Raw genomic sequence first — 57,671 nt, forward strand, 5'->3', positions numbered from 1 at the left:
GGTTAAATGAGGAAATAATACGGAATTATTATTTATAATAATTATTTAAATATAAAATATTTGTAATAGGCATGAAGTATAAAAAGAGGATACTATGAATAAAGGATTAACTAATTTCATCAATCAGTTAGACGAAGGTTTGAGTCATGGACGAATTGATATAAGTCACAATCGTTATACCTTAACCATTGATGCCTTATCCAATCCTATCTCAATCTTACAAGTTAAAAGCAATGAACAACTCAACCAACCTTGGCACTACATTATCAATTTCACCAGTGCTGACAAAGCTATCGCCGTTGATACGGTACTAAACCAAAATGCATCATTTACCTTTAATCCGGTTAGTCATCATCCCTTTTTATCCGCAATCAGTTCACTGAGTGCGCTACCTGTGGAGGGGCAATCACGGGTACTGCATGGGGTTATCACCGGTTTTAGTCAGCTCTCAGTCAATAAAGACGAAGCACATTATCAGGTCATATTATCTTCCCGTTTAGCGTTATTATCCTTACAACACAATAGTGCAATATTTCAAAATCAAAATGTCGTCAGTGTAGTTGAAGCGGTACTACGCAGTCATGGTTTTACCGGCGTGGATTACCGGTTGGAGCTGAAAGAGAGCTATCCGATAAGAGAATTTATCACGCAATGGCAAGAGAGTGATTTGGAATTTATACAACGCTTACTGGCGGATGTCGGTATCTGGTTTCGTTTTGAAAATCACAGCGAGCATCACTGTGATGTAATGATACTCAGTGACTATGAGCAAGGATATAATAACGTCGGTAAGATTGACTACAAACTACCGACAGGGACTATAGACGGCAGTACCGAGAGTGTCTGGGATATCGCCTTACACAGTCAAACGGTCGAATCCTCAGTAAAAGTACAAGATTATAATTACCGTTATGCAGGAACTAATTTAATTGATGAAATTAATATCCAACCGAAAGATAACACCACATATGGTACCGATTACCGGTATGAAGAGCATTATAAAAATAATGGTGGAGATATCGAGAGTGGTTCATGGTATGCCAAAATTCGCCATGAACATGCCATCAGTAAACAGATAATTATAAAAGGTCACAGTAACTGTTACACCTTAGCACCGGGGCAGCATATCCGCATCACAGACAACCCTTTACCTGAAATGCAGGAAGGCTTTGTAATTTTAAGTGTAGCCGGGCAAGGCAACCGCACGGATGCTTATGAACTCACCTTTACTGCTATTCCTTATCAGGTGTTAAAACCTTATCGTCCGGCGCCGATAGCTTGGCCACAAGTTGGTGGGACATTGCCGGGCAGGGTGACCAGTCCGGATAATGATACTTATGGTTATATTGACACACAGGGACGTTATCGGGTCAAACTGAATTTTGATTTAAAGAGCTGGAAGAATGGAGAGGAGAGTTTATGGGTAAGACTGGCGAAACCTTATGCCGGTGCAACTTATGGTTTTCACTTTCCGCTTATTGATGGCACTGAAGTGGCCATAGCCTTTATGGACAGCAATCCTGACCGGCCTTATATCGCGCATGCTATGCATGACAGCAACCACCCAGACCATGTAGCGACAGCGAACAAACATCGTAATGTCATACGTACACCGGCTAACAATAAACTGCGCATGGATGATAAACGCGGAAAAGAGCATATCAAACTTGCCACCGAATATGGCAAGACTCAACTCAATCTGGGGCATTTAGTTGACCAAAATAAAGAACAACGGGGTGAAGGCTTTGAACTGCGCACTGACGAATGGGGTGCGATTGCTGCGGATCGTGGTTTATACCTCACCAGTCAAACTGAGCCTAAAGCGCAGGGAAAACAGCTGGATATGCAAGGAGCGATTACTCAGCTGGAAAATGCGCTCTCGATAGCTAAAGCGTTACAAAATGCCGCCACCCAATCACAGGCGCATACCGCTGACACCGACAGTCAGGACCAACTAAAGACCGTGTTAAGCGGACTAAGTCAAAGTGGCATACTTGCTTATGCACAAGAAGGGATAGCCCTAACCAGTCCGGAAGATATTCAACTATCAACATGTAATAATCTCACTATGACTGCAGAAAATCAAACGGATATTAGTGCATTAAAAAATATCACGTTATCATCGGGTGAAGCAATAGGTGTATTTGCGCATAAATCCGGCATGAAACTATTTGCCAATCAAGGTGATGTTGAAGTTCAGGCACAAAATGCCAACCTTGCTATGGCGGCTAAACAAGGTGTTAAAGTTGATAGTGTCGACGGTAATATAACAGTAACAGCTAGTCAAGATATTACCTTAATTTGCGGAGGCTCATATATCAAAATCAACAGTCGTGGTATAGAGTTAGGTACACCAAGCAATGTTTATTTAAAATGTAATGCCATGCAAAAAATGGGGACAGCACACAAAGATATTAAAAAAGAATTACCCGCCTTGTGTACTGGTGTACAGCAAGATGAAGCTGAAAAACATGCTATTATTGTGGAAAGAAAATGATGATTAAAACGATTTTAGATGAGGATATTAATAAAATTGTTATAAATCAAATTCAACGTTTTGCTAAAATGTATTTATTAGTTGATCCGAAAATTAATGATGATTTTTTCTTCAATCATGATTTCGAATTTGAATCAGTTGTACCGATTCGTGATAGACAAGATACTGTGTCACCAGATTATGAATGTCTTCAGCTATGTATGATAAAAAAAGGGGCAACTTATATCGATCAAGTTGTTGCTGAGTTAAAAAATAATAAATCCTCAGCAATAGCGCTAATTGCTTCACCATATGCTATTAAAGACATACAAAAGCATATCAGTAATGCTATGTTTGTGTCATACAATGCAGATTATTATATTTTACGCTTTTATGATCCACATGTTTTAATACATTTAGTTAATATATTTTCTGAAAAACAATTGGATAAACTATTGGGTAGTATTGAGTATTGGTATTATTGGCAAGATTCTTATATAGAATTACATCATAAACCTGAATTAATATTATCGGATATAAATTATCAAATAACAGCGAAACAATGGCAAAAAATCAAAATATCACAAACTTACAATGCTTATGAATATAAGATAGTTAAGCAACAAAAAAAACCATTATCTGAAAATCAAAAAAATACATTAAAACAACTTTTGGATTGGTTTTATAAAACAACATTTAATAAACCAGACCAACAAAAAATGGATTGTATTGTCAGTTATGCTATGGTCCAATCAGAACAATCTCATCCCGAAATTGATTACAACTTACTTGATGATCTGATAAAAAATCAAGATATTAATCAATTTGAATATTATTTAAATGATTTAGATAAGGAATAAAATATGGCACAGCTTGAAGAATTGATTGAACTTATAATGGCTGCAAAAATAGCGGAAAAAAATTCTGGTAGACGATGTCCAAAGTGTCAAGAAAAGGAAGGGGATTTAATTGTACTTCCAACACGTTTGTCAATTACTGGTTACATAGGGAAAAATAAAATTTCTGAAAAAGAAAAACTTAAAATAGATATCGAAGTCCCACCATTACCAAATTTTGCTCAAAAAATGGTTTCGGATTTACCATTAGAATATTCAAATTATTGCATACAGATGTTAAGAGAAGGCTATTTATATGTACTTGAAGATAAAAAAAATGGTGAAAAAAAATGGCGAGTCTTTACTTCAAGTCCCGTTGGTTGCTTAATTGAACATAATGATATTAACAACATTCCTAATATACCTCCAAAATATAACTGTAATGTTGATACAGATGGCGCTGATGCATCATATATTAGTTTTAAAAACAGTAAAGATATCTTTAAAATCTATTTCATATTTAGCCCCAACAAAATAAGTAAAGCTAGTTTGGCTTTTTATCAAACCTCTCCCGAATTTGAACTACAAGGCTTAACTCCAGATCAAATCCGAAGTGGTCAAAAGTCCATAAAAGGTGAAGATCTTATGTCTCAGATTTTAGAGTTTTCAACTTCACTAAAAATTGGTGAGCAAAATTCATTTTTACATAGCAAAATTCCCTGGGATTTTAAATTAGGCGAACGAAGCAAAGCTGAGCATCAAAAATATTTAACAGTAGAGATTTATAAAAAACGTACTTCTTTTAATGATTCTGATATAGAGAATTATTATGCGCGATATTTATCTCTTTATAAAAAACTGATAAAACGTAATGGTGTAGCTATTGTGGTGAACGATGCTATCGGTATAACCCAAAGTTTAAATTATCGTCGTAGTCAAGTTTACGAAGTATATATGAAACCTTGGTTGCAAGCGAAAGATAATGAAGGCGTTTCTAACGAACATCGTTTAATCATTTTAAGACAACTGTCAGCATTTAAAGAATCATTTACCTCTCACAGAATAAGACAGTTAATAAAACAAAATAATTCATTAAAAAATTTTTCTCGTTATGGAATGGATAAAGTACAAGTACCATCTGCTGTCGATATGTCTGAATACGAACGGACAAAAGTCTTTGAAAAAATGGAAGAAAATATAATAAAAAATCAAACCGAAGAACTATCACAAAAAGAATTACAAGAATTGTATTGGAGTCGATTATCCCAAGAGAAGATCGATAATTTTGAAAAAGAAATGAATGATTATAGTCAATATGCTGAAAAAATCGCGGAATACCGTGCCGATGATTATATAAAATGGTTGAAATCACCACAATTAATGTCTGCATTAGATTTATATGATAGTACTGAGGTATTAAGTGGTATCGAGTTTAAATTACAAATGAGTTCTTGTTTACATGGTGCTAGTGGTTCAGAAAAAACTTGTGAAGTCCTTGATAATTGGTGGCTTGAATCTGAGATAACCCCAAAGAATATAATTATGCGAACTTATTTCTATAACAATAAAAGTTTAATTAATGATGTTAATGAATATCTAAAAATACAACAAAACATTGAGATAAGCAATGCATCTGAAAGAAAAGGCGATACCCCTGAAGTTGATAAAGCTATCAAATTACTCATCAAGATAACAAAACATATAAACCGAACAACCAATTCAACTATTAATCAGTTAGCAGAAAGAGGCTATCCAATTGCATTATTATCGGTCGCCTTTGCTGATTTAGCTAGATGTTTTTTAAAAAGTGTTACCAAAAAACTTACTCAGACAATTCAGAACTCTTTAGGTAATCTGCTTTTGGCAAGTATTGAAAAGACCGCACATCAAATGTATAACTTAGGCTTTAATATTAATGGAGATACATTTAATGTTGTAGGGAAAGCTGATGCGTCGATGATCATAGAAGAAGCGAAAAATAATTTTCGAAATGCTGATCTTGTCAATACTTATACTGCTATGATCGTATTTGTCTTTAGTGCTTACGATACATATAAAAAATTAAAAAATGGGAAATGGAAAAATAGTCGAGAATTAGCTGAGTTAACGACTTCTATTATAGCTAGTACCGCAGCAGGATTCCAGATAGTCACGAGTGCAATAAAATATTGCATTGGTGATGAAGAATCTACTGTGGCAAAGGTAGTTTATATTAGCTATGGTCGAATATTTTTTTGGGGGTCAAGCTTGATGATGATTGCAGGCGGAATGTCAGCGATATTAGATTTGTTCGATGGCAATAAAGCGAAAGAAGAAAATAAAGTTATCTATTTAGCATATTATGCAAGATGTTTTGCAACGACTTTGTTAAGTATTTCACAATTTTTGCTGGTTTTACGGTCTCTAATTCCATGGTTAAATAATATTATCTCAAACAGCATTAAGAACACTATTTGGGTACATTTAGCTAAGTTCGGAGTTTTAATAGCTCAATTAGTTCGTTATGAACGAATCGCAATTATATTAACTGCTTTAAATTTTTATGTTTCATTTTTTATTATCGTTGTAAGTTTGGTGATTATTATTTTTGATGATAATGCCTTGCAAAAATGGTTTGATCGTTGCTGTTTCAGCAAAAAGTTAGCAAACCGCAAAAAGTTTGAAGATTTAGGCGAAGAATTAACAGAATGGAATAAAGCACTAGAGGTAGCTTTTTGAATTTATATCTGAGAATTTTTATTATATTTGGGTAGTGCTATAAAAATCGTTATTTACGGATAAGATATGGGATGTTTGAAAAAATTGATTCATTCGGAAGTTTTATACTTAACATCCCAAATATTATGGTAGTACGATAGTCTTCAAGTAATAAAATATTTTGCTGTACAACTTTTGATATGAAGAATCCTATAACTTTTCATACATATCAAACTAGCTTCCTTGTTGTGCATATGGCAGAGTAGGTAAATATACCTAAAGGGCGTGGGATTATAAAGGTGAATGGGAGTTTATCTATCGTTATATGGTGCTTTGTTATGATAATCTAACAAAAACCCATTTAAGTACTCGTTTAACGTTGCTCTTTCATGGTTTCAGATGTCATATACAAACATATGGTACATGTTGTAAAAATACGCCAAGTACTTTTTATGGTTTTATGCTAATACCGATATTTTAAAATTATTCCTTTTTTATTCTTTGGTTATGGTTACTTTATTTCCGAATGTTTATCTGGATAACCACGCTGACCAAAGGATACCCGAGAAACCAGTAAAATAGGTAAATCAGTGCCGAAGGAAATTTCTTTATCAGACTATCTATCGAAAGTATATCTAGCAGTTTTAGATAATTATCGAGAATAAAAAGTTATTAATGATTAAACAGGCGAACTTATCGATTATAATTAGTTTAAAAGACTCCTAAATAAAACAAGTACATCCGAAAAAGAATTGAAAATAGAGATCGCTAGAATATATATTGGTGAACCTTTATTATAGTTAATAGTATAATTAAAACTGAAACCGTAAAAATACAAATGAATCATACCATGCTTACTCATTCCATAAATTGTAGTCAAATTATCTTTATTTTGGTGTTTTGTCTTTCACGTTTTATGAAAAATAGTACTTAAAGATAAAATTTATTTTATTTAAATGAAGCAATAATTTTATTGAAGATCATTTTCTTTAAGATGAAGATTTCAAAATTTAATTAAGTAAACTCTAATAAAATCAATTAATAATAATTTAAGTATTTTGAAAATAAGTGGTACAATTTTTCTTCTTTTAATTTTTATATAAATGAATGTGATGAAACAAATAAAGATTTTCCTTATTATTTTAAGTAGCATACTGACTTTAGTTGCTTGTTCTAAGCCTGATTCAGTAGAACATTGGATCGATAACCCGACATCTAACGAGATAACATTAAGTATTGATGATAATCAATTAACTATTTCTGCCAAATCAGGTATTAAATATAAGATTGGATATGGTAAACATAGCTTATCTTACAATAATGAAGCGGTTAATTTTGTAGTTAAACCTTCAAAACGAGAAGGTTTTATAAATCCAACGCAAAGCAATTATATTTTTTATAAAATAATTTATGTTGATGATAATTATGCTGCTGTGGTGCGTAATGTGGATAGTTACCAAAAAGATATTCAATACAAAACACCCGTGATAATAAATGGTGAATTACATGAAATGGAAGTTCCTTTTACGGTGATTAATGATTTATTTATTGAAAAAGATACATATGCTTGGGATTATTTTCTTGACGAGAAACTTCCTAGAACAGTGAGTTTAAAAAACCGTTCTATATCTGTACAAACTAAATTATTTCGCGAAGATGATTTCCTTAAATATATGAGGGAAGAGGGGCTTGATCAGCAAATTAGTTTTCCTTCTAATCGCAAAAAATTCAATGAATTACCGAAGACTATTATTCCTACTATTGACTTAGATTCTATCAAATGTCCAGAAGGACGAGTGGATGCTGAAAAGAAAATTACTGCTTGGAAGCAGATATTTAATTTATCTGGTAATGATTTCGCTGAAGAATATGATAATTTAACTTCAATAAATAGTTCTGTAGCCGAAAGAGATATAGAAAATAAATGTTATCAAGATTATAGTGATGATGATGGTTTTAAAGAAGCGATAAATAAGATTTATAGTATTTATTCAGGTAAAACATATTTAAATTTCTTTATTGTTGAATAAGATAAAGTTAGTTTAATTTCATATTTATATAACTGTATTTTTTAGACAGCGTTTGTAAAGCATAGCGTCATATTAAAAGATGTTATGCTAGGTTTTTGAAAAATTGTTCATTAGTTTACTGATGCTGTTTTAAATTAATACAGTTGATCTGATTAGCACATCAAATCTTCAAAGCACTTTAAATTGCCGAATTCATCAAGCATTAAGATAACAGTATTATGTCATCAATATTGTAAATAGTAGAGAATATCAAAATATTATTGATACAAATCACATAAAAACTATAAAAGCCTTTTCTTGCATCTAAATCAATATAATACTTGTGGTAATCATATTAAAAATAACCAGAGGGATAATTTATGAATAAAACAAAGCTAAAAATAGCAGCAGTTTTATGCAGTATGCTTCTAAGTGCATCAGCATCCTTTGCCTCAATCGAGACCCCGAAGGAATTAAAAATGATAAGTTATAATGCCTACTGTGGTATGAAATTGGATGACACAGAAACCAAAGATAAATTTATTGAGTGGGCAAAAGCACAAGATGCCGATATTATTGCTTGGCAGGAAATGAATCATTTTACACGTGAGAAACTTGAAAAATTCGCAGCAGCATATGGACATAAATATGCTGTTTTATTGAAAGAAAAACCGGGGGATGATGCATTTTTCTCGGTTGCTATCACATCTAAATATCCTATTATCAACGTTAATAAAGTGGTCGACAATTTATGGCATGGTGCTTTGTATGCTGATATTGGTAATTATCATTTTGTTGTTACCCATATGAATCCGTTTTGGACAGCAAAAAGAGTTGATGAAATTAATTTAATTATTGATTCGATAAAATATAGTCGAGATCCCAATGGTAAATGGATTATTGCTGGAGATCTAAACTCATTTTCGCCAGCGGATAAAAATGATTATGATAAAAGTAATCTTCTTAATGATATAAAAGAAAAAGAGAAAAAGAGCCCCATTCTTGAAAATCTCGTCGATGGTCAATTAAGTTATACTGTCCAACAAAACCTAATTGATGCCGGTTTTATTGATGCGTTAAAACTAAAACATAAAGAGTTTATTGCAACAGCTCCAACTAAAGTATTTTATGATCAAGCATCAACACCTTTACGTTATGATTATATTTATGTTTCACCTAAACTTAAAAATAATGTCGTCGATGTCAAAGTATTAAAAGATGATTTTACAGATAAATATTCTGATCATTACCCTGTTCAAATGATAATAAAAAATCAATAAAGTGTTAAAATGAAAAGCCATGTTGTAAGAACATGGCTTTTTTATGGCAACTTTATTTGATAAAGCTATATGAAGTAAAAAATTAGAATTATGATAAAGATCGATATCAACACGGATTATTTGTTTTAGTATTTATAAGATTATTAAATAAGTACATCATTGATAAAAATTACTAAAGGATAACTACATGAAAAGAAATATTTTTATTTTGGCTTTCACCAGCCTGTTTTTGATGTTTTCTAATGTTTATGCCTCAGACATATCTACAGATTTAGTCATAACACAATATCAAAGCACGCCTAACAAAAAATATATTGCGACGGAACAACCTCAAATTACGGTTGCTAATTTTAATATTGCCGGTGGATTAAGAAAACATAAAGTAGATCTCGATACGGTTGCTACTGCCATCAAGGTTATGAATGTTGATATTATTACCCTAGAAGAGGTGGATCAAAATACGACACGCAGTGATGGTTTAGATCAAGCCCAAATTCTTGCTGAAAAAACAGGTATGTATTATGCCTTTGGTAAAGCAATTGATATGCAAGGTGGTAATTATGGTAATGCGATATTATCTAAATATCCAATAGAAAAAACCAAAGTCTTTCAGTTACCGTCTGGCGATTTTGAACAAAGGGTATTAATGTTAAGCAAAATCAATGTACCGGGTTTTGATTCTCCTATTTATGTGTTTAATACTCATTTTGATTGGCATGAAGAAGATGAAGTAAGAATGTCACAAGCTCGATTTATCAATAGCATTGTTTTTGACGATATTGATTTAGATGATGAATTTCCAGATCTAGCCTCAGGAATAAAATTATTGTTAGGTGATTTCAATTCAGTTAAAAGTGACAGAGTGATTAAAGAGTTAGAGAAATATTGGGATTTAGTTAAACAAGATAATGTGGATACCAGAACATGGCCAGCGGCAAATCCTGGCTTAGATCTTGATCATATTTTTACAAGCCGTAATCAAGTATGGAAGGTTGATGAATTAATCATTCCTAATGATGGGACATACTGGAAAGAGGTCCCATGGATGGTTGTAAGTGATCATATTCCAGTTATCGCTAAATTAAAATTGGTAGAACAGTAAACAATCGATGGGCAATAGGCCCATCACTTTATAATCAAAATACCTCTTTTATTATATTAATGCGTAATAAACGTAAATGTTTGGCGAGAAGTTTCAGGTTAGCATAACGTTTAAGTAGAAAAGCAAAAAAAGATAATAATATTAATTATAAGTTACAGTGTAACAAAGAATGGATTGCAGGTAACGATAATAAATGATAAAAATGACCAAGTTGGTCTCTTTTATGATAAATAAATATGGTAATCAGTTACTTTTTCATGATTAAATTCGTCCATAATTTATAAACGAGAGTTTCTATGTATTACGGTAGTTTTTTATGGGTCATGACCAATTTATCTGATAAGGAAATCGACGATGAAATTACAATTAGCTTTAGATGATTTAAGTTTAATCAATGCATTATTGATGATTGAAAAAGTACATGATTCAATCGATATTATTGAAATTGGTACTCCTTTTGTTATTGATGAAGGAATGAGAGCGGTAAGAGAAATAAAAAAACACTTTCCAGAAAAAGAGATTTTAGCCGATCTTAAAATAATGGATGCAGGTTATTATGAAGCGCAACTTGCTTTTAAAAATCATGCAGATTATGCAACAGTTTTAGGTGTTACAGATATTCTTACCGTTAAAGCCTGTATTGATGTAGCTAAAGAGTATAATCGAAAAATTGTTGTCGATATGATTTGTGTTGAAAATATGTCACAAAAAATAGCCCAATTAGAGGGGATTGGTTGTGACATTTTATCTGTGCATACTGGCGCGGATCAACAAGCAGCAGGTAGAGAGCCAATTGATGATCTACGAATAATGGTGGAACAGGTAAAAAAAGCACAAATCTCCGTAGCGGGCGGAATTAACAGTAACACAGCCCAGCAATATATAGAGTTAAAACCTGCTATTTTAATTGTTGGATCGGGTATTACACATAATCAAGATCCCAAAACAGAAGCAGCAATTATTAAAGAAATGATGAGAGGGTAAAATCAGATACAAAAATTGGTTATTTATCGTGTAATTCCGTTTAATATTAATTTTGAGCATCGTCGCATTGGCTGTCTGCGATTTTTAGTTTACTGACTTGCAAACTTTTATTAAATCATTTTTATTCATTGGATTAGCTTTTACCCTATTTCAGGATAGTACAGATAAATAATATCTAAAAATAAATAGTTTGGTCACATCTTTATCAAATATAACCACGACGCTTCAAAGCGTTAAAAAATAAAAGTAGGAGGTGTCTTGGTTATCTAATTGATAATTAGATATAAATTATCAATATAATTGTATATATGACTAATTGGTCTATTCATATAATTTTTATGTATTATCACGATTCACATTAGCTCACTATAATAGGTAATATTTATTAACCTCTTTTAATTCTAATATCAAATTAATCATCTTTGTGTAAGATTAAATTTGTACTTGGAGTAGTTATTGATTAATCATCATCAACTGATTTTAAATCAATAGAACACAATTGATAAAATTGACAAGTTATCAAAAAAAGTGGTTTATCAACTTAACATCGATAAAACAATAAAGTTTGAGGAGAGATAATGAAAAAATACTTTAACCTTGTTGTGTTCATATTACTTGGTTTTAGCTTAATAGCTTGCGATCAAAATTCAAGTACTGAAACATCATCCAGTCAAAATAAGAAAGAGATTATCGTTGGTTTACCACCTAGTATGCATAATATTTTAATGGAAAAAGTTGTTAAACCTGAATTAGAAAAAAAGGGATATACGGTTAAATTAGTCAATTTCAGTTCATTAAGAGATTCTAATACCGCATTAGTGGAAGGCAGTATCGATTTAAATGCCGCTCAACATCAAGCCTATTTAGATGTTTATAATAAAGAGACCAAAAATGATTTAGTATCTTTAGTTCATATTCCATCAATTTCAGCTGCTCTGTTTTCCCAAACTCATCATTCCATAAATGAAATAGCTTCTGGCCAAACAATTGTTATTCCAAATGATCCTTCCAATACAGCACGAGCATTATTGTTATTACAAAAATTAAATTGGATCACATTAAAACCAGACGCACAGTCTGGAACGGTTAGTTTAAATGATATTGTTGAAAACCGATATAATCTGAAATTTAAAACGGTTTTATCTGAACTTATTCCACGCATACTTGGTGAGGTTGATTATGCCATTATGCCAGGTGGTGTTGCATGGTTAAGTAAAGTTCCTGCGGATAATGCTCTGGTACAAGAACAACTATCACCTAATCTTGAATTAATGGTGGTTGTGAAAAAAGAAAATCTTAAAACACAATGGGCAGAAGATGTCAAACAACTTTATCAGTCAGATCTACTCAAAAAATTTATTACAGAAGATCCTGAAGCTAAGGGTAGATTTATTTGGCCGCAAAAATAAATAAGTTATTAATCAGAAACTAAATAAATGTATTGCCTGATATTGTAATGAGGGACGGTGAATCTTTATGCTGATCAATCTATCATTATAGAATTTGTACTGTTATAAGTAGCTAATAAAAAAAATCACAGGGCAAAAATAGTATTACGTTTCTATTTACAATCAGACAAAAGGTGATTAATATACGCGCCAATATTAACTGCAAAGGAGAATTCATTATGATTTGTTTAACTTACCTTTGCAGGCTTGTCACACAATAATTGAGTATTAACTTTTCTCTTTTACCTCAATTAATTCTTCTGATTTTAGCCTGCCAATCTTTATACCTATTATGTAAAGACAGCTCAATCTTGTTGATGTGAGTTTTGTGATTTGGTGTGGTTGAAATATTTTAAAATCTTAGTACCACTTGGCAATTTTTGTCATGACTAAGTTATTTTATTAAATTACCTTCATATTATCCAAATAACGATCTTTAAACATAATTCAGGTAACACAACAATTATATTTATTGAATGGATTGATATATGGACAATTCTATTAAAATGCTATCAGACAAGGTATCGATGATAGCATCCAAAAATACTTGGATAGACGGTTTAGCGATAGAACAATTATTAGCAACAGCCAGTTTACCCAAAATGAGTAAAATCGTCGGCATGCCAGATCTGCATCCCGGACAAGGTTATCCTATCGGTGCGGCATATTTAAGTCATGGGCTTATTTATCCTGCTTTAATAGGTAGTGATATTGGTTGTGGTATGGGATTTTGGCAAACCGATATTAATTTAGCAAAATTGAGTATTGATAAACTCGAACGTCTTATTGGTAATATCGATCAGCCTGATACACGACATCATTACAAACTTGGTACTATTGGGGGAGGTAACCATTTCGCTGAATTACAAAAAATCAGCAAAATTTATGATGAACAACTATTTCATCACTATAACCTGAATGCCAAAAAATTATTTTTATTAGTACATAGTGGCTCAAGAGGTTTAGGGCATGCTATTTTGCAAAAACAATTAGATCGTTTTGGGTATCAAGGGTTAGTGGAAAATAGTCCTGAAGCATTAAATTATTTAGCTAAACATGATAAAGCGGTGGCTTTTGCCCGATTAAATCGACAAATTGTGGCTGAAAGGTTGCTGATAAATCTGAAAACTAAAGGACATGAAGTACTTAACGTGTGTCATAATTTTTTACAAAAAGTGACGTTAGATCATCAAGATTATTGGTTACATCGTAAAGGAGCATCATCAGCCAATGATGATATTGTCATTGTACCAGGTTCTCGAGGAGACTACAGTTATTTGGTAAAACCAATTGAAAGTGCAGATTTGTTGTTTTCATTAGCTCATGGTGCAGGACGCAAATGGCGACGAGCTGATTGTAAAGGTAAACTAGATAATCGTTATACCGCAAATGACTTAATGCGAACTAAATTAGGGAGTCGGGTTATTTGTGAAGATAATAGTTTAATTTTTGAAGAAGCACCACAAGCTTATAAAGCGATTGATAGTGTAATTGAATCAATGCAACAAGCAAATATCATCACAGTGATCGCCCAGCTTACACCAATATTGACCTATAAAACACAAGGGGGAAATTAATGACACTATTATATTTCTCTGCGGCTAAAGGTCCTGATGAGTGTACTTTAGCCGTGGCTAAAGCTGTAACCCAATTTTTACAAGAAGCATCTGCATTGAGTTTGGTTTCAGAAATATTGGAAAAAGTACCAGGTAATAAATCTGGTACTTATCATTCAGTCCTTATTTCGATAGAAGGTGAGCTAAAAGAACAGTTGATTGCACGTTGGCAAGGCACTTTACAATGGGTATGTCAAAGTCCTTATCGTCCAAAACATAAACGCAAAAATTGGTTTATTGGGATCACATCAATAGCAAAACCTTTGGCAATAAGTGATAGTGCAATTCAATTCACTACCACTAAATCCTCTGGTGCTGGTGGTCAACATGTAAATAAAACTGAATCAGCGGTACGAGCAACGCACCTCGCAACAGGTTTAGTTGTAAAAGTACAGTCTGAACGTAGTCAACATGCCAATAAACGGTTAGCTAAATTATTACTTGAACATAAACTATCTGAATATAACACAAACCAAAAGCAGCAACATAAAACGACATTACACCAATACCACCAGTCTATACCTCGTGGTGATAGTGGTTTAGTATTTTATGGTGAAACATTTTGTGAACGAAAAATTTGACGAGAATTCATCAATTATGATTCGTCCGATTTAGGTTTTTTCAGCGTGTTATTGTTTAATAAAATCCGCTCTAATATGGCTGAATAGAGCGGCATACCACCAAGCGCTTGGGCGATTAACGTTGCGCCTAAACAGGTAATAATCATGGGTAAAATAAGCTGATAGTTATCTGACATTTCCATTACCAAAACGATTCCAGTTAATGGCGCGCGAACGGTTGCAGCAAATAATCCACCCATACCGATAATAGCACAAGCACCCAGTTCAATATCAAAATCGGGATAAGCTTGCTGAGCTATAAGCCCAAACGTTATACCAATAATTGTTCCTAAAGCCAAAGTAGGCGCAAATATTCCTCCGGGAGCGCCAGAGCTGAAACATAACACTGTGGTGATAAAGCGCAGCAACAAAATAATAAATAACATACTAATTGCATAATGCCCAAATGTGGCATCAGGAATAAAATCAAAGCCACTGCCTGTTATTTCCGGCATAATAAAACTCATCACGCCAAAGATCCCCGCAAGGATAAAACCAGTTAATAAAAAATGGTAAGACTTTTGTTGGTAAAACTGTTTATATTTTCCTTGCATAAAGAGTATACATTTATTTGAAATGACCCCTATACAACCAAATAGCGCGCCCAAAATTAAATAGAGCCATAAAGATTGAATAGGTACAGCATGAAAATGACCAATTTGAAAAACCGACGTTTGATTAAAGAGAGATTGATACATAATACTTGCCATAATAACACCGACAAATATGGCTTTAATTGAAGTTAAGCTATAACGAAATTGAGGCCTCATCTCTTCAATAATAAATAAGATCCCAGCTAACGGTGCATTAAAAGCAGCGGTTATCCCCGCAGCAGCGCCGGTGGCTAAAAAAGTATGTCGATAAGCAGTATTTTTTATTTTTAGCAAATCGCAAATCATCGCACCTACATTACCACCTATCTGTACTGTTGGACCTTCTCGTCCAAGAACCATTCCAGAACCTAACGCGCCTAAACCACCTAAAAATTTAACAGGTAACACGTATCGCCAACGAACGGGACGTAAATTCATTAACGCACCTTCGATCTCAGGTATGCCTGAACCTCCCGTTTCAGGTGCAAAGCGCTTAACCAAAAAGTAAGCAAAAAGCCCCATACAACCAGTAATAAAGAAAATAATTGAATAGTTTAAAAAACTACTATCAAAATAGTTAAAGAATAACGATTTACGAAGGGTAATAACCCAATTTACCGCATATTGGAAAAGAACACCGATAATTCCGGTTATAGAGCCTATAACACCCGCAACAATTAGCACTGTTAAAGGGGCTTTTTCTTGAAAACTTCTAATTTTGTGATAAAGGTGAATACGTTTTTTTAAGGATGAGTAGCTAGGCATTGAATTAATGATCTAAAAAATGAATTCGGATTTTACTATTATTTCAGAGAAAAACAAGGAATGGTAATTAGTCCGGCAGATTGATATAGTTGATCTGATTTAACTCGATCTAAATAAATCTATTTTTATTAGCTAGATAGTGAAATACACCTCACAAGTTAAACTCATCTGAACTCAGCACTTTTTGAATTTATGCAAGATCGCCTATTAATACCAAAACTAATATCAACAAATTGCTCTTTTTTACCTAACTAAAAGATGTATTTAATTAAATATTGAGTAATTTTAGTTATTCAAACAGTTTTCGAAGAAAAATTAAACAACATTTTCCTTTCTATTTATCACTAAAACCAATATACTTGCCTCCCTTTAATGAAAATGATAATGATTATCATTACTAATAGTGTGGTTAATCATAAATTTCAACTTATCTTTTTAACAATTGAGAAATTTTTAAGAAAGGAATAAAACATGAAATATAAAAAAACAGGTATATTGTTGTTCTTTATGTGTTTTTCCCTCCATGCAAAACCTATAATCGGAAAGAGTGTGGTAACGGATAATGTCGTTGAGCAGAAACAATTATCAAAACAAGAAAAAAATAAAACTAATACTCATGAAGATATTGATGATGTCATTACAGTAACGGCTTTACCAACGTCTAAAGATGAATTAAAAAAGATAAATAGTGTTATTGCAGGCCGATCAACACTTACCTCTGGTTTAATAGAACAAAAACAAGCGGATAATGTTGCAGAATTGTTGAATACCTTACCAGGCGTGAGTTCAGCAGGTTCAATTAGACCTGGAGGACAGACCTTAAACATCTGGGGATTTGAAAAAGTTGAAGATGTAAAAATAATTGTAGATGGCGCACAAAAAGGATTTCAAAAATATCGACAAGGATCAGTTTTTGTGGAACCAGAATTACTTAAGAGTATTGAAGTAAACAAAGGTCCTCATGATGTCAAATTTGGTAATGGTGGATTCGGTGGTGCAATTAGAATGGAAACTAAAGATGCTGCGGACTTATTAGATCCAAATCAACTTGTTGGGGCATTAGTTAAATATGGTTTCCATTCTAATAATCATCAAAATATGGTTACTGGTGCTGTTTATGGAAGAACTGAGAATGATATGTTTGATGCTCTTTTTTACTACAATAATCGCAATAGTGGCAATTTTAAACGACCAGATGGTTCTCGCTTTGTCTTTTCTGAAGATGATATGGATACTTATATGGGGAAATTTAACTTCAGACCTAACGAAGAACATACATTTACTATATCCGGAATTCGATCTAAACGTGATTCATGGCAACCATGGGCATCTAAATATGTTGAGAAAATAAATCCGCCTACTGCAGCTCAAATTAAGAAATATGGTTATAAAGGTGCTTGGTTAAGAAAAATGGTTAATCGAGATCAAACTGATGACTCAGCACAGTTCAAATGGAATTATCAACCTACTTATAATCCATTAATTAATTTAACTTTACAAGCAACGTATTCAAAAACTAAACAACATGATACCCGTCCAGCTAAATATGATGCAATTGCATCACTAGCTACCATGGGGAATGAAAGTTGGGTCAGTTATACTGATAAAACCGTAGAACTAGAAAATATTAGTATTTTTACTACAGGCCCAATTGATCATGCACTTAAAATTGGTACACAAGCTCATTTGCACGATCGCGATACTCTAATGTATTTAGATTCTTATTATAAGAAAAAGAAAGCGAGCCATAATTATGGTTATTTCCAACCTGCCTATATGCCTTCAGGTAAGCAACAGAATTATAGTTTCTATATCCAAGATGAACAATCCATAAGTGATTTTGTATTCACACCAAGTCTTAGATATGATTACGTACGCAACCATGGTAAAAAGAATTATGCTCCTGCTTATAGTGATCCAGATCCTCGCTTTGGACATAATTATTCACCAGTTACTTATACTGGTTGGACGCCTAGATTCGGTACTTATTGGCAAGCAACGCAAAATGTTGGCTTTTTCGGTGATATTAGTTATGCTTGGCAAGCTCCAACCATTGATGAAAGTTATGAAGTCCAATTTACGCCTAAATACGGCGGTACAGGTAAAATTTCAGCAACAAGTCGAAATTTGAAAAAAGAACGTAATATGTCAATTAGAGCTGGGAATATTTTAGATTTTAAAAATCTTTTATTTGATGCGGATAAACTACAAGTTAGAAGTACATTTTTTAGGCAGCAAGTAAAAAATGAGATATTTATTACTAGAGGTTACGATGGTTCAATTTGTGGTCCCGGTAAGTATTGTCCTTTAGGCCTATCAAATTATCATAATGTTCCTGGTAAATTGGTGATAAAAGGGTTTGAATTAGAAAGTTATTATGACAGTAAATATTGGTTTGCCAGTGGTACTTATTCAATTCAAAAAGGAACTCGAGACACAGTACCGCAAGCTCCTTGGGTTAATAAGAAAACGCAAGTAGCAACAATTGCACCGACAACAGCCACACTAACTACAGGTTTTAAAATACCTGAATGGAATGTAAGGGCAGGTTGGAATGGACAATTTGTCAGAAAACAAGATCGAACAGGTGGAAAATATCTTCAATATTATGCTTTAGGACCCTCATCAGGTTATACGTTACACAACTTATTTGCTAGCTGGCAACCTCCTTTTTTACCTAAAGCAGAAATTAAGTTAGCAGTTGATAATCTGTTTAATAAAGATTATCGATTATATTTAGGTGAAAATACCTATGGATTAGGTCGTAATATCAAAGCAAGTCTTTCATATAAATTCTAGATTTGATGCAAGTTCGACTAACATTCTGCCAGTTAAACTGGCAGAAGATGCTACTTTTGGTGATTTAGAACTATTTACAAAATTATGACAACATCAATATATTTTATATATAACCACAAGTTATCTTCGCTTACTAACATATAAATTAAAAATGTTCATTAGCTATAATTTAAATATAAGGAGTTAAAATGGATGTTATCGTAAGCCTAAAAAAAGCAAATAATTTAAGTACATTAAAATTTATATTTTTCTCGATTGTTACTTTAGATATATATGAGTTAGTGTGGATTTATCAAACTAATCAATCGATAAATAAACGACTTGGTGTGAAAGTAAAAAGCCAGAGTTATATTATTTTATTGAGCGTATTGGTTACCATTTCATTTTTAGATAATGTTCTTTCATTATTAGAACTAAATAATCCTTTTGAAAAATTTAATAATATCATAGAGATAATTAAATATTTAATGTTTGTTGAATGGTCAAATTATGCAAGATATGTATTAACTTATTATTGTTTAGGAGAATATAATATCAATGTAAAAACTAAATCCTTCTATATGATTCTATTTAATATTTACTATATAAATTATCTGATCAACTTTTTAGGAGATACAAAACATATAAACAAAGAACCACCTTTTTCGAAGAATAATAAATTAATATAAATCAGATTTATCATTATTCAACAGGTTACAGATAACTTAAGTATCCTTTGTAAAAGCTAACACTAAAATAATAAATAATAGTGAGAATAGTTATAATCAAATTAATGAAATTTAATGAATAACTTTACATTTATTCATTATGTTAAATTATTTAAACAATTTATCCTTGTATATGAATCGATCCTATTTATCGGTATTTTATGCCAAGCGGGTTATTTAATGATCCAAGATTTTAATTGACCAAATTTCTATGTAGCGTATCACTCAATTAACATAACCAAAAATCATCCTTGATGATTACATTATCTAGTGTGTCAATCTTACCGTTTTTTGTGACCAATTTTTTTAAAGGAATATTGGTAATATGAGTAAAAACAAAATAATCAGAAAAATATTATTCAATGCTTTATAATGTAAGAGAATTATTCACTTTTCATTTATTTAGGAACACTTCATGTCATTTGACTCTCTTGGCTTAAATGCTGAGATCTTAAAAGCTATTCAAGAACAAAACTATACAACACCAACACCGATTCAACAACAAGCCATTCCGGTCATCTTATCTGGTAAGGATTTGATGGCAAGCGCGCAAACCGGCACAGGTAAAACCGCTGGTTTTGGTTTGCCCATATTACAAAAGTTGATTGAGCTGCAAGCTAAAAACCCCAATCAGCCTGAAAGACGAAAGGGCAAACGGCCGTTATTTGCTTTAATCTTAGCGCCAACACGTGAACTAGCCGCACAAATAGGTGAAAATATACGTGATTTTAGTCGTTATTTAGCTATTCGTTCTTTAGTCGTTTTTGGCGGAGTTAGTATTAATCCTCAAATGATGAAACTACGTGGAGGTGTCGATATTTTGATAGCCACACCGGGAAGATTATTGGATTTAGTACAACAAAATGCAGTTGACTTATCCACGATCAAAACGCTAGTTTTGGATGAGGCAGATCGTATGTTAGATATGGGTTTTATTCATGATATACGCCGAGTCATTGCTAAGTTACCCAAAAAACGTCAAAACTTAATGTTCTCTGCGACTTTTTCTGATGAAATAAAAGTGTTAGCACAATCGATTTTACATTCACCCGAATCGATTGCCGTAGCCAAAAATAATAGTGCATCTGAGCAGATCACGCAATATGTACATCGTGTTGATAAACGTCGTAAACGAGAACTTATTTCTTATTTAATTGGTAAAAATCAGTGGCAACAAGTGTTAATTTTTACCCGTACTAAATATGGTGCCAATCACTTGGCCGATCAATTAACTAAAGACGGAATTAAAGCCTCAGCTATCCATGGTAATAAAAGCCAAGGCGCTCGAACCAAAGCATTAGCCGATTTTAAAAGTGGACAAATAAGAGCTTTAGTTGCAACCGATATTGCTGCACGTGGATTGGATATTGAATTATTACCTTATGTAGTTAACTATGAACTCCCACAGGTTGCAGAGGATTACGTACATCGAATTGGCCGAACTGGGCGCGCTCAAAATCAAGGTCAGGCAATTTCACTCGTTTGTATTGATGAACTTCCGCAATTAAAAGCGATTGAGAAATTAATTAAGATTCAGATCCCCGAACTAACCACCAAAGGCTTTGAAGTTGATCCCAAGATTAAAGCTGAACCTACAAAAAAAATAGCATCACGCAACGTATCTAAAAATAGTAATTCAGTACATAATAGATCATCACAACCAATCAAAAGTGGTTTGAAACGGCAATCTAAACACACCACTTATAAAAATAAACCAAGTTATACACAATAAAGCAAGAAGGAACACTACTATGGTAAATCGCAGCCGACGTTTACGTAAGAAATTACATATTGAAGAATTTAAAGAATTAGGTTTTACAATCAATTGGACTTTTGAAGAAGGAACTGATGAAGAAACCTTAGACAAAGTTGTCGATCTGTTTATTCATGAAGTCATTGAACCAAATGGTCTGGCTTATGAAGGAAGCGGGTATTTAAATTGGCAGGGTATTATTTGCACACAAAAGCTAGGAAATTGTACCGAAGAACATCGCAGTATGGTTATAGATTGGTTACAAAACCACGGACTAAAAGATGTTAAAGCAAGCCCACTTATTGATATTTGGTGGGATGAACTGAACTTTGATCAAAACTATTTTTAATAAACCAAAATAGCCACATTTGTGGCTATTTATACAAGTCAGTTAATCACGATTCAATGCCACGACTACGTAAATAATCTTCATAATTACCTGTATAATCAATGACTTTATCTGATGTAATTTCAATGATTCGTGTAGCAAGTGAACTTACAAATTCTCTATCATGTGAAACAAATAATAACGTCCCTTGATAGAGTTCAAGAGCTGTATTAAGCGACTCTATTGACTCCATATCCAAATGATTGGTTGGTTCATCCATAACAATAATATTCGGACGTTGCATCATCAGTTTACCAAATAACATACGACCTTTTTCACCACCAGAAAGCACTTTGACTTGCTTTTTAATATCATCTTGGGAAAACAATAAACGTCCTAAAATACTACGAACCGATTGTTCGTCATCGGTAGGTTGTTTCCATTGACTCATCCAATCAAATACGGTTAAGTCCTTATCAAATTCATATTCATGATCTTGGGCATAATAACCAATATTGGCATTTTCCGACCATTTTATATCGCCCTGATCGGCAGTTAATTCTCCCATAAGCGTCTTAACGAGTGTCGATTTACCAATCCCATTAGTTCCTAAAATTGCGACTTTTTCACCCACTTCAACCATTAAATTGAGATTTTTAAAAAGTGGATCACTATCAAATCCTTTGGTTAGATTTTCAACTACAAGAGCATTGCGAAATAGTTTTTTATCTTGTTCAAATCGAATAAATGGATTTTGCCGACTTGAGGCTTTAACTTCCTCAAACTTAATTTTTTCAATCTGTTTTGCTCTTGATGTTGCTTGTTTGGATTTGGCGGCATTAGCACTAAACCGACTAACAAAAGATTGTAGTTCACTAATTTGGGCTTTTTTCTTAGCATTATCAGCTAATAAACGTTCCCTTGCTTGAGTTGATGCCGTCATATAATCATCATAATTACCCGGATAAATTCTCAGTTCACCATAATCCATATCGGCCATGTGGGTGCAGACCATATTCAAAAAGTGGCGATCATGCGAGATAATAATCATGGTACTTTCGCGTTCATTTAAGGTATTTTCTAACCAACGAATAGTATCAATGTCTAAGTTATTGGTCGGTTCATCTAACAATAAAATATCAGGATTTGAAAATAGAGCTTGAGCTAATAAAACACGCAACTTCCAGCCAGGTGCAATTTCACTCATTAAACCATAATGTTGTTCAATAGGTATCCCCACCCCTAATAACAATTCGCCTGCACGCGCTTCCGCACTATAACCATCCATTTCGGCATATTGTGTTTCTAAATCCGCCACTTTAAAGCCATCTTCTTCACTCATTTCAGCTAATGAATAGATATGATCGCGTTCTTGCTTAATTTGCCATAATTGAGTATGCCCCATAATTACGGTATCTAGCACACTATATTGCTCAAAAGCAAATTGGTCTTGACGTAATTTACCTAATCTTTCATGCGGATCTAAAGCCACATTTCCGGAAGTGGGTTCTAAATCACCACCAAGAATTTTTATAAATGTTGTTTTTCCGCTACCATTAGCCCCAATTAGCCCATAACGATTACCATTACCAAACTTAACTGAAATATTTTCAAATAATGGCTTACTACCAAATTGCATTGTGATGTTATTTGTACTTAACACTAAAATTTACTCTCGAATAAAAATGGACTTGCAACTCAAAAATTATATGCAATATTTTAAGTGCGCTCGCTAAAATGTGATGTGGGTCACATTATGCCATAATTAATCATTTTTGAGGATTATTCTTTTAAACGCCAAAGCCCCGTTCACTATTAAATAATTCAGGTCTAATAAGGTAAATACATAGGGTTAAAGATAATTTTTTTACCTGATACCCTATGTGTCAGCTAACCGGTTTTAATGAATATGTGGTTATATTCAAATTTACTAAGCTCATCTCAAAGACTTTTAGTACCAATAATATGTTTAATAAATCAATAAAAACAATAGATTATTCAGTTTACTTATTTTAATAAGTTAATTCGCTAAAGTAGGATAAAAAACAATAAATTATTGCAAAAATAAAAAAAACAAGTATCTTAAATATATCATTTAGCTTATCTGTACCGTTTACTTAAAACAAGTAGTCTCAAAACCTAAACCAATTTTTAGTCTCAGAGTGAACCTAAAATAAATGGAATTGCTCTGATTGAAATACAAAAAACACAATAATAACAATTAACTAAAAAATAATAAAAAACGAGAAAAAATGATGTAAAGGAAAACATTATGGCTAATATACTAGATGATCTTATTCATCAGTTAGGTGATAAGGTAATGGCAGGACTAACCAACGTTAGTCATAACCGTTATACCTTAAATATTGAAGGTCTTGCTACCCCGATTTCCATTTTATATATCAAAAGTGATGAACAATTAAACCAACCATGGCGTTATACCATTGCTTTTACCTCTATAGACAAAACATTAACCCTCAATTCTATACTTAATCAAAAAGCTTCATTTTCATTTAATCCTGTTGCGAGCAATCTACTTAATACCGCAATACATGCTCTTAGTGATTTTCCTGTTATAAGTGACACTCGCATGATTTATGGTGTGATAACTGAATTTAGTCAATTATCTGTTAATAAAGATGAAGCACTTTATCAAGTCGTATTGTCCTCCAGGTTGGCAAAACTAGCATTGAATCGCAATTACGCTATATTTCAAAATCAAAGCGTGGTAAGTGTGGTTGAAGAAGTACTGCGCAGTCAAGGTTTTACCGGAATTGACTATCGCTTAGAATTAAAAGATAACTATCCTATACGGGAATTGATCACTCAATGGAATGAAAGCGATTTAGCATTTATTCAACGTCTACTTGCCGATGTAGGCATATGGTTTCGCTTCGAAAGTCATACGACTCATGATTGTGATGTCATGGTGTTAAGTGATTATGAGCAAGGTTATCAAGAAGTTGCTGATATTGACTACAAACTTGAAAGTGGCACACTTGACGGGCAGACAGAGAGTGTTTGGGATATCGCACTGCACAGCCAAATGGTGGAATCATCGGTAAGCGTGCAAGATTATAATTATCGTAGTGCTGGAGCGGATCTACTGGGTGAAAAAAATACTCAATCAAAAGATAACACCACCTATGGCACAGACTATCGCTATGAGGAGCATTATAAAAGTTTAGGTAATGGTGGTCAAAACAGTAATACCAACGATAATCAATCAGACAGTAGTGATAACATTGAAAGTGGACAATGGTATGCTCGCATTCGTCATGAACATGCGATTAGTCGTAAAATCATCATCACCGGTAAAAGTAACCGCTACACATTAGCACCCGGTCAACATATTTGCATTACGGGCGCGCCATTACCAGATATACAAGAAGGGATAGTCATTTTAAGCGTAACAGGTCATGGAGATCGGAGTGATGCTTTTGAACTAAGCTTTACCGCTATTCCTTACCAAGTTTTAAAACCCTATCGTCCTGCACCAATAGCCTGGCCAAAAGTAGGTGGCACTTTACCGGCAAGAGTCACCAGTCCGGATAACGATATTTACGGGTATATCGATACACAAGGGCGTTACCGTGTTAAATTTAATTTTGACTTAAAAAACTGGAGAAATGGTGAAGAGAGCCTATGGGTTAGACTGGCTAAACCCTATGCCGGTAATACCTATGGCTTCCACTTCCCATTAATAGATGGCACTGAAGTTGCTATTGCTTTTATGGACAGCAACCCCGATCGGCCATATATTGCAAAAGCAATGCATGACAGTAATCATCCGGATCATGTAACAACGATAAATAAACATCGCAATGTCATCCGTACACCAACTAATAACAAGTTACGCATGGATGATAAACGAGGCAAAGAACATATAAAATTAGCCACCGAGTACGGTAAAACGCAGTTAAATATCGGTCACTTAGTTGACAAAAACAGAGAACAACGAGGAGAAGGGTTTGAGCTGCGGACTGATGAATGGGGCGCACTTGCAGCAAATAAAGGTTTATATTTAACCAGCCAGACCGAGCCTAAAGCACAAGGAAAACAACTTGATATGCAAGGTGCGATAACCCAACTTGAAAATGCGTTGTCAATAGCAAAAGCATTACAACAGGCAGCAACCAGTTCACAAGCGCACACAGCTGACACCCAAAATCAAGATCAACTAAAAACGTCATTAACTCAACTAGCAGGAAGTGGCATATTAGCCTATGCGCAAGAGGGCATTGCCTTAACCAGCCCAGAAAACATTCAATTATCAACCAGCAACAGCATGACGATGACAGCTGAAAACCAAACGGACATTACGGCGTTAAAAAACCTCACCATATCATCGGCTGAAGCAGTAGGTCTATTTGCCCATAAATCAGGAATGAAACTATTTGCCAATCAAGGTGATGTAGAGGTGCAGGCACAAAATGCCGAATTAGCTATAGCAGCTAAACAAGATATCAAAATAGATAGTGTATCGGCAGATAGTCAATTCACCGCCAGTGAAAATATCACATTAATTTGTGGTGGTTCATATATCAAAATCAATAGTAAAGGTATTGAGCTTGGCACATCTGGTAATATTTACTTTAAAAGTAATGTGTTACAAAAAATGGGGCATGCAACTATTGATTATAAGTCTATGCTTTTATCTGGTGCAATTCCCAAAACCTTCACAAAAAAAGATAAACAAGAAGGAATAACATTATATCTCAAAACGGATGATGGTTATCCCATACCGGCAACGAGGTATCAAGTTCGTTTTGCTAATGGTGAATTTAGACAAGGTCGTTTAGATCGGGAAGGTAAAGTTGTATTAAAAAATGTTCCGCCTAATATGGATTATTATTATCAATATCCTGATGATGATGACATTTTAGCGAAAGCTAATGCGCAGCGACTACACAAAGCAATTAAATCGATAAATTTTGAAGAAATGGTTGGATATTTAGCATTTTCAAAAAGTATTGTTCTAGCAACGATTGAGGCATATAAAGGGATTTATGGAAAAGATATGGTTAAAGATATTTACCAAGCATTAGGTTCTTATCACAAAGGTAGAAATACAATCGATTATCTTTTTACAAAAGCAAATATAAAAACGAACAAATATAAAAATAGCCATAAATAAGGAAAGACCATGCCAAATAACAACAAGTCAAACAATATACCAAACTTAAATGATATCATGCGTGGAGATGTTATATCTTCTACCTTAGAAAAAATCAAATCTTTGCAAGAAAACAAAATGCCAAACTTAAATGATATCATGCGTGGAGATGTTATATCTTCTACCTTAGAAAAAATCAAATCTTTGAAAAAAAACAAAAAGCCAAACTATCGAATTAGAACTAAACCACGCTTAACTAATATCATGCGTGGAAAAGCTATGTCTTTTTTTTTAGAAAGAATCAATCCCAATGCTCCTGCTGTTGAGAACATTACAGCTATATGGTTACGTTTTTATAATTTTGATAAACTTTATAAAAGACTCACTCAACCATGGGATGTAATAACTTTGTTTGGTCCTGTCGATAGCCCCGCATGGATTGATTGCAAGTTTGATAGAGAAGGAGTACACAAAATTGTTTGTACGGTTATTTATAACAATTGTATACAAGAAGAGATTGAATGTTTTCAACATGTGATTAATGAAAAGCAAACAGAATCGTATTCTTCACTCACCATTGAAGAATCAATGAATCCATTTATAGTGTATAAACAATCTGTTGATATGATAGCACAGATTAGAGAGCTTGAAAAAGAACAACAGTTAACTGATGAGGAAGAAAAAGCTTATCAAGAACGAATGAATACTATGGAACAATCTAAAAAAAGATTAAATTTTTTGCTTGAAAAAATACCAACAGATTGTCGTGAAAATTTTGGTCAAATGCATGTTAAGCATATTGCAAATATTTATGGTGATCTTGATGATAAAACGTTAAATGTAGGCTATTTTTATAATGGTCAACAAGTTTATATTGTCGATTGGACAAATTATTTAGATCGAACACAATGTGGTGTATATGAAGGAACGGGAAAAAATAAAAGACAAGCCCTCCAACAAGCTATAGCATGTTGGGATCGAAAAAATCGTTATTCTACAGGAGTCATTAGAGGGTATGCTGAGGTTGCTAAATCATCTGGCGTAATAAAAAATGCTTCGGGGAATGATATCGTATTTGGTGCTATTGAAATTAATTTTGATACCGATGGCAAAAGTGATGTAGATACTTTGTCTAATGCATTGGCAACCGCTGGCCTAGTATTATCAATAATAGCAGCTGTAGCAACATTATTCATACCTGTACCAGGTTCTCAAGTTGTATCAGCAATATTATGGGCATCAATCGCTGCATCGACAACATCAGCTGTTATTAATATTGCAGATCGGCATTTAGACGGTTTTAGCGATTGGAAAGCTGATACCTTAGATATTTTAACTATAGTTGGTAATATTTTTTCAGCAGGATCTGCATCAGTCGGAACTAAATGGGCATGTAAAACAATTGCTTTAGCAAATATCACTCAAAAACAGGCCACTAAAATTATTTTGATTGGACAAATAACTACAGATTCGATGCAAGGTATTTTAGTAACTGAAGAGTTAGCTGATGCAATTTATTCGGTTATGAATGATAAAGCGTTACCTGCTGATATTAAACTATCTCAACTATCACAGCTACTGACTCGAGGTCTGATTGACGGAGTATTAATTTCAGTCGGAGTTTCAGGAAGTGCCAAAAATCTCAAAGCCGTAAAGAATGTTACAACCCCTCATAACAAAATAAGTCAGGAAGATATTTATAAATATATTTCTGGTGAGAAAAAATTTAGTAAGGTTGATTTTGAAGATACATTATCTAAACAACAAAATAAAACAGCTAGTTCAAAGAAGGAACCATCAAAAATACCGAGTAAAGATAAAGTTAGCCCAAATAATCTTCCTTCACCTTCAGATAGGATATCCGACATCGCAGAAGAGCTAAAAAGTATCACGCCGTATACAAAAGAAATGTATAATACCAAAATAATTGAAACCAAAATTCCTGATGATAAAGGTATAAAGAAGTCATTTTCCGGCGTTCTACGCCCTGAATGGCAACTTGCTTATGTGGGAAACGGAACAAAAGCGGTATCGGGCGATTATTTTGAAAAAATGCTATACAGGAATTTAGAAATAGGTAAAAAACGAACGTCATTGAAAGCAAAAAAAGGAGAAATTTCAGATGCAACTGTACTGGACTCAGGTACTAGAAAAGACAACACTCGTAATTCAGAAAGCAAAACCACATGCTCAACCAACTATGCAACGAAAACGAGAGAGAATGGGCGGAAAGAGTTAGAAAGGGAATTAGATGCTTTAAAAAAAAGCGGATTGAGCCCTAAGCAGATATCAAAACGAGTAGCATTAGCTCAAACTCGTTGTGAAGTTGAAGGTATTGTTTCAGAAGCCAATTTTTATAATTTAGATACACCTAAGTACGTAAGTTTGAAAAGAGAAAATATTGTTAGGGCGATTGATGAAAAATATTTTGAGATTACTGATGTAAAAAAATATATGGATATGTTGAAAGACTCCTATAAATCATCAAGCAGTTTATATCCCAGTGTTACTCCCGCATACACTACTATGCATCCACTTACCGAAAAGTCAATAGCAGATTTTATTGCTAACAAAAAAAAGTTTCGTATACAAGATGGTTTACCGGGTCTACATGCTGAAGTGTTATCTACTAACAATGTATACCATCAATTAACCGCAGAAGGTAAAAATCCTGCTTTATATATGGATAAAATTGAGGTTAATACTATTCGGTTAACTCAACATGAACAAGGTAACGCTTTCCCTGCCTGCCGTCATTGTAGTGGCATTCTGTCTAAATCAAAAGGCATTAGCATACCAACTGGTCGGGTTGATGATTAAAACAATAAGGAACAAATATTATGATAGTAAGAATCGAACTTAATCAACTAGATAATAGAAGTGGTTATTACTTTTTTAACGATTTTTTGTTTACTGGTGAAGCATATGATCATCGTGATAATCAACTTTATCAAGTCTATGAAATCACCGACGGTGTGATAACTAGCAGTCGGGATTATGGTTTTTTACAAGAAGCCGGCATGATTAAAGTTGATTCTGAATTGATACATGGTGGTGACTTTGATTATGAAATGAATGATGTTCCTTATACTTATCATGGTAAACCTTTTACTGGTTTATTTTATGATTACTCTTCAGGATTCGTGTTAGCCGAAACGTTGTGCATTAATGGTTGGACGGTGAAAGAGATTAGTTTTTATCCTGATGGCACGGGTAGAATAAGAAAATACGAAGAAAAACATATTGATATTACTGAAAAAACCGGAAATAGGGAGTGGTCTTTGGAGTGGAAAGATAACTCATTTAAATGGATTGTGTCAAACTATCTAGACTTTCAAGGTAACCATTCAGGTGAGCTTAAATTGTATTTCACTGAACAAAAAAAAATTAGTCAAGTAATTATTAAAGGTGATTATGAGTATGTTTCATTATTAGTACCACGAGATGATCTACCCCTTGATTTTAAAACCTTTGAGGAGCTACTGGCAAAAAAAGATATTTTTGCAGATGAACTTTCTATTTGGTCAATTGATGATAAGTTATTTAATCAATGGTTAGATAGTGGGCTTTTAAATAAGGTTAAGCAATTAGAGCTATATCACACTAAAGTTCAGCCATTAACGATTGTAAAAATGCAAAAATTACCATCTTTACAAAAATTAACCATATCCGAATCAAAAATTTATGAAGATGATACTCCTTTATCAATTAAACAACAAACACAACGTTTTTCTGAATTAGCGACAGAACTGTTTTTATTAAAAGCACATAGATCTATCGATATCAATTTAGTTGATGATTATGAAAGTATATTCCAAAAATACTTACCGGATGAATTAAAACAACAGTTAACATAAAAGAATAAAGCAATGACAGTCAGAATTGAACTCAATCAATTAGAAAACAGAAGTGGTTATTACTTTTTTAACGATTTCTTGTTTACTGGTGAAGCTTATGATCATCGTGGTAATCAACTTTATCAAGTCCATGAAATCACTGATGGAGTGATAACTGGCAGTCGGGATTATGGTTTTTTACAAGCTGAAGGCATGATTAAAGTTGATTATGACCTAATAGATAAAGGTGTTTTTGATTATGATATCAATGATTTTTACTATTTTTATCAAACAAAACCCTTTACAGGTCTATGTTATCAATATCGCTCAGGCTTTGTACTTACAGAACAATTATGTGTTGGTGGTCTGTTTGTTAAAACTATCGGTTTTGATCCCGATGAAACAGGAACAATAAGTAAATATGAAGAAAAACATTTTGGTTAGACTGACAGGATTTGGTCTTTAGAATTTGTAAATGGTTCATATAAAAAAATTCAATCATTCTTCTTAGATTATAGGTGTAAGGGAAATACTACCTGTATGTTGACTTTATTCTTTAATGAGCAGAGGCAAATTAATCAACTAATTATAGATGGAGAAGGTAATTATAGTCATGCTTCATTATTAGTGCCACAAGATGATTTACCTGTTGATTTTAAAACCTTTGATGAACTTCTGACGAAAGAAGATATTTTTGCTGAGGATCTTTCTATCTTATCAATTGATGATAATTTATTGAATCAATGGCTAAACCGAGGGCTTTTAAATCGGGTTAAACGGTTAGAAGTAGATAAAATAGAAACTAAACCAGCGACAATTAACAAGTTGGCTAAATTACCTTCTTTAGATAAATTAGATTATACGAAACGTTCTTTAGATAAAATTGCTTTAGTTCAAGCTGAAAAACAAAGACAGATATTTGATAAATTAAAAACACGTATTTTATATTGTTCTTGAGTTATTGTAGCATTAATGTTGTTAATGGCAGTATTGTACTGATATCTAGCCATTGCGCAATGGCGATGAACACGTGGTAATAAATTTCATTATTGTTTTTTTCGCCTGTTTCCGTATTTTGTAGTAACAATCATAAACCTGATTGTTGTAAAGCGTGACTTAGATCTCTTTAGTCATTTTGCTCTTTTGCATTATGAATTAAACTTAATGTATCAAGATGAATTTAGTGCGGCTAATTAGTTGTGTGGTGATCGTACTTTTTACAGAAATTAAAATCAAAGTGCTTGTTAAATCTATGCTACATCCTATTTATTTCATAGTTTGCTTTTTGGACTTTAGTTAACAAAAGTATGTTATTTTAGTTTACAATTATACGGATAATTGATACGATTCCCATTACTATACTATTAATTATATGTTCATTGCTTATGTTATATCTTATTTTTGTGACTATTGTTTGGTCATTTTCATTTAGCTTTATCGCTGTATATTTGAGTGGTCAGGTTGATACTTGGTTTGCTGTTGTAATAAGGGTTTTATTAGCGTTTATTACGTTTATTCCTTTTTTACGTTTTAAGAATTTACGAGTTAGACAAATATTACCTTTAATGGGTGTTGGAGCATGTCAACTTGGTATCATGTACTTTTTTTACTACAACTCTTTTCTATATATTTCTGTACCAGAAGTACTTTTATTTACTATTACAACACCGATTTATGTGACAATCATTTATGATCTATTGCAACATCATCCATTAAGAATAAGTTATCTTTTTACTGCAATCATTGCCGTAATAGGTGCTGCAATTATTCGTTATGATCATATTAGTGCTAATTTCTTAATTGGGTTTTTATTAATTCAAGGAGCGAATATTGTTTTTGCCTTAGGACAAGTTGGATATAAACGGATTATGGAACTATATCCTTTACCACAACATCAAGCTTTTGCGTGGGTCTATTTAGGGGCTATTATTGTTGCAACGATTGGTTGGTTATGTTTTGGAAATCCTCAAAAATTACCTACAACGCAGACACAATGGATTATTATCGTTTGGTTAGGTGTTGTTGCTTCTGGTATATGTTATTTTTTATGGAATTTCGGGGCAACTAAAGTTGATTCAGGTACGTTAGCCATCATGAATAATGTAGTTATTCCCGCCGGAATATTAGTCAACGTACTTATTTGGCATCAATCCATTGAATGGACTCGCTTTTTATTAGGTAGTGTAGTGATTGTTTTTGCTTTATTTATCCATTATAAATTCAATAAATAATCGCTTAATTTCTAAAAACTATATTGAAGTAAAAGGTAAATGCGTCATGATTGATAAAATTAACGGTGTTGTGATTGATGATAATGCCGTAGATATTAATAAACTTGACGCAATTGGACCTTGTAATACTTCAAATTGTCTTGCCATCATATAACAGTTAATTGCAATTGACATTGAACTTAATAGTACAATGACTTGCAGTTCTAATAATGGTAAGCCCAAAAGGATACCTAAAATATAAGTGACAATTGGCAAAATAGTTAATTTTATTATGCAGATAGAGGCAGTAATAAGTAACTTATCCCGTATTTTATATTCAGCCAGTCCCATACCAAGCACAATCAAGGAAAGAGGCGCGGTCATATCACTGACCATTTTAGTTGATTGATTAATAAATTTTGGTAATGGAAAACCTATAAAATTGACTGCAATACCAACAAAAACTCCGATAATAATAGGATTTTTCGAAATATTTTTAAAGGCTTTTATTATGCTGTTGAATGATAGTTTTCCTATTTGTACAAATTCAATAGATATACTTGCTAAAGTCCATAAAATGAGAGCATTAAATACTACAATAATGGCTACAATAGGAATAGCATTATCACCCAGTAACATTTTGATAATTGGTATTCCTACAAAGACTGTGTTGGTATAAATTCCTCCCATAGCAAACAGGGTGCTTTCCGAGCCATTTAATTTAAATACCTTCGAAGCAATCAGGCAACCAAAAGCAAAAACAATAAATGTACCACCAAAAAATACGAGTAATAATGTATAATTTATTTGTGAATGCTCCGAAAAGTGGCTCATGATCTGAAACAGCATAATCGGAATAGCTATATAAAAAGTAAATTTGGTTAGGCTATCAGTAATTGTTTTTTGCCAACGTCCAATTTTTACAGTTAAAAAGCCAAGCAAAATTAAAACAAATAAGGGTAATGTGGCTAAAAATTGGAACCATAAAGTCGAAAAAAATCCCATTTTAGTGTATTTATGATCTGTTAATGATTTCGAATGAAGAACCATTCTAATTCAGTTGATCGTTGTTTATCAAACTTATAACTGTCCAAATTAAAACTTTTAATATCTTCACGCTGATTAATTTTATTTTTTATAATAAAACGACTCATCATTCCTCGTGCTTTTTTGGCATAAAAACTGATAACTTTGTATTCACCTTTACTTTTATCTAAAAAGATCGGTTGTATAACAGTCGCTTTTAGCTGTTTAGTTTTAATTGCTTTAAAATATTCATTTGAAGCTAAGTTGATCACAGTTGGATGCGTTGAATTCGCTAATTGCGTATTTATGTATTGGGTAATTTGTTCACCCCAAAATTGGTATAAATTTGTATTTTTCCCATTTTTTAAACCAATGCCCATTTCTAAACGATAAGGTTGTATCAGATCAAGCGGTTTTAAAATACCATACAAACCCGATAAAATTCTTAAATGTGATTGGGCAAATTGTAGATCTGAGTCAGTAAAATCTTCAACATGTAGTCCCTCATAAACATCACCTTTAAATGCTAATATTGCTTGTCGGGAATTGTTGAGATTAAAATTCGGTTGCCAATTTTGGAATCGTTCATAATTTAATTCGGCTAATTTTGGACTGATAGACATTAATTTAGTTAAATCATTGGCTGTCAATTTTTTACAATCTTCAATCAGGTTTTTAGTCATATTGATAAATTGTGGTAGGGTATGTTCTTGAGTAAGTAATGGACTTTGATAATCGAGAGTTTTTGCAGGAGAAATAAGAGTTAACATAAAATTGTTGACCTATTGTAATTTGCCTAATTTAGGTTTATTGTACCTTCTTTTTGCAAATAAAGGAGTAATAAAATGAATTCCACCAAAAAAGATATACATGATATTCGATCTTGGGCAAATGTTCGTGAAACTTCTATAGAAATTGCAGAAGCTATTTTTGAATTGGCCAATCATGATGAGAAAGTGGCCGAGCAAATTTGGCAAGAAGGGAGTGATGAAGTTTTAAAACTCGCCTTTTCCAAAACAAAAGCAAATAAATTGTTTTGGGGAGAACAAACCGTGGAACGTAAAAATATTTAACTTGGTATGAATCTTACTTTTCTTGGTACCAGTGCCGGTAGCCCAACTAGTGAACGTAATGTTAGTTCGATTATTTTAGATCTTCTTCAGGAACGCGGAAAAATATGGCTTTTTGACTGTGGTGAGGCTACTCAGATGCAAATGCAAAAAGCAAAATATAGTCTGGCAAAACTGGAAATGATCTTTTTAACTCATTTGCATGGTGATCATCTATTTGGGTTACCTGGCGTGTTAACGAGTCGTTCGTTATTGCAAAATCAATCTCCGTTAACCTTAATTGGACCTAAAGGTATTAAAGAATTTATCGAAACAGTTACCAGAGTTAGTTACTCTTGGTTAACTTATCCTCTTAATATTATTGAAATAGAACATGACGATACGGTGTTTGAAGATAAGCAATTTTGTATTAAAGCAAGACAGCTTGAGCATCGTGTTCCATGTTTTGGTTATCGAATTATTGAAAAAGAGCGTCCTGCTAGTCTTAATATAGATAAATTGAAACAAGATAACATTAGCAGTGGACCACTGTATGCCCAGCTTAAACAAGGTAAAACGGTGACACTTGAAGATGGACGAGTGATTAATGGTCTTGATTATTTAGGTGATGCTAAACCTTCGCGAAAATTAGCTATTTTAGGTGATACCATTCCTTGTCAATCTTCGATTGAATTAGCTGAAGATGTCGATATATTAGTTCACGAGGCCACTCAAGAAGATATACTACAAGATAAGGCCACCGAGCGTGGTCACTCTACTACCGTGCAAGCCGCCACAATTGCTAAACAGGCAAAGACCAAAAGACTCATCATTACTCATATCAGTCCTAGATATAGTTTAAAAGATAATGATCAATTGGTTAATGAAGCAAAAAGTGTTTTTGCTAACACTGATATTGCTACTGATTTAGCCTCTTTTCAAGTTTAGTAAATAATACCGTCCTAGCCAGTAAGTTTGCTGATTATTCATAGCTAGCAAATAACGTATAAAAGAACTTATTAGCATATAACTTACTACATTTTTGTGAAAAATATTCAGGAGTCTATACCGTTTAAGTTTTCTTTTGATGCAACAAATAGCAGTTAAGTGAGTTGTAACAGGATTGGTTTGTATATAATTTGCTACATATTTTGTAAAAAATATTCAGGAGTCTATACCACTTCATTTCTCTTTTGACGCAACAAATAGCAACTAAGTGGGTTATAACAAGGTTGGTTTGTATAGAATTTGCTACATTTTTTGTAAAAAATATTCAGGAATCTATACCGTTTCAGTTTTCTTTTGACACAACATATAGCTACTAAGTGAGTATAGCAGGGTTGGTTTGCATATAATTTGCTACATTTTCGTAAAAATTATTCAGGAGTCTATACCGTTTCAGTCTTTACGTGATTAGTGCAAGATTGTTACTCTTTATTGGTTGAATAAAAATCAACCAGTAATGCGATTTAATGAACTTAAACGAAGTATTAAAATATTGCTTTTAAAACGTTAAGTAACACTTTAAAAGAAATGGAAAAAATACCCGCAAATTCTACCTAAAGTTGAATAGGGGTTACTGGATCGAGGAAAAACTTTAGTGCCTATTTTTTAGATAGGCTTTGCCAATGTGAAAATCTTCATAACAACGATAAATTATAATATGTTAAAACTGTCAGAATTAATCTCTGAATTATCGCCGACATTGCCGGCGAATTGGTTCATTAGTCACAAATAAATGCTATAAACAAAAATCCTTAATCAAGCGCTCAATAGTCACTTTAGTTGGTTTTAAAAAGTCCATTGAGATAAATTCATCGGGTTGATGCGCTTGCTCAATAGAACCCGGCCCTAGTACGATTGTTGGAGCAATCTGATTTAAATAAGGGGCTTCAGTGCTGTAATTAACGGTTTGCGCTGTATGACCAACCAGCTTTTCAATATGCTGCAATGCTGGGTGATCTTTTTTACATTCATATCCGGGTATTGGCGAAACTTCATATTCCACCGCAATACGATTAGGATATTTATCCATTACCGGCTGTAATGCTTCACATAGTGCATTATAAAGTGAATCGACATCATTATCCGGTAGTACACGAATATCAATAATGAGTTCACAGCAACCACAAATACAATTAGCTGCATCACCACCATGGATCACACCCAAATTCAAAGTCGGGTAGGGAACGGTAAAGCCATCATTATGGTATTGTTCTTTAAATTTCTGTTTTAATTTTAATAAACGCTCAATAACTAAATGCATAATTTCAATCGCATTAATGCCTTTATCTGGATCGCTAGAATGACCTGATTTACCAATGACTTTAATCGAATTGGATAAAAAGCCCTTGTGAGCGCGAATTGGAATTAATGATGTTGGTTCACCAATAATGGTACAATCGGGTTGCAATTGAGTCTGTTTAGCAAAAAAAGAAGCGCCAGCCATGGAGGTTTCTTCATCTGCGGTGGCCAGTACATAAATTGGCTTAGTGAGTTTTTTGAGATCTATATCACGCAGTGCATCTAAAATAAAAGCAAAAAAGCCTTTCATATCAGCAGTACCAAGTCCATATAATTTGTTATTTTCTTCGGTTAATTTAAACGGATCTTTGGTCCATTGACCGTCGTCAAAAGGAACAGTATCACTATGGCCACTCAGTAATAATCCACCTTTAGTTTTATTTTGGCTATTGGAATAGGTAGCGAGCAGATTAAATTTATGACGAGTATTAGGCACAGGTTGAATATCCACCGTAAAGCCTAAATCAGTAAACCAAGTGGCTAATTTATCAATAAGCGGTTGGTTGGAATAATCTAATTTTTCATTGGTGACATTACTGATAGTCGGGGTTGAAATAAGTTCATTATAGAGAGTCAAAAAAGAGGGAAGTGTCATAAAAATTACCTTTATAAAATAGCCTAACGCAAGTTCAATAATCGAATTATAAGCATAGCACTTAGCTTAGCATTTGCCTATGATTTAGCGCACGCTTTCATTTTATTGGTAGTTATTAGCAGTCTATAAGTGACATCATCACACCTTAACTTGTTGTATCTTAGACAAGATTAGGAAATGGTGACATAGTTTGGATCCAGTGCTACCACGGACGGTATTAGTAAAAGCGTTTTTAATTAGCAACCGTGCCATATTTACGTTAAACAGGATTGGTGAGAATCTTGCTAAACAATCTCCCCACACCCCACGGGAAGTAGTGGTCACTGCGTGACTATCTTCACTTGCTAATTGACACTTAACGAACTACTATGTATCGCACATTCCTGTGCGTTTTTGGCTCATCCGGCATCCTACCATATGTTATATGCCAATTAACTCCCTTGGTACCACTTAAGCGGAGGGATTAAAGACCAATACCTTTTTGCAATAAAAGGGTAGGCTATTAAGGTAGTTAGGTTTTTTAGGTGTTAAATTAACCGTTAAAGTGTGACGACAACTGAAGGGGTAGCACGGAAAACAGCGAGATTTGCCGAAAGAGTGAGTTGTAGCAAAAAATCATGACCAATGCATTAAGGCCAAATGAAGGCGGATGAACGTTGTAGACCACAATCTACAGGTTTGTGTTGGGGTTGTAAGGCAATTTTACCGCTAAAATTCTTTAATTCGAGCGTTGGTATTGTAATTAAGATAATCATCGAATCCTATAGCGGTCGAAACCTTACGGACTGTAATGATTAAACCATTATTGTCATCATTATTTTAGTTAAGATTCGCACTTAGTATTTGGATTCAAGAATACCAAGTACCATTAAAACTAATAATTAATTATAATGAACACAATTGCTGTGTATGCTTGATACTGTGCTAATGTAATCAATGGATGATTAATAAGTATGAAAAATTTTATCAGAATAATAATGGTTTTATTGTTAAGTCTTACTTTGCTACCGTTTGCCCAAGCACAAACTTTTGTGAAGCAAGATTATGGTAATGATAATATTGAAGGTTTAGCTTATATCAATAATAAAGCTAAACAATTTATTAATCAGTATAACCAGCAACACCACACCAACTGGCAATCACTTGAGCCTAGTGCTAAAGTTATCGTTCCTAAATGTGCGGTACCGTTAAAAGCTAAATGGGAAAAAGTTATATTAGGTGATGACCATATTCCCCATAAATATGTTATCGCTGTTTATTGTGAAAAAATGCGTGATCCTAAACAAAAAAAATGGAGTGTAAGGGTTCAAGTGTGCGATGAACAAAGTGAACTAATAACTTCGATAAAGTAGAGAGTTTAAACCGAAAGCCAACTATTTTTATTTCTACTGATCATTGATAATTTATTTCACCAATGGTAACTCATCCCATCGAGTCGTGTAGCGTTGGCTAAGTCGTTCTCGCTTTATCTGCCAAGGGGCTTGTTGTCGTATTCCGCCTAGTTGGATCGTGTTTTTCCCCATTTTTTGATTAATGCTGTCTATTGTTTGCATTAATTTGTCATTTTTTTGAGATGATTTGCTGGTGAATAAATCATACTGAGAATTGCTGTTTTTGGCTTTTAGATCCAATAGCATTACCCCCGCTTTCATAAATAAACATCCTTTTTTATAAATAGTTTGTAATCCTTTTTGGGCGGCTTGAATGATTAATCGCGAATCATCAGTAGCAAAGGTAAGTGGCACTACAATGGATGGATGATATTGGATGAGATCTTTTCGAAAACGATTCGTTTTTAAAAAAACCAGAACAGCATTAGCAACGGATTTCTGATTTCTGAGTTTTTCAGCACCTCGACTTGCATGAATGCGAATAGCCTCTTGTAAGTCAAATAACTCACCAGTTAAACAACCAAAGCTACGTGAAGTCATGATATTTTTTTTAGGCGTAGATAAATCATCTAATTCAATACAGGCAATGCCTCGTAGTTCTAATACTGTTCGTTCAAGTACCACTGAAAATTGTTGTCTAATCTGTTTTAAATTGGCTTGGCGGAGATCCCAAGCTGTATATATACCTAATAAGGTTTGTAGTTTTTCAGCAATACGTCGTCCAACCCCCCAAATCTCATCAATAGTAAATGCCTGTAATATTTTACGCTGTCCCTTTTCATTAGTCGGCAAGCAGTAAACCCCTTGATGAATAGTTTGCTTTTTAGCAATATGGTTGGCTAATTTTGCCAAGGTGCGTGTTGATGCAATACCGATACTGACCGGTATACCTGTATCTCGTTTAACTATTGCCCTTAATTTTTGGCAATGTGTCGTGATATCATTAAATCCATTTAATTGAATAAAAGCCTCATCAATAGAATAAGGTTCAATATCAGCCGTATAGTTTCGTACTGTATCAAAAACACGTTGGCTCATATCGCCATAAAGTTCGTAATTAGAACTTAATAATGTTATTTGTTTTCGAATATGAGTGGGAATTTGAAAGGCTGGCATTCCCATGGGTACTAGGGGTTTTAGTTCATTAGATCGTGCAATTACACAACCGTCATTATTGGATAAAATACCAATTGGTTTTCCTTCTAATTTAGGGTTAAATACTCGTTCGCAAGAAGCGTAAAAGTTATTACAGTCTATCAAGCCGATCATTAATGTCCTCGATTTCGTAAAGAATGAATTGTATGGATCACAACGCCCCAAATATGTACTTCTTTACCTGTTAATGGAATGGGTGGATAAAGTTCATTCCCTGATAATAAATGGTGTTGTCCGTTGATTAATCCCAAGCATTTGCATGTTAACTCACCATCAACAGCAGCAACTACAATATCATCGAGTTTTGGTTCTAAAGATCGGTCAACAACTAATAAATCACCACTATAAATAGCATAATCAATCATCGAATCACCCACTGCTTTTATATAATATGTTGCACTGGGGTGTTTAATCAGATGTTCTGTTAAATCAAGTTTAGTTTCTAAATAATCATCAGCAGGTGAAGGGAATCCTGCTCTGACCGGTGTATCGACTAAAGGTAAATGATTTTTGGCTGAAATATCAACCAATCCAAGCACAATACAATCTTTACTCAAAAAAGTTCTCCTACAAACCAATATAAAAATCATCACTAAAATATGATGCGCTCAATAAAATTACCTGTGTAAATATACAGTATTAAATGAGTATTTCAATAGAATTCTATGTAAAAAAAGAGAAATGAAGCAGAAAAATGCTTATATGAGTGGTTAAATCATTAAAAGTTAACAAGGAAGATAATAAAAATTAGATTAATTTTATCAATATGTTACTTAGTTGATTTAGTAAAATTATTTTATCGCTATGCAATAAGTCAAATCATAGATGTTTTATTAATTTTTATTTTTTTGTGTGCTTCAGTTATGAGTTAATTTTATTTATAAAAAATATTTGGTATTATTTAATTAAATTTAATGAACACGCATAATAAATAGTTAAGCTTCATATTATAACATATTATAAATTAAACACTTTAAAACAAGGTATTGGTAATGAAACAGTTAAGTAAAAAATGGGGTATTGTTGCAATTATCGTTATTGCTGTTGGTTTTATCATATGGCAACAAACAAAAACTGATGGATTTGGATCGGACTTTATAAGTGGTAATGGGCGTATCGAAGCAACCGAAATAAATATTTCAGCCAAATTAGCAGGAAGAATTGAAAAGATCAATGTAGAAGAAGGCGATTTTGTTAAAGCCAATCAACCTCTCGTTATTATGCAGACTGATACTTTACAAGCAAAATTAAATGAAGCCAAAGCGCAATATCGCCAAGCTGTTAGTAATGAAGCCAATGCTAAAGCTCAAGTCGCTTTAAAAATGAGTGACAAAATTGCAGCAGAAGCGGGAGTTACTCAAAAAGAGAGTGATTTAGATATAGCGTTAAAACACCTTGCAAGAACGACGTCTCTTTATCAAAAAGGTGCTTTATCTGTTCAACAATATGATGATGATACAGCAACCGTTAATAGCGCCAGAGCGGCGTTAGATTCAGCTAAATCGCAAATTGTTGCTGCAGATGCTGCTATCCAAGCGGCGCAAGCGAGTGTTGATAGTTCTGTTGCCGCTATTAATGTTGCTAGCGCTAATATTAGCCAAATTCAAGCTGATATAGATGATAGTACATTAACCGCACCTGTTGATGGACGTATTCAATATCGCATAGCCCAACCAGGGGAAGTTTTAGCTTCTGGTGGTAAAGTACTAAATTTAGTGAATTTAGCTGATGTTTATCTTACCTTCTTTTTACCTGAAACAATAGCCGGAAGAGTAGCAATAGGTGATGAGGTTAGATTAGTCCTTGATGCATTACCGAATAAGGCGATTTCAGCAAAAGTTTCATTTGTATCAAGTGTTGCCCAATTTACACCTAAAACAGTTGAAACCAGAGATGAACGACAAAAATTGATGTTCCGAGTAAAAGCCCAATTAAGTCCTGAATTATTACAATGTTATACTAACCAAGTCAAAACAGGTTTACCTGGAGTAGCTTGGGTTAGACTTGATCCTAAAACATCTTGGCCAGCCGGTTTATCTGATCTAGCGAAGTGTCCAACCAAATAATTGGAGATAACCTATGTCAGAATCAGACAACAAGGATTTAGCTTTACCTGCTGAAGATAAACCCGTTGATGATGCAGTGGTGAGAGTAAATAATGTCACCCTGCATTATAAAAAAACGTGCGCACTTGATAATATAAGTTTGAATTTTCCTCCTCGTTGTATGGTTGGATTAATTGGTCCAGACGGTGTGGGTAAATCAAGTTTATTATCACTTATCGCTGGCGCACATGTTATTCAAGAAGGTTTGGTCTATGTTTTAGATGGTGATATGAAAGATAAATCTCACCGCAAATCTGTATGTACTCGAATCGCTTATATGCCTCAAGGGTTAGGTAAAAACCTTTATCCAACTTTATCGGTTGAAGAAAATTTACAGTTTTTTGCTCGTCTTTTTGGTAACAATGCAGCAGAGCGCCGTCGTCGTATCGATGAATTAACTCGCAGTACCGGACTTTATCCATTTCTATCAAGACCGGCGGGACGATTGTCTGGAGGAATGAAACAAAAAGTAAGCTTATGTTCTGCTTTGATTCATGATCCTGATTTATTAATTCTCGATGAACCAACTACTGGTGTTGATCCACTTTCCAGAGCGCAATTTTGGCAACTCATTAATAAAATTCGTGAGCAACGACCACAAATGAGTGTTATTGTAGCAACAGCTTATATGGATGAGGCACAAAACTTCGATTGGTTAGTTGCTATGTATGGTGGTAAGATCCTTGAAACAGGCACCCCTCAATCATTATTGACTAAAACCGGCAAAGATAACTTAGATGCAGCTTTTATTGAATTAATGCCAGAAGATGCAAAACAAGGTTATCAATCTGTTGAGATCCCACCACTTGAAATCAATCAACAAACGCAAATTGCGATAGAAGCAAAAGGATTGACTAAACAATTTGGTAATTTTATTGCGGTTGATCATGTCAATTTTTCCATTAAACAGGGAGAAATATTCGGATTTTTAGGATCGAATGGATGTGGTAAATCAACGACCATGAAAATGTTAACCGGATTATTGCCTATTTCATCAGGTGAAGCATGGTTATTTGGTAAACCGGTTGATGCCAGTGATATAAACGTAAGACGTCATTTAGGTTATATGTCACAGGCTTTTTCTTTATATAGCGAATTAACGGTTGAACAAAATTTAGTTTTGCATGCACGTCTATTTGGCATTGAAGAAAGCAAAATTCCGGCTCGGGTTGAAGCCTTACTTAAACGGTTTGGCTTAGAACAAGATGCACAAAGTCTACCGGATAGTTTGCCGTTAGGGGTAAAACAGCGGTTATCATTATCGGTTGCGGTAGTGCATAATCCTGAAATTCTGATTCTCGATGAACCAACATCCGGCGTCGATCCCATTGCGCGGGATGATTTTTGGCGTTTAATTATTGAACTTTCCCGTCAAGATAAAGTAACGGTATTTATTACTACGCATTTTATGAATGAAGCGGCAAGATGTGACAGGATCTCATTAATGCATGCCGGTAAGGTTTTAGCCAGTGATACACCAGATAATATTATTGCATCAAAAAAAGCTAAAACGTTAGAAGAAGCATTTATCAACTATTTGGTTGATGCAGGTGCTGATGATACCGCAACCGATGAGAAAGCCGAAGAAACATCGAACGTCAATAATAATAGCGAAGTAAATAATTCATCTAATAGTCATCTTAGTGGTTTTAGTTTAACGCGAATGATTGGTTGTCTATGGCGTGAAACATTAGAACTTTCTCGCGATCCACTGCGAGCAGTGTTAGCCTTATTAGGTTCAGCCATTTTAATGTTAGTTATGGGATATGGCATTACAATGGATGTGGAAGATCTTCGTTTTGCGGTACTCGATCGTGATCAAAGTGGTATCAGTCAAAATTACACGCTGAATCTATCTGGTTCAAAACGTTATTTTATCGAGCAATCACCGATAACTGATTATAATACTATGGATGCGCGAATGCGTAGTGGAGACATTTCCTTAGCGATTGAAATTCCACCTAACTTTGGTCGGGATATACAACGAGGCGATCGTGTTGATATTGCTATTTGGATTGACGGTGCTATGCCACTACGTGCAGATACCATTAAAGGCTATGTTCAAGGAATGCATCTAGCTTGGCTGAGTGAAAAAGCTAAAGAACATCTAGGGCAGAATATGGGTAGTTTAGCTAATGTAGAGACAAGATATCGCTATAATCCAGATATTAAAAGCTTGCCATCAATGGTACCGGCAGTGATCCCAATTTTACTGTTGATGATCCCATCAATGTTAGCTGCTTTATCAGTAGTACGTGAAAAAGAGATGGGATCAATTATCAATCTCTACGTAACACCGGTAACAAGAACTGAATTTTTATTAGGCAAACAAGTTCCTTATATTATCATCTCGATGCTGAGCTTTTTATTATTATTAATAATGGCGATAACCATTTTTAAAGTACCGATTAAAGGTAGTATATTAACTTTGTGCCTAGCTGCTTTAGCCTATTGTATTATCTCAACCGGATTCGGATTATTGGCATCAACAGTAACACGTAGTCAGATTGCGGTTATATTTTTAACGTGCGTTGGAACTATGCTACCGGCAATTCAATTTTCAGGACTGCTTAATCCGGTTTCATCATTAGAAGGGATAGGGCGCTATATTGGTGAAGTTTACCCTACAACGCATTTATTGATCATAGCAAGAGGTGTATTTAATAAAGCGCTTGGTTTTGCTGATTTGCATAGTTCTATTTTCGCTTTATTAGTGACAATTCCTATTGTAATTGGCGTTAGTATTTTACTTCTTAAAAAGCAGGAAGGATAAATATTATGCAGAGTTTAATTAATATTTATCGTTTAGGTATAAAAGAGTTATGGGGCTTATTACGCGATCCTATTATGTTACTATTAATCGCTTATTGCTTTACGCTTGATATTTATACCGCAGCGACAGCAACATCTGATTCCCTTCATCATGCTTCCATAGCTATAGTAGATGAAGATGATTCACCATTATCAAGACAAATTATTCAAGCCTTTTATCCACCGATGTTCATAAAACCAGTTAAATTAAATTCAATGGATGAAATGGATCGAGGTATGGATACAGATAAATATACCTTTGCTTTGAATATTCCACCTGATTTTCAGCGTGATGTTTTAAATAATCAAAGCCCACAAATTCAGCTTAATGTGGATGCAACTCGTATGGGGCAGGCTTTTGTTGGTAATGGTTACATTTCCCAAATTATTTCTGGTGAAATAACAGAATTTGTCAATCGCTATAGAGAAACAAATAATCTACCGGTCAACATCGAAGTACATACCGCTTTTAACCCTAACTTAACTCGTTCATGGTTTGGCTCGGTCATGGAGATCATTAATATTGTCACCACATTGTCAATCATTTTAACCGGTGCTGCATTAATGCGAGAACGTGAACATGGTACTATCGATCACTTACTTTCCATGCCAGTTACACCTTTTGAAATTATGATGTCTAAAATCTGGTCTATGGGATTAGTGGTACTTGTTTCGACATGGGGTGCATTATTAGCGGTGGTACACGGTTGGCTTAACGTGCCAATTTATGGATCGGTAACACTGTTTTTAGTTGGGGCGGCATTACATCTTTTTGTGACAACTTCTTTAGGTATTTTTATGGCAACAGTAGCTAAATCAACCGCACAATTTGCCATGTTATTTATTCTAATTTTATTACCACTGCAAATGTTATCTGGAGGAAGTACTCCGCGTGAAAGCATGCCTGAGATTGTACAAAATATTATGATGATTGCACCAACAACGCATTTTGTTGAATTAGGACAAGCAATCTTATATCGAAGTGCAGGAATTGAAGTAGTTTGGACATCTTTTGTATGGTTACTAGGTATCGGTACTGTATTCTTCCTTTTCGCCTTAATGCGTTTTCGTAAATCAATTGTTAATATGGGATCGTAAGAGCCTATTAAACATTGAATACCAACTGATAATTATTTAACTACCTTTAAACTAAGGTAGTTAAATAACGTTCTTTAGATAGTATCGAATCACTAAAATTACTTACTTGTTTTAGTTGATGTTAAATCATTAACAAATCTTCTAACGTAGAGTTAAAAGACGATCTTCCATTGCTGCCCCTGCTGTTACTGTGGTAACTAAAATCAATTTGGCTAACACTGATATTAAGCTTGTAATAACTCTTTTACCAAAAGTAATCCACCAATAATACCCGCTTTAGCGCCGAGTTTTAGTAGTTAAATATTGTTATGTAAATAGTATCGAATCACTAAAATTACTTGTTTTAGTTGATGTTAAATCATTAACAAATCTTCTAACGTAGAGTTAAAAGACGATCTTCCATTGTTGCTCCGGCTGTTACTGTGGTTACTCAAATCAATTTAACTAACACTGATATTAAGCTTGTAACAACTCTTTTGCCAAAAGCAATCCACCAATAATACCCGCTTTATCGCCGAGCTTTGGTAGAACAATATATTGTTCAATATTGTCTATAGGGAAATAGCCATTTAATATTGAAAGTACTTGTGATTTAATCATTGGTAAAAGGAATGATTTATGCATAATGCCGCCCCCTAAAATAATTATATCGGGAGACAGGGTAAGGGTATAATTAACAATGGCTTGAGCCAAATAGTAGGCTTCTAACTCCCAAGCATTATGAGTATCAGGGATCGCTATAGGTTTCATATTCCATCTTTTCTCAATGGCAGGTCCGGCAGCTAAACCTTCTAAACAGTGCTTATGGTATGGACAATTACCAATATAATGATCATCTTCTCTTTTTTGAATAAAAATATGTCCAAGCTCTGGATGATGGCGACTATCAATAATTTTTTTATTTATAATAATTCCGCCACCGATGCCTGTACCAATTGTAAGATAAATACAATTATTCGTATTGATAGCTGCACCTTTATGATATTCAGCATAGGCCGCCACATTAACATCAGTATTTAAAGCAATTGGCACAGAAATATTATCGCTAAGCGCTTTTAATATATTAAAATTTCGCCAAGCCAATTTAGGTGTAGAAGTGATACAACCATAATTTGGGGATTGAATATTAATATCAATTGGTCCAAAACAGCCTAATCCCAAAGATTTGATTGTATGATTAGAAAAGAAATCAAATACCTTTTTTAGTGTACTATTGGGTTCATCTGTATCAATTGTAGTGTGATCTATAATATTTAAATTAAAATCCGAAATAGCACAAACGAACTTTGTACCACCTGCTTCAATTGAACCTAGCATCCGATCCTCCTTAATTATCTGTTTTATTTTAAATAATTTATATCAATATAATTATAAAATAAACTCCTTGTCTTGAGATATGATTTAACGCATTGATGCGTGACAATCTATCTTTAGTTAAATTGATCTAAATTTAAATGTTAATGATGTTGAAAAACTTTCAAGTGGTAACAATGTTAACTGACTTTTAGATTCAGTAAGTGGGTAATCTAAACCAGGCTCTAATCCCAATACATATTCATTTTTTCCAAATTGATTCCACTGTGTTAAATAAGGCAACTGAGATGAATTAAATTGGCAAGAAACCATTAGTCCTAGTGGTTTATTTTTAATTGAAAACTGACTAATACCATGATCGGTTAATTGATGTAAATAAACTTGCTCATCATAGTTATCTTGTGGTGTGGTTACATTAAGATAATGCTCAAATCCTTTTTCTGCATTCATATCACGAGGGCGAGTTTTTACTTCCGGTAAAATAATTTCACTCTCCGGCGATAAAAATGGGAAACCGAAATTAATATGGTATAACAAACGTAATGTTTCTTCTTTAAATGCTTGATTGGTTATCGTATCAGTAATAGTAAATTCTGATGATTTGAGTGAGGTTTCTATCGTTCTTTGTAACTGTATATTTTCACCAAAAAATACCGCTTGTCTCATCGTTCCTTTTACACGAATAATATAATCATCTTGTTGCCAAAACTCATCAATAGAAAATCGTTCCGCTCGAAGGTTAGAAATTGGCCCATGTAATCCATGTTTATTTGAAGGTGGACCTATGTGATTTAGTCCGCATGTCGTTAGCAGACCACAATGAAAATTTTTGAAAAAATCATAATCAGCATCGGATACCTTTTCAGGGTTTTGAAGGCCAACTTTAGAGATAGGCGCAATTGGGATCCCTTTAAATCGACAGAAACAAATATCCATACCACGATCTGGTAATACGCTGAAATTCAAGCCACTTGCGGTATGAATATCACATAAACGCATATTAAAACCTGGCCCATCATTTAATGTTGAACTGGTTGCCCCAGCTAACTGATGTATATCACCCACATATTGCAAAAATTCTGTTCTGGTTAAATGATTGAACCAAGTCATTAATAACTCCTTATGAGGTTATAATATTGATGCTTTTTTTATAACGTTCAATGGTTTTTTGACTAACTTTATCACTGGTAATGAGATAATCGACCTCAGCCAAACTAGCAAAACTCGATTTGGAAATAATATCGAATTTACTTGAGTCAATTAATGCAATAGCCTGCCGACTTCTAGATAAAAACTTTTTTTTATCAATAACTTCATTGTAATTATAATCGGAAAAACCATTATCTAATGAAATGCCTGAGGCAGAGAAGAAATATTTATCAATATTAAAGGCATTAATAATATTATCATCAAAAGAGTTTTGAACCGTGATAGATTTAGGTTTTAATAAACCGCCTATAATAACAACGGTTAAATTGGTGTTTTCCTTCAATTTAAAGGCGATATTTAAGCTTGTCGTAATGATTGTGATATTTTTTTCGATATGTTCTAGCTGTAGGGCGATTTCAAAGCAGGTTGAACTCGAATCAATCATTATTGTATCTTGATGATTTATCATCTTGGCAGCAATAGCGCCAATTTGTTTTTTTTCTTCTAAATTTTGTGCCTTCCGCTCCTCATAACTGGTTAATTTAGATACATCACTATTTGCTAAAACAATTCCACCATGTGTTCGTTCAATGTGTGGATTTAAGTTACAAATTAAGTCTAAATCACTCCTTATTGTAGGCATTGATACTTTAAATAAGTGTGATAATTCTTTAACAGTCACTGCTTTATCCGTTAAAACCTTTTTTATTATTATTTGTTGGCGTTCTTCAGCAAACATTTTCACCTCATACATTAATTTTTTTTTAATTATAGGATATAAAAAATCAAAAAACAAACAAAAACAAAACAAGAAAAAGAAAGTAAAAATAAATATTGACAAATAAAGATAAATATAAAATTATAAAGGAAAGTTATATTACGTGAGTTAATTATAAAATAAACATATTAAGGGGAGTTATTATGTTAATTACTGGTAAAGAGATATTGGATATAGCCCAAAAAAATAAATTTGCAATTCCCGCTTTTAATGCTGGAAGTGGTCAGTTATTTACAGCAGTAATGGAGACCGCGGAGGAAATGAAAGCCCCATTTATGATGGCAATTCATCCCGATGAATTATCTTTCCTCAAAGACAGTTTTATTGGACAAGTATTATATGAGTGCAACCATACCAAAATACCTGTCTGCCTCCATTTAGATCATGGCGCGAATATCAAACAAGTTATGCATGCTATCAAACTTGGATTTACATCAGTTATGATTGATGCCTCTCATAAACCCTTCGAAGAAAATATTCGTATTACCAAAGAAATTGTCAACATTGCTCATTTAGCCGGTGTTTCAGTTGAAGCGGAACTAGGTACTATTGGGGATACAGGTAATACGGTTGAAGGTGGTGTCACAGAGATTATTTATACCGATCCATTAAAAGCTCAAGAATTTATTGCTGAAACAGGAATAGATTCTCTTGCCATTGCTATTGGTACCGCCCACGGCATTTACCCTAAGAACTTTGTACCAAAATTGCGTTTAGATATTCTAAAAGAAACCACAAAATTAGTTGATATTCCATTAGTTTTACATGGTGGCTCAAGTAATTCAGATACCGAAATTGCCAGCGCCGTAGAACTTGGTATCGCTAAAATTAATATATCAAGTGATATTAAAATTTGTTTTGCTCAAAAATTACGTGAACTGCTCAATTCAGGAAATTCAGAAATTAGGGAGCCTAACGTATTATTCCCTGCCTGCATGTTGGAGACCAAAAAAGTAGCTAAGCAAAAAATTGAACTATTTAAAACCAATGATAAAGCAGGATTATATTATCTCTGATTTGTCTTTATATGTACAAAACTAATGAGTATATAAATACTCATTAGTGACAAACCATTCTAATAAATTGTGAGGTAATCAATGTCGTTAGCTAATATTTTAGATAAAAAAATTATCGTCACGGATCTTGATGCAAAAACCAAAGAACAAGCTTTAACTTATCTTTCGCAAACCTTATATGACAATGGATATATTAATGATATTCCTTCATTTTTAGATGATATTTATTACAGAGAATCATTAGGCCCAACAGGAATTGGTAATTTTATCGCAATCCCGCATGGACAAAGTGAAAGTGTTATTAAAAATGGAATAGCAATTGGTAAATTCAATCAAGTCATTCCATGGGAAACATTGGATGATAAAGGTGTAAAACTTATTTTCCTTTTTTCTGTTAATGCCAAAAGTGATGGCGCAAATGAGCATTTAATGCTGTTAGCTTCTTTAGCTGGAAAATTAGGCAATGATGAAGTCGTTAATGAGCTACTTAATGCTAAAAATACACAGGAGATAATGTCAATTTTTACAAAATAGAAATCAATGAAACAAGAAAATTTCAATATTTTTAAATTTTCTTTTTGTTGTAACAGTATTAACTAATTTAAGCATTCTAATAAAGGAGAAGTGTTATGAATATCATTGGAATTGCTGCATGTACAGCAGGTATTGCGCACACTTATATAGCTAAGGAAAAATTGATTACAGCCGCTAAAAATGCAGGTCATTCAATTCATATAGAAACCCAAGGCACAATTGGAATTCAAGACCCTATCCCAGAAGATCTTATTAAAAATGCAGATGTTGTTATCTTAGCAATTGATGTCAAAGTATCGGGAACAGAACGATTCAAAAATAAAAAAGTTGTAGAAGTACCAACTGAAATAGTTATCAAATCACCGAATAAATTTATCAAGAAAATTGAAGAGATGGTTAATCAATCTGTATAAACCAGAGGTGCAGTATGAATAGTATTAAATTAATTGAGCTTAAACGCCATGCTTTAACTGCGATATCGTATTTAATTCCGATTGTAGTCAGTGCAGGGTTTTCTTTAGCTATTGGTAGCCTGTTTGGTGGCCAAAAAATCGATAATATCCATAATGGTTTTAACGTATTTGATGCTCTTTTTACCATGGGAGTATTAGTTTTAGGTTTATTACCCGTTGTTATCTCAACCGGCATTGCATTTTCTATTGCTGATAAACCAGGGATTGCACCGGGCTTTTTGACCGGACTTGTTGCAATTAATATTGGTGCAGGTTTTATTGGTGGTTTCATAGGCGGTTATATTGCTGGTTATATCGCACTACTAATGCGAGAAAAAATTAAGGTCCCTTCTTGGGCAGAAGGTTTAAGACCAATGTTAATCATTCCATTACTCTCAACGTTTTTTATGGGATTTGTAATGTATTATATTATCGGTATGCCAATTGCCTATTTAACCGATTTACTCACAGTTTATTTGAATAATTTAGATACCAGTGAAAAAGTAATGTACGGCATGATTATAGGTATTTTATCAGGTATTGATTATGGCGGACCAATAAATAAAACAGTGGTGATATTCTTATTATCATTGGGTGTTAATGGGTATGAACCATTAGCTGTTATGATCTTAGCCTCAATGGTTACCCCTTTTGGTATGACAATGGCTTATTTTTTCCAAAAAATATTCAAGAAAAACATCTATACTCGTAATGAAGTCGAAACGCTCAAAACTGCCTTTCCTATGGGAGTATGTCAAATAACTGAAGGATGTTATCCAATTATTTTTAATGATTTATTACGATGCCTTATTGCTACAGGTTTAGGAGGAGCAGTGGGTGGTGCGTTAAGTATGATGTGGGGAAGCGGTACACCAGCACCAGCCGGTGGTCTATTTGCGATGTTTACCATGTCAAATCCATTCTATTGGTTTATTTCATTAATGGTTGGATCATTTGTTACTGCAATTGTTCTTTTTTGCCTAAAAAAATCAGTTGGTTTAGATGATGAGATGATGCTAACTATCGATGATGAAAAAGATGTAGATCTATCCTCAATCAAAATTAGTTAACAACATTGACTATGTTATTGCTCTAATCATAGAGATTAGAGCAATCAAGGAATTAGAAAAGGAAATTTTATGACCATGATCACTCAAGAGTATAAAACAAGGGTAAAATCGCTATACAAAAAATCTGACATCATATTCACTCCAGAGGAAATAGATCAAATTGAGTATGCCGATTTTGGTCTGAATAATATTGAAAACGAAGGGCTTAATCTGATTATTTATGTGAATACGGACAGATATTGTGCCAAAGAAATGGTGTTATTACCTAACCAAGCCTGCCCAGAGCATCGTCACCCAGATTTATCAAAAGCTAAAGGCAAACAAGAAACATTTCGTTGTCGTTGGGGGCAAGTGTTCCTTTATGTTGAGGGTGAGGATAAAGGCATATCGACCTCTTTACCTCAAGGGGAAAATCAACCTTATTACACAGTAAGAAAAGAAATTATACTAATGCCAGGACAACAGTATACGATTGATCCAAATATTAAACATTGGTTTAAAGCCGGAAGTGAAGGGGCGGTGATTAGTGAATTCTCATCCACCAGTTATGATGAATTTGATATTTTTACCAACCCCAACATTCGCCGAGAAGCACAAGACAAAATAACCAATTAAAGAGTCAGTTTGTTATTTTCAAATTAACACTAGCTACTAAGTTAGTGTTAATTTCTCTTATCTGTATTAATTAAAATACAATAGTGTTCAATAACCGTTGTTTTTATTACCTTTGAAAACAAACAGAGATAGGCGTTAATTTGCAAATATCCAATCAAAGGATTGAACGCAAAACAGGACAATAAAATACCTTGGTAAGCACTGGTTTATTTACTTTCTGGCAGTTAACCAAGCGCTCAAGATTTACAAGGTTATTATCAATCAATAATTCAAAATTATTTAGTTATCGACATAATAAGTTGTTAAAAACAGGTTGTACCAATCGATAATAAGAAAAGTAAACGCAGTCAATTGTTTAGCGTTTGCTATCAAAATTAACTAACCTTTCAAACAAACATCTAGTTGCAATCTAGGATAAAGTCTCATGTATTTCAAATGGTGAATTATTAATAGCATGAAGTTTAGTTAGGCCTAATCGGGTAATAGTCAATTCACGACGATTAATATCTTGTTTGAACCAAGCTTGTTGTAGCATTGTTTCAAGTAGTAGCGATCCTAATTGCCCGCCAATATGATCGCGATGTTCGGTAAAATCTATGCAGCGTTTACCCACAATGTTACTATTAAAGGATTCTGGTAATAATTGCTGTTGAATAAAAAAATCCTTCCCTTGTTCAGTAATTAAAAACAGATCTTCTTGAATTGTTATTATGTTATTTTGTAGCAATGATTGCGTGAATGCTACCGAGCATGATCCGGCTAAATGTTTATAACAAGTTCTAGCTTGCTGAAATTTTTGTTTGCTGTTGTTATTGGTTAAATACAAATAATCTTTGGGTGGAATGATTCTAAAAGTTGATTCAATAAAATCAGCAGTATCTTGATTTTTTATTTCATAGTAATGGTGTTTACCACAAGTTCTTTGATGAATAAGTTGGGCATCTTCTAATTTTTTTAAATGAAACCGCGTCGCTGACGGTGACAAATTTAATTGTTTTGCCAACCATGATGCACACAAGGATCTACCATTCATTAATTCACTGATAATCATTACTCGATTAGCGTCCGACATAACATCGGAAAAATGGATTAAATCTTCACAATATATTTTTTTACTCATCGATTTAATGGTACTCCAATAAATTATTAATCTGCACAATCTTACTCTGCTTTTGCATTATATGTTTCAACTTAATTTTAAACATAATTAGCTAATCATAAATAAACTTATGAAATTGTTATTAACAATACAATTTATAGTAGGTAGCTCATGAGTAATCAACCCACTGAGGCAACTCCCATTTATTCTATTTATATTATTTGTTGTTTAGGTTTATTTTTATCAACACTTGATACCGGAATTATAAATTTAGTGCTAAATGCATTGGCAATTAGCTTTGCGGTTTCATTAACGTTTATAGGGTTATCGGTTACGCTATATTTATTGTTTTTGATTATTTTTCTTATACCTAGTGGTTGGTTTGGTGATGTATATGGGCAAAAAACTGCGTTGGTGTTAGGATTTTTGTTGTTTGCTATAACCTCATTTTTAGCTGGGATCAGTGAATTTGCTTGGCAATTTATTTTAGTTCGTTGTGGTCAAGGGATAGCTGCAGCATTATTACAGGCAAATTGTTTAGGATTAGCTGGAATACAATCGACTAAGCAAAAATTACAATTAAATACTGTGATTATGTTAGCTATTAGTATAGGACCAATATTGGGACCGGCTTTAAGTGGTTTCATTTTACAATATTGGCAATGGCGACTACTGTTTTTTATTAATGTTCCTTTATGTGTGTTAGGGCTTGCCGTGACATTATCAATGACCAAATCAACTAACAGCTCGCATTGTTCCTGTTATTGGTTGCCATTAAAGTTATTACTTAAATCAGCCATTAGGTATGTGGTAATTGGTAGTTTTATATTTGGATTTACTGCCGGAGTTATTTTTTCAGTTTCTCCGATTATGTTGATTCAAGAAACTAATTATCATATTGATATTATAGGATTAATTTGTATGGCTTCGCCGGTTGGAGTGATTTTAAGTGTATTGATTAAAAAATTATTGGTTAACGATGTTAACCAAATAATCTTGTTCTATGCTTTACCGACAATGTTGCTGGCATTTACCTTATTTTGGGTTACAAGTTTGAATATTTCAGTTTTTAATTATGTTGGCTCAGCTTTATTATATGGTATTGGTGGTGGGTTATTACAAAGTTCATTAATTCAGATAGCAATGCAACAACAACCAGATAAACAATCTACTGTTGGTGGAATGTTAAGATTTTCCCAAAATTTAGGTATTATTTTGGGTGCTGAGTATGCATTATTTATCTTAGAAACAAATAAGATTAATGATGATTTGGCACAGAAAGCGGAAATGTATCAACAATTATGGGGGGTAACTCTCATGATATTAATCTGTATGTTTTTTTATTCGTTCAGATATAACCCAAAAAGTAAAAATAGTGATAGCCATTGAAATGGCTAAAGTTGTCAATATCTGGTATTACGCATCGAAATTAATCCTAATAATGTAATGATAAAGAGTAAAAGTTTAGGCATAAATTAATACATAATATTCTGTAGATCATTTTGTAATTATAATTCAAGTATTTCCGAGAGTGATGATTTAATCGAGCCATAACAATTATTGTACTAATAAAAGGATGATTTACAGTAATATAACGCCAATTAAATTTGAAATATAGCAAATAAAAAGGAAACAAAAGTGGGGAAACTGCTAATTTTATTAATACTCCTATTCAGTTTTACTGCCCGAGCGGAAGAGATAATCACCTATTATAATAGTAAAAATGAGCAAATTATTCAGCCTGACGGATTAACGCTTATTAAAGAGAATCTGTACCGCGATAAGGAAAATAATCTTTATATTATGGCTGATTATATAAAACACTTTGCGTCTGATAATACGACTATTGTTCCTAAGAAATTAGGTATTTTTTTACAAAATGAAATATATGATATAAAAAATGGCAGTTTGATTCCGATATCAAAAGTGATTGACATTGGCAGTTATCAAATGCTTGATGCCTCGCTTTTTAAGGATAAATATCATGTCTATTTTTATACCGGAACAGAATATGCAAATTATCCTTTTGTAATTGCTGATGAGTTAATATCGCCTGATGATATAACCCTGTTAGAGGGTAATTATCTAATAAGTAACAATCATGTCTATCATTATGGAAGGTATAGTTATATTGTTGAAGTGAAAAATGCTCAAGCTTCGACTTTTACCGTCTTTCGTTTAAGATTAAAAGATGAAGAAATGAATCGTTATATTATTATTGGAAAAGATACAAATAGATGTTACTTAGAAGGGGAAGCTTTAGATAAAGACGGCATTGCGTCAATAAAGCAAATAGTTAATTTAAAACAAATAATTAATTCGAATGCTTTATTGGATTGTAATTAATAACAACATAAAACAGCTAAAAACGGCCAATGTTGTTATTAAAAAGAGGTAATTCCTGACAATAAACGACTTTATCATTTAAGCTGTACATTTATAAATTTATCATACTCATACAAAATAATTATAATCGTTATCTAATTAATTTTAATCAGTATTTAAGAATTTAATCACATTATCAACAAAAATTTTTCGTCCGTGTTCATTTCTATCAAGGTGTACAAAATGCGTTCCCTTTGGGATCTCAACTAGTTGTGCATTAGGTGCTTCATTAATGATAGCTAAGGCATCTTCTTTACGACTCCAGAAGTCATTTTGTGAGAAGATCACTAAAGTGGGCATAGTCAGATTTTTGGCTTGCCATTGACGTTTGCCAATCGCCAGTTCAAAGCTATCGGCCATAGCACCATTAGGTGAACGAAATTGTGGCGGAGTATGGTTATAAGATTGTGGATCTGATGCTAATGCTTCTTGTGCATAGGCTTGGCTTACTAAAGGATCACGCCACAAATTTTTATCTTCCAAAGGAATACTCTTATCCCATGCCGGGAAAAGACTTTCTTGGGTATTGAGTTGATAGCCACCTATGTGT

General features: G+C 33.5%; 45 protein-coding genes and 1 pseudogene (1 of these 46 running past the window's edge). 34 read left to right on the forward strand and 12 right to left on the reverse strand.

Annotation, left to right across the window (positions count from 1 at the left end):
- Nucleotides 1–94 precede the first annotated feature (94 nt).
- The 10 genes from A9G11_RS13325 (at nt 95) to prfH (ending at nt 15,029) form a co-directional block, all read left to right on the forward strand.
- Entirely contained in the window at nt 95–2,497 is a 2,403-nt protein-coding gene (locus A9G11_RS13325; protein ID WP_065620069.1) for a type VI secretion system Vgr family protein, read from the forward strand.
- Nucleotides 2,494–3,336: a DUF4123 domain-containing protein gene (locus A9G11_RS13330; RefSeq protein WP_065620070.1), complete on the forward strand. Its 843-nt coding sequence runs from the start codon at nt 2,494–2,496 to the stop codon at nt 3,334–3,336. The genes A9G11_RS13325 and A9G11_RS13330 overlap by 4 nt, the downstream gene beginning before the upstream one ends.
- 3 nt (nt 3,337–3,339) lie before the next feature.
- A complete protein-coding gene (locus tag A9G11_RS13335) occupies nt 3,340–6,030 on the forward strand; it encodes a T6SS effector BTH_I2691 family protein (protein WP_065620071.1) in 2,691 nt (896 codons plus the stop codon).
- Nucleotides 6,031–7,121: 1,091 nt separating this feature from the next.
- Nucleotides 7,122–8,039 (forward strand): hypothetical protein, encoded by a 918-nt coding sequence (locus A9G11_RS13340; protein ID WP_065620072.1) that lies wholly within the window; start codon nt 7,122–7,124, stop codon nt 8,037–8,039.
- Between the two features lie 359 nt (nt 8,040–8,398).
- Entirely contained in the window at nt 8,399–9,298 is a 900-nt protein-coding gene (locus A9G11_RS13345; RefSeq protein WP_081298576.1) for an endonuclease/exonuclease/phosphatase family protein, read from the forward strand.
- A 187-nt stretch (nt 9,299–9,485) separates the two neighbouring features.
- Complete coding sequence (locus A9G11_RS13350; RefSeq protein WP_081298577.1) at nt 9,486–10,400, forward strand: endonuclease/exonuclease/phosphatase family protein; 915 nt, start codon at nt 9,486–9,488, stop codon at nt 10,398–10,400.
- Between the two features lie 354 nt (nt 10,401–10,754).
- Entirely contained in the window at nt 10,755–11,384 is a 630-nt protein-coding gene (gene hxlA, locus A9G11_RS13355) for a 3-hexulose-6-phosphate synthase (RefSeq protein WP_065620073.1), read from the forward strand.
- A 578-nt stretch (nt 11,385–11,962) separates the two neighbouring features.
- On the forward strand, nt 11,963–12,793 hold the full coding sequence (locus tag A9G11_RS13360) for a MetQ/NlpA family ABC transporter substrate-binding protein (protein WP_065620074.1): 831 nt from the start codon (nt 11,963–11,965) through the stop codon (nt 12,791–12,793).
- Between the two features lie 527 nt (nt 12,794–13,320).
- Nucleotides 13,321–14,409: an RNA ligase RtcB family protein gene (locus tag A9G11_RS13365; protein WP_065620075.1), complete on the forward strand. Its 1,089-nt coding sequence runs from the start codon at nt 13,321–13,323 to the stop codon at nt 14,407–14,409.
- Nucleotides 14,409–15,029: a peptide chain release factor H gene (gene prfH / locus A9G11_RS13370; protein ID WP_065620076.1), complete on the forward strand. Its 621-nt coding sequence runs from the start codon at nt 14,409–14,411 to the stop codon at nt 15,027–15,029. The genes A9G11_RS13365 and prfH overlap by 1 nt, the downstream gene beginning before the upstream one ends.
- 14 nt (nt 15,030–15,043) lie before the next feature.
- Here the strand turns inward: prfH and clcA are convergent, their stop codons facing one another.
- Nucleotides 15,044–16,426, reverse strand: a complete 1,383-nt coding sequence (gene clcA / locus A9G11_RS13375) for a H(+)/Cl(-) exchange transporter ClcA (protein WP_065620077.1) — start codon at nt 16,424–16,426, stop codon at nt 15,044–15,046.
- A 471-nt stretch (nt 16,427–16,897) separates the two neighbouring features.
- On the opposite strand from clcA, the gene A9G11_RS13380 reads away from it, so the two are divergent.
- From A9G11_RS13380 to A9G11_RS13395, 4 genes are all read left to right on the forward strand, one after another.
- Nucleotides 16,898–19,225: a TonB-dependent hemoglobin/transferrin/lactoferrin family receptor gene (locus A9G11_RS13380; protein ID WP_065620078.1), complete on the forward strand. Its 2,328-nt coding sequence runs from the start codon at nt 16,898–16,900 to the stop codon at nt 19,223–19,225.
- 188 nt (nt 19,226–19,413) lie between these two features.
- The gene (locus A9G11_RS13385) at nt 19,414–19,893 is read left to right on the forward strand and encodes a DUF4234 domain-containing protein (protein WP_065620079.1); all 480 of its coding nucleotides are present in this window, start codon (nt 19,414–19,416) and stop codon (nt 19,891–19,893) included.
- 454 nt (nt 19,894–20,347) lie between these two features.
- Nucleotides 20,348–21,664, forward strand: a complete 1,317-nt coding sequence (locus tag A9G11_RS13390; RefSeq protein ID WP_081298578.1) for a DEAD/DEAH box helicase — start codon at nt 20,348–20,350, stop codon at nt 21,662–21,664.
- A 19-nt stretch (nt 21,665–21,683) separates the two neighbouring features.
- Nucleotides 21,684–22,034: a YggL family protein gene (locus A9G11_RS13395; RefSeq protein WP_065620080.1), complete on the forward strand. Its 351-nt coding sequence runs from the start codon at nt 21,684–21,686 to the stop codon at nt 22,032–22,034.
- A gap of 46 nt (nt 22,035–22,080) precedes the next feature.
- On the opposite strand, the gene A9G11_RS13400 is transcribed toward A9G11_RS13395, so the two are convergent.
- Entirely contained in the window at nt 22,081–23,676 is a 1,596-nt protein-coding gene (locus tag A9G11_RS13400) for an ABC-F family ATPase (protein WP_065620081.1), read from the reverse strand.
- Between the two features lie 609 nt (nt 23,677–24,285).
- Between A9G11_RS13400 and A9G11_RS13405 the strand changes: the two genes are divergently transcribed.
- From A9G11_RS13405 to A9G11_RS13430, 6 genes are all read left to right on the forward strand, one after another.
- Entirely contained in the window at nt 24,286–27,150 is a 2,865-nt protein-coding gene (locus tag A9G11_RS13405; RefSeq protein WP_065620082.1) for a type VI secretion system Vgr family protein, read from the forward strand.
- Nucleotides 27,151–27,159: 9 nt separating this feature from the next.
- On the forward strand, nt 27,160–29,949 hold the full coding sequence (locus A9G11_RS13410) for a YwqJ-related putative deaminase (RefSeq protein ID WP_065620083.1): 2,790 nt from the start codon (nt 27,160–27,162) through the stop codon (nt 29,947–29,949).
- 20 nt (nt 29,950–29,969) lie between these two features.
- Nucleotides 29,970–30,986: a hypothetical protein gene (locus A9G11_RS13415; RefSeq protein ID WP_065620084.1), complete on the forward strand. Its 1,017-nt coding sequence runs from the start codon at nt 29,970–29,972 to the stop codon at nt 30,984–30,986.
- 12 nt (nt 30,987–30,998) lie between these two features.
- Complete coding sequence (locus tag A9G11_RS13420; protein WP_065620085.1) at nt 30,999–31,409, forward strand: hypothetical protein; 411 nt, start codon at nt 30,999–31,001, stop codon at nt 31,407–31,409.
- A 96-nt stretch (nt 31,410–31,505) separates the two neighbouring features.
- Nucleotides 31,506–31,922, forward strand: a complete 417-nt coding sequence (locus A9G11_RS13425; protein ID WP_065620086.1) for a hypothetical protein — start codon at nt 31,506–31,508, stop codon at nt 31,920–31,922.
- 428 nt (nt 31,923–32,350) lie between these two features.
- On the forward strand, nt 32,351–33,196 hold the full coding sequence (locus A9G11_RS13430) for a carboxylate/amino acid/amine transporter (protein ID WP_065620087.1): 846 nt from the start codon (nt 32,351–32,353) through the stop codon (nt 33,194–33,196).
- Between the two features lie 18 nt (nt 33,197–33,214).
- Here the strand turns inward: A9G11_RS13430 and A9G11_RS13435 are convergent, their stop codons facing one another.
- Both A9G11_RS13435 and yaaA read right to left on the reverse strand, forming a co-directional pair.
- Entirely contained in the window at nt 33,215–34,225 is a 1,011-nt protein-coding gene (locus A9G11_RS13435) for an AEC family transporter (RefSeq protein WP_081298579.1), read from the reverse strand.
- Complete coding sequence (gene yaaA / locus A9G11_RS13440) at nt 34,201–34,971, reverse strand: peroxide stress protein YaaA (RefSeq protein WP_065620088.1); 771 nt, start codon at nt 34,969–34,971, stop codon at nt 34,201–34,203. Before yaaA ends, A9G11_RS13435 begins: the two co-directional genes overlap by 25 nt.
- Nucleotides 34,972–35,046: 75 nt before the next feature.
- On the opposite strand from yaaA, the gene A9G11_RS13445 reads away from it, so the two are divergent.
- The 3 genes and pseudogenes from A9G11_RS13445 to A9G11_RS14855 all read left to right on the forward strand — a co-directional run.
- The gene (locus A9G11_RS13445) at nt 35,047–35,274 is read left to right on the forward strand and encodes a YccJ family protein (RefSeq protein ID WP_065620089.1); all 228 of its coding nucleotides are present in this window, start codon (nt 35,047–35,049) and stop codon (nt 35,272–35,274) included.
- A 6-nt stretch (nt 35,275–35,280) separates the two neighbouring features.
- Nucleotides 35,281–36,198, forward strand: coding sequence for a ribonuclease Z (gene rnz, locus A9G11_RS13450; protein WP_065620090.1), 918 nt, complete (start codon nt 35,281–35,283; stop codon nt 36,196–36,198).
- Nucleotides 36,199–36,670: 472 nt separating this feature from the next.
- A pseudogene (locus tag A9G11_RS14855) lies at nt 36,671–36,820 on the forward strand (winged helix-turn-helix transcriptional regulator); the annotation flags it as partial.
- Between the two features lie 171 nt (nt 36,821–36,991).
- Here A9G11_RS14855 and argE read toward each other — a convergent pair.
- Complete coding sequence (gene argE / locus A9G11_RS13455; RefSeq protein WP_255308553.1) at nt 36,992–38,155, reverse strand: acetylornithine deacetylase; 1,164 nt, start codon at nt 38,153–38,155, stop codon at nt 36,992–36,994.
- A gap of 947 nt (nt 38,156–39,102) precedes the next feature.
- On the opposite strand from argE, the gene A9G11_RS13460 reads away from it, so the two are divergent.
- On the forward strand, nt 39,103–39,501 hold the full coding sequence (locus A9G11_RS13460) for a hypothetical protein (RefSeq protein ID WP_065620092.1): 399 nt from the start codon (nt 39,103–39,105) through the stop codon (nt 39,499–39,501).
- 51 nt (nt 39,502–39,552) lie between these two features.
- On the opposite strand, the gene A9G11_RS13465 is transcribed toward A9G11_RS13460, so the two are convergent.
- Nucleotides 39,553–40,809, reverse strand: coding sequence for a Y-family DNA polymerase (locus tag A9G11_RS13465; RefSeq protein WP_065620093.1), 1,257 nt, complete (start codon nt 40,807–40,809; stop codon nt 39,553–39,555).
- Nucleotides 40,809–41,252: a translesion error-prone DNA polymerase V autoproteolytic subunit gene (locus A9G11_RS13470; RefSeq protein ID WP_255308552.1), complete on the reverse strand. Its 444-nt coding sequence runs from the start codon at nt 41,250–41,252 to the stop codon at nt 40,809–40,811. The genes A9G11_RS13465 and A9G11_RS13470 overlap by 1 nt, the downstream gene beginning before the upstream one ends.
- Before the next feature lie 435 nt (nt 41,253–41,687).
- On the opposite strand from A9G11_RS13470, the gene A9G11_RS13475 reads away from it, so the two are divergent.
- From A9G11_RS13475 to A9G11_RS13485, 3 genes are read left to right on the forward strand one after another with little or no spacing between them, the layout of a single operon-like run.
- Nucleotides 41,688–42,761 carry an HlyD family secretion protein gene (locus A9G11_RS13475; RefSeq protein ID WP_065620095.1) on the forward strand — a complete coding sequence of 358 codons (1,074 nt, stop codon included), beginning with the start codon at nt 41,688–41,690 and terminating at the stop codon, nt 42,759–42,761.
- A gap of 13 nt (nt 42,762–42,774) precedes the next feature.
- Nucleotides 42,775–45,573, forward strand: a complete 2,799-nt coding sequence (rbbA, locus tag A9G11_RS13480; protein WP_065620096.1) for a ribosome-associated ATPase/putative transporter RbbA — start codon at nt 42,775–42,777, stop codon at nt 45,571–45,573.
- A 5-nt stretch (nt 45,574–45,578) separates the two neighbouring features.
- A complete protein-coding gene (locus A9G11_RS13485) occupies nt 45,579–46,709 on the forward strand; it encodes an ABC-2 transporter permease (protein ID WP_065620097.1) in 1,131 nt (376 codons plus the stop codon).
- 456 nt (nt 46,710–47,165) lie between these two features.
- On the opposite strand, the gene A9G11_RS13490 is transcribed toward A9G11_RS13485, so the two are convergent.
- The 3 genes from A9G11_RS13490 to A9G11_RS13500 all read right to left on the reverse strand — a co-directional run bounded on the left by A9G11_RS13490 (nt 47,166) and on the right by A9G11_RS13500 (nt 49,911).
- Nucleotides 47,166–48,026 carry an ROK family protein gene (locus tag A9G11_RS13490; RefSeq protein WP_065620098.1) on the reverse strand — a complete coding sequence of 287 codons (861 nt, stop codon included), beginning with the start codon at nt 48,024–48,026 and terminating at the stop codon, nt 47,166–47,168.
- A 117-nt stretch (nt 48,027–48,143) separates the two neighbouring features.
- Entirely contained in the window at nt 48,144–49,133 is a 990-nt protein-coding gene (locus tag A9G11_RS13495) for an aldose 1-epimerase family protein (RefSeq protein WP_065620099.1), read from the reverse strand.
- Between the two features lie 10 nt (nt 49,134–49,143).
- Nucleotides 49,144–49,911, reverse strand: coding sequence for a DeoR/GlpR family DNA-binding transcription regulator (locus A9G11_RS13500; RefSeq protein ID WP_176701286.1), 768 nt, complete (start codon nt 49,909–49,911; stop codon nt 49,144–49,146).
- A 182-nt stretch (nt 49,912–50,093) separates the two neighbouring features.
- On the opposite strand from A9G11_RS13500, the gene A9G11_RS13505 reads away from it, so the two are divergent.
- From A9G11_RS13505 to A9G11_RS13525, 5 genes are all read left to right on the forward strand, one after another.
- Entirely contained in the window at nt 50,094–50,966 is an 873-nt protein-coding gene (locus tag A9G11_RS13505; RefSeq protein WP_065620101.1) for a ketose-bisphosphate aldolase, read from the forward strand.
- Nucleotides 50,967–51,047: 81 nt separating this feature from the next.
- The gene (locus tag A9G11_RS13510) at nt 51,048–51,500 is read left to right on the forward strand and encodes a PTS sugar transporter subunit IIA (RefSeq protein ID WP_065620102.1); all 453 of its coding nucleotides are present in this window, start codon (nt 51,048–51,050) and stop codon (nt 51,498–51,500) included.
- Nucleotides 51,501–51,595: 95 nt separating this feature from the next.
- Nucleotides 51,596–51,913 (forward strand): PTS fructose transporter subunit IIB, encoded by a 318-nt coding sequence (locus A9G11_RS13515; RefSeq protein ID WP_065620103.1) that lies wholly within the window; start codon nt 51,596–51,598, stop codon nt 51,911–51,913.
- 23 nt (nt 51,914–51,936) lie between these two features.
- Nucleotides 51,937–53,022 (forward strand): PTS fructose transporter subunit IIC, encoded by a 1,086-nt coding sequence (locus A9G11_RS13520; protein WP_065620132.1) that lies wholly within the window; start codon nt 51,937–51,939, stop codon nt 53,020–53,022.
- 69 nt (nt 53,023–53,091) lie between these two features.
- Nucleotides 53,092–53,637 carry a D-lyxose/D-mannose family sugar isomerase gene (locus tag A9G11_RS13525; RefSeq protein ID WP_065620104.1) on the forward strand — a complete coding sequence of 182 codons (546 nt, stop codon included), beginning with the start codon at nt 53,092–53,094 and terminating at the stop codon, nt 53,635–53,637.
- A 409-nt stretch (nt 53,638–54,046) separates the two neighbouring features.
- On the opposite strand, the gene A9G11_RS13530 is transcribed toward A9G11_RS13525, so the two are convergent.
- Nucleotides 54,047–54,757, reverse strand: coding sequence for an ArsR/SmtB family transcription factor (locus A9G11_RS13530; RefSeq protein WP_065620105.1), 711 nt, complete (start codon nt 54,755–54,757; stop codon nt 54,047–54,049).
- A 150-nt stretch (nt 54,758–54,907) separates the two neighbouring features.
- On the opposite strand from A9G11_RS13530, the gene A9G11_RS13535 reads away from it, so the two are divergent.
- Both A9G11_RS13535 and A9G11_RS13540 read left to right on the forward strand, forming a co-directional pair.
- On the forward strand, nt 54,908–56,125 hold the full coding sequence (locus tag A9G11_RS13535; RefSeq protein WP_065620106.1) for an MFS transporter: 1,218 nt from the start codon (nt 54,908–54,910) through the stop codon (nt 56,123–56,125).
- A 249-nt stretch (nt 56,126–56,374) separates the two neighbouring features.
- Nucleotides 56,375–57,082 (forward strand): DKNYY domain-containing protein, encoded by a 708-nt coding sequence (locus tag A9G11_RS13540; RefSeq protein ID WP_065620107.1) that lies wholly within the window; start codon nt 56,375–56,377, stop codon nt 57,080–57,082.
- Nucleotides 57,083–57,226: 144 nt separating this feature from the next.
- Here the strand turns inward: A9G11_RS13540 and A9G11_RS13545 are convergent, their stop codons facing one another.
- Nucleotides 57,227–57,671, reverse strand: partial view of an alpha/beta hydrolase gene (locus A9G11_RS13545; RefSeq protein WP_218056159.1) — the 3' end only. Its footprint extends 563 nt past the window's final position; the window shows 445 of its 1,008 coding nt (coding positions 564–1,008); its start codon lies off the right edge, out of view — the gene reads right to left on this strand; the stop codon is at nt 57,227–57,229.

The sequence above is a fragment of the Gilliamella sp. wkB108 genome (assembly GCF_001690195.1).
GTDB classification, from domain to species: Bacteria; Pseudomonadota; Gammaproteobacteria; order Enterobacterales; family Orbaceae; genus Gilliamella; species Gilliamella apicola_L.

What these genes read in the sequence shown, in the direction of transcription:
- A9G11_RS13325 (WP_065620069.1), top strand. Translation starts at nt 95, where the DNA reads ATGAATAAAGGATTAACTAATTTCATCAATCAGTTAGACGAAGGTTTG.
- A9G11_RS13330 (WP_065620070.1), top strand. Translation starts at nt 2,494, where the DNA reads ATGATGATTAAAACGATTTTAGATGAGGATATTAATAAAATTGTTATA.
- A9G11_RS13335 (WP_065620071.1), top strand. Translation starts at nt 3,340, where the DNA reads ATGGCACAGCTTGAAGAATTGATTGAACTTATAATGGCTGCAAAAATA.
- A9G11_RS13340 (WP_065620072.1), top strand. Translation starts at nt 7,122, where the DNA reads ATGAAACAAATAAAGATTTTCCTTATTATTTTAAGTAGCATACTGACT.
- A9G11_RS13345 (WP_081298576.1), top strand. Translation starts at nt 8,399, where the DNA reads ATGAATAAAACAAAGCTAAAAATAGCAGCAGTTTTATGCAGTATGCTT.
- A9G11_RS13350 (WP_081298577.1), top strand. Translation starts at nt 9,486, where the DNA reads ATGAAAAGAAATATTTTTATTTTGGCTTTCACCAGCCTGTTTTTGATG.
- hxlA (WP_065620073.1), top strand. Translation starts at nt 10,755, where the DNA reads ATGAAATTACAATTAGCTTTAGATGATTTAAGTTTAATCAATGCATTA.
- A9G11_RS13360 (WP_065620074.1), top strand. Translation starts at nt 11,963, where the DNA reads ATGAAAAAATACTTTAACCTTGTTGTGTTCATATTACTTGGTTTTAGC.
- A9G11_RS13365 (WP_065620075.1), top strand. Translation starts at nt 13,321, where the DNA reads ATGGACAATTCTATTAAAATGCTATCAGACAAGGTATCGATGATAGCA.
- prfH (WP_065620076.1), top strand. Translation starts at nt 14,409, where the DNA reads ATGACACTATTATATTTCTCTGCGGCTAAAGGTCCTGATGAGTGTACT.
- clcA (WP_065620077.1), bottom strand. Translation starts at nt 16,426, where the DNA reads ATGCCTAGCTACTCATCCTTAAAAAAACGTATTCACCTTTATCACAAA.
- A9G11_RS13380 (WP_065620078.1), top strand. Translation starts at nt 16,898, where the DNA reads ATGAAATATAAAAAAACAGGTATATTGTTGTTCTTTATGTGTTTTTCC.
- A9G11_RS13385 (WP_065620079.1), top strand. Translation starts at nt 19,414, where the DNA reads ATGGATGTTATCGTAAGCCTAAAAAAAGCAAATAATTTAAGTACATTA.
- A9G11_RS13390 (WP_081298578.1), top strand. Translation starts at nt 20,348, where the DNA reads ATGTCATTTGACTCTCTTGGCTTAAATGCTGAGATCTTAAAAGCTATT.
- A9G11_RS13395 (WP_065620080.1), top strand. Translation starts at nt 21,684, where the DNA reads ATGGTAAATCGCAGCCGACGTTTACGTAAGAAATTACATATTGAAGAA.
- A9G11_RS13405 (WP_065620082.1), top strand. Translation starts at nt 24,286, where the DNA reads ATGGCTAATATACTAGATGATCTTATTCATCAGTTAGGTGATAAGGTA.
- A9G11_RS13410 (WP_065620083.1), top strand. Translation starts at nt 27,160, where the DNA reads ATGCCAAATAACAACAAGTCAAACAATATACCAAACTTAAATGATATC.
- A9G11_RS13415 (WP_065620084.1), top strand. Translation starts at nt 29,970, where the DNA reads ATGATAGTAAGAATCGAACTTAATCAACTAGATAATAGAAGTGGTTAT.
- A9G11_RS13420 (WP_065620085.1), top strand. Translation starts at nt 30,999, where the DNA reads ATGACAGTCAGAATTGAACTCAATCAATTAGAAAACAGAAGTGGTTAT.
- A9G11_RS13425 (WP_065620086.1), top strand. Translation starts at nt 31,506, where the DNA reads ATGTTGACTTTATTCTTTAATGAGCAGAGGCAAATTAATCAACTAATT.
- A9G11_RS13430 (WP_065620087.1), top strand. Translation starts at nt 32,351, where the DNA reads ATGTTATATCTTATTTTTGTGACTATTGTTTGGTCATTTTCATTTAGC.
- A9G11_RS13435 (WP_081298579.1), bottom strand. Translation starts at nt 34,225, where the DNA reads ATGGTTCTTCATTCGAAATCATTAACAGATCATAAATACACTAAAATG.
- yaaA (WP_065620088.1), bottom strand. Translation starts at nt 34,971, where the DNA reads ATGTTAACTCTTATTTCTCCTGCAAAAACTCTCGATTATCAAAGTCCA.
- A9G11_RS13445 (WP_065620089.1), top strand. Translation starts at nt 35,047, where the DNA reads ATGAATTCCACCAAAAAAGATATACATGATATTCGATCTTGGGCAAAT.
- rnz (WP_065620090.1), top strand. Translation starts at nt 35,281, where the DNA reads ATGAATCTTACTTTTCTTGGTACCAGTGCCGGTAGCCCAACTAGTGAA.
- A9G11_RS13460 (WP_065620092.1), top strand. Translation starts at nt 39,103, where the DNA reads ATGAAAAATTTTATCAGAATAATAATGGTTTTATTGTTAAGTCTTACT.
- A9G11_RS13465 (WP_065620093.1), bottom strand. Translation starts at nt 40,809, where the DNA reads ATGATCGGCTTGATAGACTGTAATAACTTTTACGCTTCTTGCGAACGA.
- A9G11_RS13475 (WP_065620095.1), top strand. Translation starts at nt 41,688, where the DNA reads ATGAAACAGTTAAGTAAAAAATGGGGTATTGTTGCAATTATCGTTATT.
- rbbA (WP_065620096.1), top strand. Translation starts at nt 42,775, where the DNA reads ATGTCAGAATCAGACAACAAGGATTTAGCTTTACCTGCTGAAGATAAA.
- A9G11_RS13485 (WP_065620097.1), top strand. Translation starts at nt 45,579, where the DNA reads ATGCAGAGTTTAATTAATATTTATCGTTTAGGTATAAAAGAGTTATGG.
- A9G11_RS13490 (WP_065620098.1), bottom strand. Translation starts at nt 48,026, where the DNA reads ATGCTAGGTTCAATTGAAGCAGGTGGTACAAAGTTCGTTTGTGCTATT.
- A9G11_RS13495 (WP_065620099.1), bottom strand. Translation starts at nt 49,133, where the DNA reads ATGACTTGGTTCAATCATTTAACCAGAACAGAATTTTTGCAATATGTG.
- A9G11_RS13500 (WP_176701286.1), bottom strand. Translation starts at nt 49,911, where the DNA reads ATGTTTGCTGAAGAACGCCAACAAATAATAATAAAAAAGGTTTTAACG.
- A9G11_RS13505 (WP_065620101.1), top strand. Translation starts at nt 50,094, where the DNA reads ATGTTAATTACTGGTAAAGAGATATTGGATATAGCCCAAAAAAATAAA.
- A9G11_RS13510 (WP_065620102.1), top strand. Translation starts at nt 51,048, where the DNA reads ATGTCGTTAGCTAATATTTTAGATAAAAAAATTATCGTCACGGATCTT.
- A9G11_RS13515 (WP_065620103.1), top strand. Translation starts at nt 51,596, where the DNA reads ATGAATATCATTGGAATTGCTGCATGTACAGCAGGTATTGCGCACACT.
- A9G11_RS13525 (WP_065620104.1), top strand. Translation starts at nt 53,092, where the DNA reads ATGACCATGATCACTCAAGAGTATAAAACAAGGGTAAAATCGCTATAC.
- A9G11_RS13530 (WP_065620105.1), bottom strand. Translation starts at nt 54,757, where the DNA reads ATGAGTAAAAAAATATATTGTGAAGATTTAATCCATTTTTCCGATGTT.
- A9G11_RS13535 (WP_065620106.1), top strand. Translation starts at nt 54,908, where the DNA reads ATGAGTAATCAACCCACTGAGGCAACTCCCATTTATTCTATTTATATT.